Origin of the sequence: Paraburkholderia polaris, from assembly GCF_012927345.1 — a bacterium.
GTDB lineage: Bacteria > Pseudomonadota > Gammaproteobacteria > Burkholderiales > Burkholderiaceae > Paraburkholderia > Paraburkholderia polaris.
The window spans coordinates 173,015-230,685 of record NZ_JABBGJ010000004.1 but is presented as its reverse complement, the minus strand read 5'-3'; the positions used below and the strand labels follow the sequence as shown (position 1 = coordinate 230,685).

The following is a 57,671-nucleotide window of genomic DNA, read 5'->3' as shown; positions in this document are numbered from 1 at the left end:
CGTCAGCGATGCCGGCCGAACCCGCGGCGGCGCCGGCAAACATCGGCCACGCTGATGCACTCGCAGCCAGGCCCATGGCCGTGCGCAAAAACGCGCGCCGCTCTTGCGTTGGATCGAAAGCTTTCATCATGGTCAGAACACGTGGCGCATGCCGACCGTCGTGATCATCTGACGGATGCCGGTGGATTGAGCGTAGGCAAAAATCTGCGCGTGTTGCGCGTCGCCGGCGGCTTGCTGCGCGATCACGGTCAACGCGACGTCGGTGCGTTTCGACAGGTAATAGTCGGCTTGCAGATTGACCTGATGCCATTTGGGGCTCGTGTTGATCACATCGTATTTGCCATCAGTAAAGGCATACGCTGCGCCGAGAATGAACGCGGGGCCCACGTGGTAGTTCAGGTTCAGGTTGTAGTTCTGCAAATGCAGGTGCGAACCGTCGAGATAATCGTAGCGGACATCGGTGAAAAGCGCTGCAAATTGCGCGGGACCGACCGTGTAGAAGCCGCCCGTGCCGAAGATGCGCTGCTTGCTCGCATACGCGGCCGGATGCAGCGCGCTCTTCGCGAAGATCAGCAGCGACGACGCATAGTCGTTCGAAATGGCGCCGTCCGGATTGGTCGCGCTAAACGGGTTGTTGTACTGCGCGTAGACCACGCTCCACTTCAGCGGGCCGTTCTCGTAACCGGCGCCGAAGCTGTACGCATTGTTGTTGGCGAAACCGGTGGCATTGCTGAAACCATATTCGGCCGTGGCCTTCAGGCCGCGATAGTCGGGCGTCACGTACTTCACTGCGTTTTGCACGCGGATGTCGTTATAGCCGTTGTCGTTGTCGCCGATGTTCACGCCGTTGCTCGCGATGATCACCGGGCCGACGTAGTCGTGCACCGTGTCGTACTGACGGCCGAAAGTCAATGTACCGAACTTCTTGCTGGCGAGCCCGACAAACGCCTGCCGGCCGAATTCGCGGCCGTTTTGCGACGCGGTGCCGGTCATCACGTTAAAGCCGTTTTCCAACTGGAAGATCGCGCTCGTGCCGCCGCCCAGATCTTCGACGCCCTTCAGACCCCAGCGCGGATTCTGGTCAGTCCCCGAGAGCGCTTGCCAAGCGTTCTTGCCGCCTTGATTCGTCGCATAGCCGACGCCCGCCGAAATCAGGCCATACAGCGTCACGCTGCTTTGCGCATGGGCGGCGCTGGAGAGTACGCCGGCGATCGCGAGAGGGGCGAACTTGAGTAGTTTCATCGTGGTCCAGGAGCGGGAAAGGAGGGCGCCGAGCATGGGGCGCATTCGAACTGGGCTCGACTATACGAAGTCGTCGGCTATAAAAATAATGTTGTTTTTTTATAGTTCTATAAATTTAATCTATTCAATGAGGCCTCCGGCGACCACCGGCGAAACAGCGGCTAAAGGCGTGTTGCGCGTTTGCCGCGCCTCGCGAATTTAATTTTTTCAGGCTAGTACGAATCGCTATACTTTCCATATACGGTTACATGTTCCATATAAGGAACAAAAATTACAAAACCACGATGACCAAGAACCTGACCATCAATCTACGGATCGCGATCACCATCGCGTTTCTTGGCGTGCTACTGATTGCCACCGGCGTGCTCGGCATCTTCGGGATGAACGAGAGCAACGAGGCGCAGCGTGACGCTTACACGGTGCATTTCGCTTCGGTCGTGGCGCTCGGCAAATCGGGCACGGCCATGTCACGCGCGCGCTTCGGGCTTGACTGGGCGATGAGCAATCCGCATTCGCCGCAACTGGACACGCAACTCGAGCGCGCCCGCATGCTGCTCGCCGATTCCGACAAGTGGTGGAACAGCTTCCGCGATCTGCCGAAAACGCCTGAACTGCAACGCCTCACCGACGATCTCGACGCAAAGCGCGCAGCCGTGCGGCGTGACGGCATCGACAAGCTGGTAGACGCGATCCGCACGGGCGACGCGAGCTGGATGAACGAAAGCCGCGCGAATCATCTGATCGGCCTTTACACGGCGATGAACACGAGCCAGGGCGCGCTGGACGACTATCTGAACCAGCAGGCGAGCGACGCGAGCGAGCGCTCGGCCACGCTGTTTCACACGCTGCTGATTGCGTGTATCGGCAGCATTCTGGCGGGTCTGACGGTGGCGTTCATCAGCTGGCGCACGTTGCGCCGCGCGATCATGGGGCCGCTGAACGACGCGTTGCGCCAGTTCGATGCCATCGCCGCCGGTGAATTGACCACCCACGTGCCGATCCGCTCGAATGACGAAATGGCGACACTGCTGCGGGGTGTTGCGTCCATGCAGGACAAGCTCGGCGCAACCGTCACCACCGTCCGCGCCGGTTCGCATTCGATCGCTTCATCGACGCAGCAGATCGCCGCGGGCAATCTCGATCTGTCGCAACGCACGGAGGAGCAGGCGGCCTCGCTGGAAGAAACCGCGGCGGCGATGGAACAGCTCACGTCGACCGTGCAATTGAACGCAGAAAACGCCCATCACGCGAGCGAGCTGGCTTTGCGCGCTTCGGAGATGGCCGCGCGTGGACGCAGTTCGGTCGGCAGCATGGTTGAGACGATGCGTGTGATTCACGCGGGTTCGTCGAAGATGACGGGCATCATTACCGCGATTGAAGGCATCGCCTTCCAGACCAATATTCTTGCTTTGAATGCGGCCGTCGAAGCCGCCCGTGCCGGTGAAGAAGGACGCGGCTTCGCCGTGGTGGCGGGCGAGGTGCGCAGTCTCGCTCAACGTTCGGCAGCTGCCGCGAAGGAAATCGGCACGCTGATCGCGGAGTCGACTTCGCGTGTCGAGAGCGGCGCCGGGCTCGTCAATGAAGCGGGCGATACGATGCAGGAAATCGAAGCGGCCATTGGGCGTGTCGCGCGGATCGTCGGCGAGATTGCGGCTGCGTCCAAAGAGCAGAGCGAGGGCATCCAGCAGGTGAGTCTCGCCGTCACGCAGATGGATGAGGTCACGCAGCACAACGCTGCACTGGTTGAGGAGAGCGCGGCAACCGCAAACTCGCTGGCGGATCAGGCGCGGCAATTGAGTGAATTGACCGCGGCTTTTAAAGTCGCCCGCGATGCGGCAGTACGCGAGCCGGCGTTCTGATTTCGGTTTGCGTTAGATGGACTGGTTGAACGTTTAGGATATTTAAGCGTGCGGCCATGTCCTCAGATACACGTCGATGCAGCCCGGCAGCGATGTTGGAAATTGACCGTTTTTTCATATCCTCAGCTAGCCACTTTGGTCTGGTCAGCAAGGGTGCCCGCTGGACCCAAGCGTCCTTACCGTCTGTAATGGCATCGTTGCCGGGCTTCGGGCGATTCTGTATGGTGGATCATCGACCTACCCGACGAGATCCCGAATGACGCACGCTGCAGACCCGCTTCCGCAACCGATTCGCTCCGATGTTCTGATTGTCGGCGCTGGCCCCGTGGGCCTCTTTGCCGCTTTCGAAGCGGGTGTGATCGGCCTGTCATGCCAGATCGTCGATGGGCTCGACAAGGTGGGCGGGCAGTGCATTGAGCTCTATCCGGACAAGCCGATCTACGACATTCCCGCGATTCCCTCGTGTACCGCGCGCGAACTGGTCGAACGGCTGTTGGTGCAATGCAAGCCGTTCGATGTGCCGATTCATCTCGAGCAGCGAGTCGAGTCGGTCGAGCAGCGCGACGATGGGCGCTGGACCGTGCGCACCGACCGCGGCCTCGTATTCGACGTGGCGGCGATTCTGCTTGCCGCCGGGAATGGTGCGTTCGTCCCGCAGAAGCTGGCGCTTGCCGAAGCCGTGCCGCTGGAGTCGCGTCATGTGCACTACAGCGTGCAACGTCTCGCGGATTTCGCCGACAAGACGGTGGTGGTAGCCGGCGGCGGCGATTCCGCGCTTGACTGGGCACTTGCTCTGCGCAAGGTTGCGCGGCGCGTGACGCTGGTGCATCGGCGCAACGGCTTCAGTGCGGCGAATTCGAGCGTCGAGCTGATGCGGCGTGCAGTCGAGGCGGGCGAGATGGATTTCATTGTCGGCGCTATTTCGGGGCTCAATGTCGAGGACGATACGTTGAAGTCGATCTCACTGCGGCATATCGAAGGTGAAACGCAGCTCCATAGCGAGCAACTCGTTGTGCTGTACGGGTTGGTTGCCGATCTGGGACCGATCGCTCAATGGAATCTCTCGATCCACGGTGGCCGTGTGGATGTGGATACGTCCAACTACGAAAGCTCTCGGCCTGGCATCTTCGCGGTGGGCGATATCGCTAACTACCCGAACAAACAAAAGCTGATTCTGTCGGGTTTTCACGAGGCATCGCTGGCTCTGCGCAAGGCGTATGCGTATGCGTACCCGGAGAAGAAGCGAGTGCATGTCCATTCGAGTTACGACGCGAAACTCGCGGAAAAGGTCGCCGCTTCGGGCTGACGGTTCGGCGCCAGCGGCCGGAGAAGTGGCCGAGGCAGCGCTGATGGTGCGGCTGCCGGGCGGATAGGACCCCGGATCCCGGCGGCGCCCATTCGTCTGTTTATTTGCCCAGCCGGGGCATATCCAGATCTGACGTCCGCAAATTTATTATTGACAGTATCTGACTATGCAGCTATATTTGTTTCAACCGACAAGGAACCGCATATGGATCACTACACGCCGGAGAATTTCAATCTGACGCGCAGCGTGGGGTTTGCCATCAACAAGGCGCGCAATGTGCTGATCACTGAAATGGACGCTGCGCTGAAGGATCTGGACATCACCAGCCAGCAAATGGGCATTCTGATGTCCTTACGCGACAGCGTCGCAACCACGCCGTTCGAGTTGTCCAAGCTGCTCGGTATCGACACGGGCTTGATGACACGCATGCTCGACAAGCTGGAAACCAAGGGCTTGCTGGAGCGTTCACGCAGCATTGAAGACCGCCGCGTCGTCAATCTGAAGCTGACAAAAGCGGGAGAAGCAGTCGCCGGGCGTCTGCCGGAAATCGCGCCGGTGGTGCTCAACGGCCGCCTGAGGAAATTTACGAAAACCGAGTTCCAGGAACTGCGCCGCCTGCTCTACAAATTTCTCGAAGACTAAGCGCATAAGGACAACGCTGCGGGAAATCGCAGCCGTTTTTTTATCCATATATCTGACGAGTCAGAAAATGCAAGTGCAGTTAAATCAACGGAAAATCGGCTCGAGAGTCGCGAAGGCTGGCGTGACGTTGATCTTCGCGGCCGTGTTATCGGCTTGTGCGAACTACGCCGGTATCTCGAGCGACAAGCAGATGGCGGCGCCGCAGACCTACGCGACTCAACAAAGCATTCCGGCGGATAACGGCCACTGGCCGGCGGCCAATTGGGCCGATCAGTTCGGCGACGCGCAACTCAAGTCGCTACTGGAAGAAGCACTGAAGGGCAATCCGTCGATTGAACAGGCGAGGGCGCGTGTTGCTGCTGCCGCCGCATACAGCGAAACGGCCAAGGCCAGCACGATGCCTCAAGTCGGCGCGACGTATTCGTTCACACGTCAGCAGTATTCGGGCACGGCGCTGGTGCCGCCGCCGTATGGCGGCTCGTGGCAATCGGAGAACAAGGGCCTGCTGTCCGCTTCGTACGATCTCGACTTGTGGGGCAAGAATCGCGAAGCGTTGAAGGCGTCCCTTTCCCAGTTGCAGGCGAGCGAGGCCGACGCTGAAGTCGTCAAGCTCTCGCTGACCTCAGCGACGGCGCGCACCTATAACCAGCTTGCGCGGCTGTATGCGCTGCACGACATTGCGCAACAGGAAGTCACGCAGCGCGAGCAGATCGACCGCATCACCGCCGGGCGTATTGCAACCGGCCTCGACACGCAAGTCGAGCGCAAGACCGCGCAAGCGAATCTTGCGACGAGCCGCGCGAGCCTGGCCGCGCTCGACGGCGACATCCTTACCACCCGCTATCAACTGGCCGCTTTGCTCGGCGCCGGGCCGGACCGCGGTCTCGCGATCGCACGTCCGACACTCGGTATCGGCGACGAAGTGCGCCTGCCTGACAATCTGCCCGCCGATCTCGTGAGCCGCCGTCCGGATCTGGTCGCCGCAAAATGGCGCGTCGACGGCCTCACGCACGATGTGAAGGAAGCCAAAGCGGAGTTCTATCCCGACATCAACCTGAGCGCCGCGATCGGCCTCGACGCATTCGGGTTCGGCCGCTTCCTGACTGCGGCGAGCCGCACGGCATCGGTCGGTCCGGCGATCCATCTGCCGATCTTCGACGGGGGTCAGTTGCGCGCGCAACTGAAGGGGCGCTACGCGGATTTCGATTACGCCGTGGCGACGTATAACCAGACGCTCATCACCGCGTTGTCCGAAGTCGCGACGCAACTCGCCCAAATCCGTTCGACCGACGAGCAGCTCGGCGACGCTGAGGCCGCTCAAGAAGCCGCCCGCAGCGCCGACCAGCTTGCGCTCACGCAGTACAAGGCCGGTCTCGCGAATCAGCTCACCGTGCTGAACGCCGACACCACGGCGCTTGCCGCCGATCAGCAGGTCGCGAATCTGAAGATGAACCGGCGTGACCAGCAAATCGCGCTGGCTGCCGCACTCGGCGGCGGTTATACCGACAACGCAAGCAATAGCACGAGCGAAGCGGCATCGGCCGCATCAGCATCGGCTGCACAAACCAACCCCGTCGTCGCCGCGCGCTGATGCGCCACCGCGACACTTCTTACATCCTGTCAGGAGCCACACAATGAGCGATACGATCAGCACCGGCCGCACGACGGCGGACGCGGACCAACCCCAAACCCAGCAAGTGCAAGCACCCACGAAGCGCAAACTGCTGCTCGCCTTGCTCGCCGCAACCGTCGTGGTGGCCGGCGCAGGTTACGGCGCGTACTACTTCACCAACGGCCAATATTATCAATCGACCGACGACGCCTATGTCAGCGGCAACCTCGTACAACTCACGCCGCAAGTGAGTGGCACGGTGATCGCCGTCAACGCGGACGACACGCAGATCGTCAAGCAGGGCGCGCCGCTCGTGACGCTCGATAACGCCGATGCGAAAGTCGCGCTGTCGAACGCCGAAGCGACGCTGGGTCAAACGGTGCGGCAAGTCAGCGGCCTCTATGTCAACAACGACTTCTACGCCGCAACCGTCGCGCAACGTCAGTCGGATCTCGCGCGTGCCAACGACGATCTGAAGCGCCGTCAGGCCGTGGCCGACACCGGTGCGGTATCCGGCGAAGACATCGCGCACGCTCGCGATGCGGTCAGCTCCGCGCAAGCCGCACTCGACGCGGCCCGCCAGCAGGCCGAAGCCAACCACGCACTGACCGACCGCACGTCGATCGAACAACATCCGAACGTGCAGGCGGCAGCATCGAAAGTGCGCGACGCCTACCTGAATTACGCGCGCAACACGTTGCCCGCACCTGTCACGGGCTATGTCGCGCGTCGCTCGGTGCAGGTCGGGCAACGCGTGGCGCCGGGCACCCCGTTAATGGCCATCGTGCCGCTCGACGGCGTGTGGGTCGATGCGAACTTCAAGGAAGGGCAACTGAAGCACATGCGCATCGGCCAACCGGTCACGCTCACCGCCGATGTTTACGGTTCGAGCATCAAATATCACGGCCGCGTGGTGGGATTCTCCGCAGGTACGGGTGCCGCGTTCGCTGTGTTGCCCGCGCAGAATGCGACCGGCAACTGGATCAAGGTCGTGCAGCGATTGCCTGCGCGTATCCAGCTCGACCAGAGCGAATTGAACGCGCATCCGCTGCGGATCGGTCTGTCGATGCAAGTCGACGTCGAAACGCGCGACGAGTCGGGCACCCAGCTCGGCGCTGCAATCGGCACCTCGTATCGCACGGACGTTTTCGCTCAGTATGGCGCGGACGCGGATGCGGAGATCGCAAAGATCATCGCGCAGAACATGCCGGCGGAGCATATGGCCGCGTCGAACGCGACGCAGAAAAACGCCGTCCACAAAGCGGGTTGATCGGCGCTACTTAAAGACGTGCCAATTTTTTTAGGCAATTAGCTGACAAGTCAGATATATATCTCCGAACAGGTGATGAAATGAATGGATCGACCCGCCCCGCAGCGCTCCCGCCTTTGACTGGCGGCAAGCTCGTGCTGGCGACGCTTGCCGTGGCGTTAGCCACGTTTATGAACGTGCTTGATTCGTCGATTGCGAACGTGGCGATTCCGACGATCGCGGGCAATCTTGGTGTGTCGGTGGACGAGGGCACGTGGGTAATTACGCTGTTCGCCGCCGCCAATGCGATTGCGATTCCTTTGACCGGTTGGCTCACGCAGCGCGTCGGGCAAATCAAGTTGTTTGTGTGGGCCATTCTGCTGTTCGTGTTTTCGTCGTGGCTGTGCGGCATTGCGCCGAATTTGCCGGTGCTGCTCGCCGCGCGGATTTTGCAAGGCGCGGTGGCCGGCCCATTGATTCCGCTGTCGCAAGCGATCCTGCTCGGCTCATATCCGAGAGAAAAGAGTTCGCATGCGCTGGCTTTGTGGGCGATGACCGCGACGGTCGGCCCGATCGCCGGTCCGGCGCTCGGCGGCTGGATTACCGACAGCTACTCGTGGTCATGGATTTTCTACATCAACATTCCTGTTGGCATCTTTGCAGCCGGCGTGACGTGGGCGATCTACCGAACGCGTGAAACGCCGACGAAGCGCTTGCCGATCGACAAGGTTGGGCTGATCTCACTGATCGCATGGGTGGGTTCGTTGCAGATCATGCTCGACAAAGGCAAGGACCTCGACTGGTTCAACTCGCCGGTGATCATCGCGTTGACGGTATTCGCGAGCATTAGCTTCGTGTTTTTCGTGATCTGGGAGCTGACGGAGAAGAATCCGATCATCGATGTGAAATTGTTCGGAGGGCGCAATTTTCTGGGCGGGACGATCGCGATTTCAGTCGCGTACGCCGTGTTTTTTTCCAACCTCGTGTTGTTACCGCAGTGGATGCAGGAATATCTGAACTACCGTTCGGTGGACGCCGGTTTGGCGACCGCGCCGCTCGGCATCTTTGCGGTGATCCTTGCGCCGGTGATGGCGAAGGTCATGCCGAAGTCCGATGCGCGGGTGCTGGCGACGCTGGCGTTCCTGGGCTTTGCCGGCGTGTTCTTCATGCGCTCGCACTACACGACTGGCGTGGATACGTGGACGCTGGTCTTGCCGACGTTGTTGCAAGGTATTCCGACCGCTTTGTTCTTTGTACCGCTGACTGCAATCATTCTTTCGGGACTGGCGGCTGACAGGATTCCGGCGGCCGCGGGTCTGTCCAATTTCGTGCGGGTGTTTGCGGGCGCGGTGGGAACATCGCTCGCGGCGACGGGGTGGAACGACCGAACGATCATGCATCACGCCAGGCTGGCTGAGCAGACGAGCGTGAACAATCCGGCATTCACTTCTGCTCTGGATGCTGTACAAAGTTCGTTGGGCGGAAGTACGTCGCAAGCGATGGCGTTCTTCGAGAATTCGCTGAATACCCAGGCGGCGATGCTCGGGTTGAACGATATTTTCTGGCTCTCAGCCGTGATATTCGTGGTGATCATTCCGTTGATCTGGGTGACGAAGCCGGATAAGGCGAGTGCGGCCGCGGCGGCAGGCGCCGGGGGGCACTGAGAGTTTATTCGTCTGTTGTTAGTTTGCGCTTCGATAGAGCCCGGTAGTGACCGAAAGGCCATCCACCGGGCTTTTTTTACATGACGGTTATTTGCCGGCGGGCTGGCTGGCCGCTGCAGCCGCGCTGGCAGCTTTGTCTTTCTTTTTGGCCTCATGGTGGCCAATTGCACAGCCTGCTGCGGCGCCCGCGACAGCATGATCGCCGGCAACGTGGCCAGTGACGCCGCCCACCACCGCGCCTTTGGTGCAACCTTCAGCGTGAACGGCAGTGTGGGTGAAGGCGAGCGCTGCGGTAAGGGCGAATGTTGTCAATGCTAGTTTCAAGTGGGGCTCCTGGTTTTGGTAGGGGTGCATTGGGGAAGTAGCAATTGCAGGGCCAGGGGCGCAGTGGCTGCGTGAAACGAGTGGCGCACATGGAGCAAACGGCGCTCACGCACCATCGCGCGCGTGCCTGGCCGTTCTACTCCTCGCCCTTAGCGGAAACCTTAAGCGAAGCAGCGGCGACTCCCGGTGTATGCTTTTGGACGGACACAATAATATTTCCCACCATGACCAAGCTTGATGTCCCTTCAGCCGGCGAACACGGCGAGCCCGCCGAAGACCCGGCCCCCACTCAGCCGAGCGCGCTCGCCGGCGTGAATTACTGGACGCTGGTGCAGGCGATCGAAGACTACGCGATCTTCCTGCTCGACGCGACCGGGCACATCGTTAGCTGGAATGCCGGTGCACAGAAACTGAAGGGTTATACGGAAAAGGAGATTGTCGGCCAGCACTTTTCGCGCTTCTACACTGCCGAAGCAGTAGCGCGCGGCTGGCCGGCCTACGAGCTGCAACAGGCGTCGCTCACTGGCCGCTTCGAAGATGAAGGCTGGCGCGTTCGCAAGGACGGCACGACTTTCTGGTCGAACGTGATCATCACGGCGATCCGTAACGACGCGGGCATCCTCACGGGCTTCGCCAAGATCACGCGCGATCTGACTGCGCAGCGCGAGCATCTGGAGGCGCTGCGGCAAAGCGAGGAGCGGTTCCGTCTGCTGGTGGACAGTGTGAAGGACTACGCGATTTTCATGCTCGATCCGGAAGGCCACGTGATCAGCTGGAATGCGGGCGCCGCGCGCATCAAAGGTTATACGCGCGACGAAATTCTCGGCCAGCATTTTTCGGTGTTCTACCTGCCTGAGGAACTGGCGGCAGGCAAGCCGGCGCGCGAGCTGGCGATCGCCCGGCATTTCGGTCATGTCGAGGACGAAGGCTGGCGCGTTCGCAAGGACGGCACGACCTTCTGGGCCAACGTCAACATTACCGCCGTGTATGACGAGTCGAACCGGCTGCGCGGTTTCGCCAAGGTCACGCGCGATCTGACCGAGCGGCGTCAGCGCGAAGAGCTCGAGCGCTCCGGCGACCGCATGCGCAAATTTCTCGCGACTCTCGCGCACGAATTGCGCAATCCGCTCGCTCCGGTGCGCAACGCGATCGGCGTGATGCAGCTCGAAGCGGGGCTGAGCGCCACGCTGGCGCGTTCGCGCGATCTGATCGATCGTCAGGTCACCCACCTCACGCGGCTGGTCGACGACCTGCTTGACGTCGGCCGGATCATGTCGGACAAGGTCGAGTTGCGTCTTGCTCGTGTCGATCTGGGCGAACTGGTGGCGCGCGCAATCGAAGCAGCGCGGCCGTTTACGGATGCGCATGGGCAAAGTGTCGTGTCACATATACCGCTTGAGCCGGTACTCATCCGCGGAGATATGACGCGACTGGTGCAGGTGCTGCAAAACCTGCTGCATAACGCGTCGAAATTTTCGCCATCCGGCAGCCGTATCGAGATCGACGGCCGCGTCGACTACAACATGGCCGTGCTGGAAGTGCGTGACTCGGGTTGCGGCATTCCCGTGCGCTCGCTCGACACGATCTTCGAGCTGTTCGCGCAGGAAAAGGACGCACAAAGCCCCGGCGAAGGCGGCCTCGGCATCGGCCTCACGTTGTGCAAATCGCTGGTTGAATTGCATGGCGGCAGCATTATCGCGAGCAGCGAGGGGGCGGGGCGCGGCAGTACGTTCACGTTCAGTCTGCCGCTTGTCGCCGCGCGGTCCGAAGACCCTGCCGATCAGGCGGGCACGACGGCGGGCATGATTGAGCCGTTGCGGATTCTGCTGGTCGACGACAATCGCGACTCGGCCGACAGTCTCGCGATGCTGCTTGAACTCAAGGGTCACGAAGTGCGCATCGCCTACGAGGGTGCGCAGGCGCTCCAGGTGGCGCCGCGCTTTGCGCCCGACCTCGCAGTGATCGACATTGCGATGCCGAAGATGGACGGTTACGCGACGCTCGCGGCGCTGCGCGAGATGCCTGCGCTCGCCGGCACGACGTTCGCCGCCATGACCGGCTTCGGCCACGCAAGCGATCGCGAGCGCACCAGCGAGGCCGGTTTCCACGCGCATCTGGTGAAACCGGTGGAACTTGCGCTATTCGATGCCTTGCTGACGCGGGTCGAAGAGCAGCGGCGGGGCGGTCCCGACTAATCGTCAAAGGCCTCGGTTCGTTCCTGCCGGGCTGTCGCCGCTTCCTTGGTGCCGGGCCGCTGTCGCGACCTGCCTTCCTGCCTGCCGGGGCGCCGCCGCATCTTTCCTTCGTGCCTGCAGGGCCGCCGCCGCGTCTTTCCTCCATGCCTGCAAGGCCGCCGCCGCGTCTTCCTTCATGCCTGCAAGGCCGCCGACGCATCTTTCCTCCCTGCCTGCAAGGCCGTCGACGCATCTTTCCTCCCTGCCTGCGAGGCCGCCGACGCATCTTTCCTCCCTGCCTGCGAGGCCGCCGACGCATCTTTCCTCCCTGCCTGCAAGGCCGCCGACGCATCTTTCCTCCCTGCCTGCAAGGCCGCCGAAGGCGGCCTCTAGTGCCTGATACCCCCTGAACATGGTGACGTGCCAAGGCTTTGATGCCTGCGGCACGCCGCTTGCTGTTCGTCTGCAAGCGCCGCGGCTATTGAAAGTACGCAGGCATAGATCGAACCGCTTCAGGGAGGCACGATGCTCGATACGCGTGATCGTGCGACCGGCGCTAGTGCGCGGTCGCCGGAAAGTCCCAGCCGAACGCGCGCTCCCGAACCGCTCGCGGGATGCCCTGCGATGAGGCCCGCGCAATCTGCCGCGCCGCTTGAAGTTTTTCTGCGTGACACGCGTTTCGATGCGAACGCTCCCGCCGCGCTTGGCGGGGTTTTACGCGCATTGGTCGAATGCGGCTACGACCGTTCGCCATGCCTGCCGTTGCCGGGGCACGGCCAGACCCTGACGCGCTGGCGTGCCCTCGCCACTGTTGCAGCGTGCGACCTCGGCCTCGTCAAACTGTTCGAAGGCCATACCGATGCGCTCGCCATCCTCGCCGAATTGCACGGACCCACACCGCCCGCGGGCAGCCGCTGGGCCGTGTGGGCCGCGGAGCCGCCCGATGCGCGCGTGCAGGTAAAAAAAGTAGGAACCCGAACCGATAACGTGGATCTGCGCCTCGCCGGTACCAAGGCCTGGTGCTCGGGCGCCGCCGTAGTCAGTCACGCGCTCGTCACTGCATGGCTCGACGATGAACCCGTACTCGCAGCCGTCGCGATGGACGAGGCTTCGATCTCGATCGATGCATCGAAGTGGCAAGCGGTGGGCATGCAGGCAACCGCGAGTGCCGACGTCACCTTCGATCAGACACCGGCTACGCTCGTGGGCGCTGCGCATGCGTACGTGCGCCGCCCGGGCTTCTGGCATGGCGGCGCGGGCATTGCCGCGTGCTGGTACGGCGCCGCCGCGCAGATCGGCCGGACAGTGCTCGACGCGTCCATGCAACGCGCCGACGCGCATCGGCTCGCTCACCTCGGCGCGATCGATGTCGCTTTAGCGGGCGCCGCTGCGGTGTTGCGCGAAACCGCTGCTCATATCGATGCGAACCGCCACGCCGATGCGCAACGTGAAGTCATGCGCGCACGCCTCGTCGTCGAAGAGGCGGCGACTGCGGTGATGCGCCATGCGACGCGAACGCTCGGCGCCGGCCCAATGTGCCGCGATGCACGCTTTGCCCGTGCGTTGGCGGACCTGCCGGTGTTCTTGCGGCAAAGCCATGCCGAACGCGATCTTGCCGCGCTCGGCGAGTTGACCATCAAGGCGAAGATTGACGCCAACGCCAACGCCAACGCCAACGCCAACGCCAACGCCAACGCCAACGCCAACGCCAACGCCAACGCCAACTCCGCCGCCGGAGGTTCACCGTGGCTGCTCTGACGCGATCCATGGAGGGCCGCTGACATGTCCTCACCCGTGGTGTATTTCAATGAACTCTACAAAAGCAGCGACGACCCGTGGCACCTGCGCGAAGGCTGGTACGAGCGTCGCAAGCGCTCGCTCACGCTTGCGTTGCTGCCGCGACCGCGCTATCACAATGCATTCGAACCGGGCTGTGCGAATGGTGAGCTGACGGCCGAGCTGGCGACGCGCTGCGATGCGCTGCTCGCCGCCGATCTGCACGAAACAGCGGTGCGTGTCGCACGCGAACGTGTTGCCGGTATGCAGCAGGTCCGCGTCGAACAACGCACTGTGCCGCACGAATGGCCGACCGAAGCAGGGCCGTTCGACCTGATCGTCATCAGCGAATTTGCCTATTACCTCGATGCATCCGACCTCGAAACGCTGGCCGCGCGAATTGCAGCATCGCTCACGCCGGACGGCACGTTGCTCGCGTGCCACTGGCGCCGTCCGTTTGCCGAAGCGCTCGAATCCGCTGATGCCGCGCACGCATTGTTCGATGCGCGTTGCGGCCTTTCGCGTCTCGCGCATCACGACGAAGCCGATCTGCTAATCGACGTATGGTCGCGCGACGCGCGTTCGGTGGCGCAGCGCGAGGGGCTCCTATGATCGGCGTGATCGTTCCGGCGCATAACGAAGAGGCATTGCTGGCGCCTTGTCTTGCCGCGTTGATCGAAGCATCGCGGCACGCCGATCTGGCGGGCGAGGCGGTGCGGATCGTCGTCGTGCTCGATGCCTGCAGCGATTTCACCGGGGCAATCGCGCGTGCTTACGGCGTCGAGACGCTGACGCTGAAGGCGCGCAATGTCGGCATCGCCCGTGCGACCGGCGCCGACTTTTTGCTGGCGGACGGCGCCCGTTGGCTCGCTTTCACTGACGCCGATAGCCGCGTGTCCCCGGGCTGGTTGGTCGCGCAGTTGTCGCTGGACGCGGACGCGGTGTGCGGCTCGATTGCGGTGGACGACTGGACCGCGCATCCGCACAGCGTGCGCGAATATTTTCGCAAGACCTATGTGGACGCCGACGGTCACCGCCACGTGCACGGCGCGAATCTCGGCGTCTCGGCCGAAGCGTATCGACGCGCCGGCGGCTTTCCACCGCTCACGTGCAGCGAAGACGTCGCGCTCGTCGACCGGTTGATCGCGACCGGCGCCCGTATCGCGTGGAGCGCGGCGCCGCGCGTGATCACGAGCGCGCGTAAGGCGGCCCGAGCGCGCGGCGGCTTTGGCGACACGCTTGCTGCATGGGCGACAGGCTAATGCGCTCGGTGGCAGCAGCCCGTTTGAGGTTCGATTCGTGAACACAAGACGGCGGCACGCCGCGAGGAGGGCACATGAGGGACGCGTTCCTGGTGTTATTCGGCGAAGGCAGGAATCTCGATCCGCTGCAGATGGGCCTGCGCTCGATAGCCGTCTTTCTGATCGCCCTGACGCTGATCCGGCTATCGGGCCGGCGCTCGTTCGGGCAGCGTTCGCCATTCGATTCGGTGGTGGTGATACTGCTCGGTGCAACATTGAGCCGGGCGATTGTCGGCGCGTCGCCGTTTATCGCGACGACCGTGGCCTCGGTCGTGATCGTCCTCGCGCATCGGCTGCTGGCCTGGGCTTGCATGCGTTCGCCGGCGTTGGAGCGGCTGGTGGGCGGGGTAGAACGCGAGGTGTTCAGCGACGGCAAATTCAATGCGCGCGAAATGGATGCCGCTCTGATTACCGTCACCGATGTTCACGAGAGCGTCCGGCAGAAAACCGGCTCGCGCTCGATGGACAATGTGGCCGCGGCAATTCTCGAGCGTAACGGCGAAGTGAGCGTGATCCGTAAGAAGGATTAACGAGGTGCGACTTTCACCCGCGCCCGCCTCGCGAAATCTCTTCACCCGCGCGATGCGGCATGCGCAGCGTGACCGGAATCGACGCGAACGAGCACAAGCCCACCACCAGAAACGCGGGCCAGAAATCCGACCACATGATGCCGGGATGTCCATGCAGCACGCGCGAAATCTGCAGCACGATACCGCCCACCGTTACGCCCAGGCCGAGTGACATCTGTTGCACGACGCTGCCGAGACTCGTCGCGCGCCCCACATCGCGGCTGGCGATTTCCGCGTAAGTCAGCGAGTTGAGACTCGTGAATTGCAGCGCGGGGAAGAAGCCGCCCAGCAACACGACGAACCAGATGATCCAGGTCGGCGTGCCGGGGAAAAACAGTCCGCACGCCGCGATCGATATCCCTGACAGCGCCGCGTTCACCACCAGCACCGAACGGAAGCCGAAGCGATGCAGCACGCGCGAGGCGACCGTGCGCATGAACATGCCGCCGAACGCGGACGCGCAGGTGATCAGGCCGGACTCGAATGCGCTCATGCCGTGTCCTTCCTGCAGCATCAGCGGCAGCAGAAACGGCAACGCGCCGAGGCCGATGCGAAACAGCGACCCGCCGAGAACGCTCGCCTGGAAAGTCGGCACCTTGAAGAAGCGCAGATCGAGCAACGGAAGTTTGACGCGCTGCGCGTACGCGACGTAGCCCACAAGCAGAACTGCGCCGCTCGCGCACATGCCGAACGCGTCCCGATTCGACATGAGTTCGCCGCCGACTAGCGACAGTCCGAGCAAAAGCAGCACTGCACCGGCCGCCGACAGAAAAAAGCCGATCCAGTCGAGCGGCCCGGGGTCGGGTTCGCGCGTGTTGGCGATATGCCGGTTGGTCAGATAGATGCCGAGAATGCCGATCGGCACATTGATGAAGAAGATCAGACGCCAGTGGAGATAGGTAGTGATGAAGCCGCCGAGCAGCGGCCCGGCGGCCGGTCCGAGCATCGCGGGGACGCTCAGATAATTCATCGCGCGGATAAAGTCGGACTTGTGGACCACGCGGAAGATGATGATCCGCCCGACCGGCACCATCATCGCGCCGCCGACGCCTTGCACGAAACGGGCGAGGGTGAAGGTGGCCAGCGAGTTCGACGCGGCGCACAAGAGCGAGCCGGTCACGAAGATGCCGATCGCGGTGCGGAAAATCGTGCGCGCGCCGAAGCGGTCCGCCAACCACCCGCACACCGGGATAAAGACGCCGAGGCCCAGCACGTAGCTCGTCACCGCGATTTTCAGCGTGACCGGATCGCGCCCGAAGTCGCGCGCCATGGCGGGCAAGGCGGTAACGATCACATTCGCATCCACGCTTTCCATGAACATCGCGCACGCGACGATAAGGGGCGCAATCAGGGCTTTCTGGGCGACGGTCATGAGAGGCGGGCGTTCTGCGGCGGATGGTCGCAGGCAAAGGGGTCATTATTGCACCTGTACGGTGCGGATGGTTAATAGCGCACCGCCTGATGCCGCCCCTTTCTGAGATTGCGTGGGTCGCGGATGTGACCGTCGCGCAACATGCCGCCGACATTTTTGATATTTGTTGCGGTGCGGCACGAGAGGACTATAATCGGGTTATTGCCTAGGTATAAACCCTATACAGGAGTCCACCATGAACACCGCTTCTAACGCCGCTACCGCCCGTACTGCACCCGCCGCTAACACATGGCTGGGCAAGCTCCGCGCGCTGACTCTGCATGCGCTCAACCTGCATCTGCAAAACTGCGCTGTGATTGCCGAAGCGTATCGCCGCCCGCAGTAAGCGTTCTACGCGGCGCCAGAGTCAGCACAGGCGCTGCACGGCAAAGCACGGCGCGCGTATGCGCAGTGCCAGTCGCCGGGCCGTCCGCCGTGTCGCCGGATTGTCTCCGGGCTACCGACCGTGGCGAGCAGCCGACAGTATTGATCGCCTCTTTACCGGCCCGGAATCTCGAATACCAGACAGGTCGTCGTGGCATGCGCGTAGAGCGTGCCATCGGGGCCGACCAGGCGAGCTTCCGCCGTCGCCAGTTGCCGTCCGCAATGAATCACCTGGCCCTCGGCACGCACGCGTAGCACGCGCGGTGTCACCGCTTTCACGTAATTCACGCTCAGCTCGGCGGTGGTGTAGCCACGGCCCGGCGGCATCATGGTGTGCACCGAGCAGCCTAGCGCGGAATCGAGCAAGGTGGCGATCCAGCCGCCATGCACGGTGCCCAGGGGATTCAGATGCTGCGCGAGCGGGGTGCCCTGAAACACCGCGTGCCCCGCACTGACTTCGACAATCGTAAAGTCCAGCGTGCGCGCGATGGCGGCGTAGGGCAGTTCCGCGTTCATCATCGCCTGCATGACTTCCAGGCCGGTCTTGCCCGCCACCTGTTCTGGGCTTGCGACGCCGGGGCCCGGTCCGGCGTTAAGCGTTGCCAATACTTCCTGCTCGCGTGCGAGCCAGCGTTCGAGTTGATTTTCGTTCGTCAATCTGTGTCTCCTGTCCTGAGGGAAGCGTGCTGCGGAATCGATGCATCGTCATCGATTAGAGCATCAAACCGCTTCAGGGCGCTGGAGGGCTGCCTCTGGATCGCCGGCACGCGCAGCGCCAGTGTCTTTCACATAAGGTCCGGATTGCCCGTGCGTTAGTCTCTGGTACGCGACGCCACCGCGCGCCGCACGTGGGTCGCTCGCGCGGACAGCGCGCTCATCAAAAGCGCAATCGACACCAGCCCGACCAGATACACGCCGGCCATTACCCAATCTTGATCTGCCATCTTCATTTCCCTTCAATTACCGCCATTCCCGGCGCGAAAACCCGACATTCCATCGTGCTATTGCTCTCGATTACGGCACGCGAGGCGGGAATCTTGATGGAGCGAATCAGTCTTTAAATCAGTGCGCGATCGTTCGGTATCGGCGCGATGCGGGCGCGACGTCGAATCTTCGTCTCGCGCTCTTCAATAAGCGTTTAAAATCCAGCCTCTTGTCGCGCGTGGCGGTCCTCATCAGCACGGCAAGCCAATCGGCAATATCGACCGTTTTATCGGTGCGAATTGCTCAGTCATGCGCTCTGTCATGCCGCGAAGCGTGTTCAGCTTCAACTACCGGCCCAGGTTAAAACCCGACGAATTGAATGACATTGGCTGACACTGTCAACCTTTTCAACACTTTGCCGTTATCCATTTGTAATCGCCGAAGTAAGGCGACGCCGTGGCAGACGACCCGTCGCTGCGACACTACGCAAGGCCCGCATTGACCATGTTCCACCGATATAACAATAAGTTCGACCGGCTAGGCGCGATGTTCGACCGTGTATCGAACACGCTTGGAAAATGGAGCATCCTCTCGCCCGTGCTCGCACTCGTCATTTGCGCGCTGCTGCTGGTCGTCTTGCAACATCTCTCGCAAGCGGTTGACTATCGCTCGGTCGTGCGCCAACTGCAGCACCTGACGGCGGGCGAGTGGGCCGCGGCGCTCGGCGCGACCGCGCTCAGCTATATCGCGCTGGTCGGCCGCGATGCAGTCGGCTTACGCTACCTCGGCGCCACGGTGCCGCGCGCGGCGCTGTGGATCGGCGCGACCGCGGGCTCCGCGCTCGGCAACGCGACCGGTTTCGGCGCGTTGACGGGCGGCGCCGTGCGTGCGCGCGTCTACGGAGTGTCGGACGTCACGCCCGCGCAGATCGGCCGCATGACCGTGTTCACGAGCGTTTCACTGGCGCTCGCGCTGGTGCTGATGACGGCGCTCGGCATGGTATGCCTCGCGGACCCGCTCGCGGCGATGCTGCATCTCCCGCCGCTCACGCTGCGTTGGAGCGGCGCTGCGCTGCTCGCCGTGCTCGGACTCGCGGCTGCCGCCTGCCGCCGCGAAACGCGCCCGATCCGCACGCGCTGGCAGTGGCTGTCGTTTGATATCCCGGCGCGCCGCGACCTGCTCGCGCAAGTGGCCCTCGCCGTACTCGACGTGGTGGCCGCGGGCCTCGCGTTGTGGGCGCTGCTGCCGCATGCGGACGTCAGCTTCGTGACCTTCATCACCGTCTATGCCGCCGCGATGCTGCTCGGCATGATCGGCCACACGCCTGGTGGCGTCGGCGTGTTCGAAGCAGCAATGGTGTTCACGCTGAACGGCAGCGTGCAAACGCATCAGATGGTCGCGGCGCTGCTCGCCTATCGCGCGATTTACTTCGGCGTCCCGCTGATCGTCTCGGCGGCCCTGCTCGCCGGCTTCGAAGGCCGCGCGCTGAAAAGCCGTTTGCCGCTGCGGCACGCGGCAGGTGCATATAAACTCGCGCCGCTGTTTCTGAGCCTCGTGACTTTCGTGGTCGGGGGCATGCTGGTGATTTCCAGCGCGACGCCCGCGTTCTGGCATCGCATCCGCATTCTGCGCGACGTACTGCCGCTGTGGGTGCTCGAAAGCTCGCAGATGCTGTGCAGCGTGCTCGGCGTGCTGCTGTTGTTCGTCGCGCGTGGTTTGCTGCGGCGTCTGGATGCCGCGTGGTGGATGACCTTGCTGCTGGCGGTGCTGAGCCTCGCGCTGTCGCTGACCAAAGGTCTTGCATTCGTGGAAGCGGGCGTGCTCGGCATGCTGATCGCGCTGCTGCTGTCCACGCGCCGCCGTTTCAACCGTCATTCGTCGCTGTTTGCCGAGCGCTTTACGGCGGGCTGGCTAGTGTCGGTGGCGATGGTGCTCGCGCTCGCCGTCTGGGTGATGCTGTTTGCGTTCCGCGACGTGCCGTACACACGCGACCTGTGGTGGCAATTCGCGTTCGACGAACGCGCCCCGCGTGCGTTGCGCGCGACGCTGGCTGCGAGCCTGTTCGCCGCAACGTTCGCGTTCTGGCAGTTGCTGCGCCCCGCGGCGGGTCGTTTCGTCATGCCCGCGCCGCAAGATCTGCAGGACGCGGCGCGCATCGTGCGAGCCCAGGAGCGTAGCGACGCCGGTCTCGCGCTGATGGGCGACAAGAGCTTCCTCTTTTCCGAATCGCGCGAAGCCTTCCTGATGTATGCGAAAAATGGCCGCACGTGGGCCGCGCTTCACGATCCCGTCGGTCCGCGCGAGGAGTGGGCCGGTTTGATCAGCAAGTTTGTCGCGCTCGCGCATGCGCACAGCGGCCGCGCGGCGTTCTATCAGGTGCGCGCCAATGCCTTGCCGCTCTATCTCGACGCCGGCCTCACGCTGATGAAGCTCGGCGAAGAAGCCCACGTCGTGCTCGACGATTTCGACCTGAAGGGCTCGCATCGCGCGCATCTTCGCTATGCGTTAAAGCGTGGCGAGCGTGACGGCTTTACCGTCGAAGTGATCGATCAGGCCGACGTGCCTGCGTCACTCGAAACGTTGCGTGAGATTTCCGACGGCTGGCTCGATAGCCGCGACGCGCGCGAAAAGAGCTTCTCGGTGGCCGCGTTCACCGACGAGTACCTCGCCGCGCAATCCGTGATGCTGGTGCGCCAGAACGGCGAGCCGGCCGCTTTTGTGACCTTCATGACGACCGATATGAACACCGAAGCGACGGTCGGCGTGATGCGGCACGTGGAAAGCGCGTCGCCGTATGCGATGGAGTATCTGTTCACCCAACTGGCGCTGCATCTGAAGCAGGCGGGTTTCCGCTCGCTCAGTCTTGGCATCGCGCCGCTCTCCGGCATGCAGCCGACACCGCTCGCATCGCGTTGGCATCGGCTGGCGGGCATCGTGTGGCGCTTCGGCGGCCGCTTCTATAACTTCCGCGGACTGCGTGCTTTCAAGAGCAAGTTCCAGCCGCATTGGGAACCGCGCTATCTCGCGGCGTCGGGTTCGGTGGGCGTGTTCTTCACGCTCGCGGACCTGTCATTGCTGGCAGGAGGCCGGCGTTCATGACATTGCATCCGTTTTATAAGCTCGCCCTTGCGGCGAGCCTCGTTGTTGGCAGCGCGGCCGCTTTTGCGACGACCACCACCGTGTCCGGCGGCCGTTATGGCGACGTGACGGTGACACAGCCGGTCGGCCCCTTGCGCGGCTTCGTGGTGCTTTACTCGCCCGCCTCCGGCTGGAGTGCAGCCGACCAGCAAACCGCCGACGCGCTCGCCAAGGCCGGCGCGTTGACTGTCGGCGTGGACACCGCGCGCTATGTGGCCAATCTGAGTGCGAAAAGAGAAGCCTGCCATCAACTGGTGGGCGATGCTGAAGCCTTGAGTCATCAACTCGAACGGCAATCGCAATCGAGCCGCTATTTCGCGCCGATCGTCGCCGGTACGGGGCAGGGCGCGACGCTTGCGATGCATGTGCTCGAACAGGCGCCGTCGAATACGGTGGCCGGTGCGGTCTCGGTGGATGCCGAGCGCAATCTGGATCCGCGCTTTCAACCGTGCCCGCCGGACCCGACGATCATCCGCGACAAGGTGCCGGGCTTCGTCGAAAAGGCGGCGCCCGGCAACGGCGATCGCACGCGACTCGTTGCGATGGTGACGCCGCATTTGCAGATGATGTCGACGAACGATGACGACGTCTCCGATCTGCCGCTGATCGAATTGCCGGCGGCGCATCCGAACGGCCTGATGGCGGTCGTGATTTCCGGCGACGGCGGCTGGCGCGATCTCGACAAGACCATCTCGCTCGCCTTGCAGAAAGACGGCGTCTCGGTGATCGGCATCGACAGCCTCCGCTATTTCTGGAGCGAAAAGACGCCGGCGCAGACGAGCCACGATCTCGCGCGCGTGATGCAGACCTATGGGGCGCGTTGGCACGCGGAGCATATTGCGCTCGTCGGTTATTCGTTCGGCGCCGACGTGATGCCGTTCGCCTATAACCGCCTGCCTGAAACGCTGCGCGCGAAAGTGTCGCTGGTTGCGTTGCTAGGCTTTGCACCCGACGCCGATTTCCAGATCCGTGTGGGCGGCTGGCTTGGCATGCCGGCGAGCGATAAGGCCTTGAAGGTGCAGCCCGAATTGACGCGTGTACCGCCTGCAATCGTGCAGTGCTTCTACGGTGAAAACGAGAAAGACACCTTGTGTCCGGCGCTTACCCAAAGCGGCATCACGGTGATTCGTACGTCGGGAGATCATCACTTCGGCCGCGACTACAACGCGCTGGAGCGGCGCATTCTGGACGCTTTCAGGAAGCAAAGCGGTGTGCGTGATTAGGCCATGTGCATGACGCGCGTCGCCAGCAGTGGCGCGCGGCCCGCAACTGCGCGTCGCCAAAACAGGGATTGACAAAGCCTGTCAAGTCAACGAAGATCGAACACATGAACTGCCTCGACATCCGTATTGCGCTGATTATTAGCACCATTCATCGAATGGTGGGTTAGCGCGTCTGATAACAGTGACACGCAGTGACAAAAACCCGCCCCACGAGGCGGGTTTTTTTATGTCCGCTTTCTGCCTGCCTCCTGGTGACCTCTCTGTTGATTTGTCCTTGCCGCACAGGAGCTTGCCTTGCCGTTACACGAACTCAAACGGGCTGCAGAAGCCGCTGATAGCGTGGCATTGCGCCACGACTACCTGAAGAAAACCCTGACCGCGCGCGTCTACGACGTGGCCCGCGAGACCGAACTCGAACGGGCGCCGAATCTGTCGGCGCGGCTCTCCAATCCGGTTTATCTGAAGCGCGAGGACAACCAGCCGGTGTTCTCGTTCAAGGTGCGCGGCGCGTACAACAAGATGGCGCACATTCCGGCGGACGCGCTGGAGCGGGGCGTGATTACCGCGTCGGCGGGCAATCATGCGCAGGGCGTGGCGCTGTCGGCGGCACGGATGGGCGTGAAGGCGATCATCGTTGTGCCGGTGACAACGCCGCAGGTGAAGGTCGATGCGGTGCGCGCGCATGGCGGGGCGACGGTCGAAGTCGTGCAGTTCGGCGAGTCCTATAGCGATGCGTACGGGCACGCGGTAAAACTGCAGGAAGAGCGCGGCCTGACTTTCGTCCATCCGTTCGACGATCCGTACGTGATCGCCGGCCAGGGCACGGTCGCGATGGAGATTCTCAGCCAGCACCAGGGCCCGATCCACGCGATCTTCGTGCCGATCGGCGGCGGCGGACTGGCGGCAGGCGTGGCTGCGTACGTGAAATCGGTGCGCCCGGAAATCAAGGTGATCGGCGTACAGACCGATGACTCGTGCGCGATGGCCGCTTCTTTAAAAGCCGGCGAACGGGTGACGTTAAATGAAGTCGGCCTGTTCTCGGACGGCACCGCGGTAAAGCTGGTCGGCGAGGAAACCTTCCGCCTGTGCAGCGAATATCTCGACGACGTACTGCTCGTGAACACCGATGCGCTGTGCGCCGCGATCAAGGACGTGTTCCAGGACACCCGCAGCGTTCTTGAACCAGCTGGCGCGCTGGCCGTGGCTGGGGCCAAGCAATATGCCGAGCGCGAAGGTCTCGAGAACCAGACGCTAATCGCGATCACGTCCGGCGCGAACATGAATTTCGACCGCATGCGTTTCGTGGCCGAGCGTGCTGAAGTCGGTGAAGCGCGCGAAGCCGTGTTCGCCGTGACGATCCCTGAGGAGCGCGGCAGCTTCCGCAGGTTCTGCGAACTGGTGGGTACGCGCAGCGTCACCGAGTTCAACTACCGAATTGCGGACGCGAATTCAGCCCATATCTTTGTCGGCGTACAGATCCGCAATCGCAGCGAATCGGCGCAGATCGCGGGTGCGTTTGAAGCACACGGCTTTGCCACCGTCGATCTGACCTTCGATGAACTGTCGAAGCAGCACATCCGCTACATGGTCGGCGGCCGTTCGCCTTTGGCGCATGACGAACGCCTGTTCCGCTTCGAGTTTCCCGAGCGGCCGGGCGCGCTGATGAAGTTCCTGTCGTCGATGGCGCCGAACTGGAATATCAGCCTGTTCCACTACCGCAACCAGGGCGCGGACTACAGTTCGATCCTGGTCGGTATCCAGGTGCCGGAGAGCGAGAACAGCGAGTTCGAACGCTTTCTGACGACGCTCGGCTATCCGTACTGGGAAGAGACGAAAAACCCCGTGTACCGCTTGTTCCTCGCGTAAACAAGGCATTTGCCAGGTGGCAGTTGGCAGCGCGGCGCATGGCGACAGGCGACGCTGTTGCTCAACACGTTGTCTCGACAGCGGCACGTTGTGGTTCGGTAGGCAACGAGTTCACGCGTAACGCTTGTGTAGTCGATCCGCCATTGCACGCTGTGGTGCTCTCGTGAACACGCGCGTTCGGCAGTGAAGAACGACGAGAAGGCCACGGCGTGCCGCGGAGCTGCTTGCCGAGATCGGTAAACCGGCTAGGGTTTACCTCGAGTCCTCGCAAAACGATATGGACGGCCACCACTCAGTCGAATAAGCGCAATCGCCGTCTGGGTAACGGTATGACGCATTTGTGCGCGGCGTGACGGTCCAGACAGATGCGCCTGTTATCTCAAAACTAGATACAGCCTATCTACCATATCGCGTTGCGCGATACAGCACATGATTGTCAAACTGCGTGCAAATCAACGCCGCATTCAGGAGACAACTCATGCGCACCCAAGTTGGCATCATCGGCGCCGGGCCTGCGGGCCTGCTTCTTTCCCATCTTCTTCATTTGCGCGGCATCGACTCCGTCGTGCTCGAATCGCGTACCCGCGAACAGATCGAATCCACCATCCGCGCCGGCGTGCTCGAACAGGGCACGATGGACCTGCTCACCGAGGCCGGTGTTGGCGCGCGCATGAAGGCTGAAGGCGCGCTGCATCACGGCTTCGAACTGGCTTTCGAAGGTAAGCGGCGCCGTATCGACCTGACCGGACTCACTGGCCATTCGATCACGGTCTACGCGCAGCACGAAGTCATCAAGGATCTGGTCGCCGCGCGCGTAGCTGCCGACGGAGCCTTGCGTTTCGGCGTGACGGACACATCGCTGCACGGCATCGATACCGACAAGCCGTCGATCCGCTATCGCCACGAAGGTGAAGCGTGCGAGTTGCAATGCGACTTCGTGATCGGCTGCGACGGCTCGCAAGGCGTGTCGCGTGCATCGATTCCGCAGGCATTGCGCAAAGACTTCGAACGCGTCTATCCGTTCGGCTGGTTCGGCATTTTGTGCGAAGGGCCGCCGTCATCGGACGAATTGATCTACGCGCGACACGAGCGCGGTTTCGCACTGGTCAGCACGCGCTCGCAGAACGTGCAGCGCATGTATTTCCAATGCGATCCCAAGGATTCCGTCGACAACTGGTCCGACGACCGAATCTGGGCCGAACTGCACGCACGCGTCGATTCGCACGACGGCCAGAAAATCGTGGACGGCAAGATCTTCCAGAAGAACATCGTCGGCATGCGCAGTTTCGTGTCGGCCACGATGCAGCATGGCCGGCTCTTCCTCGCCGGCGACGCCGCGCATATCGTGCCGCCCACCGGTGCGAAGGGCATGAACCTCGCCGTCGCCGACGTGCGTGTGTTGACCAAAGCGCTGGACGCCTTCTACGTCGAAAATCGCACCGATCTGCTGGACGGTTACAGCGAAACCGCGCTCAAACGGATCTGGCGTGCCGAGCATTTCTCGTACTGGATGACGAGCATGATGCACCGCATTGAAGGCGCATCGCCGTTCGAACAGCAGTTGCAGGTGGCCGAGCTCGAATACGTGACCACGTCGCGTGCGGCGGCTACCGCAATGGCGGAGAACTACGTGGGCGTCGCCGCGGTATAAGGATGCGTGAGTGGGCTGCGGTGGGTGAAGCGAGAAATACTCGGTGGCGGTGCGCTGCGCCCTCGAACCTTGTATGCGTCGCTTCGGGAATGAAGGAATGGATTGCTGCTCTGCGATAACAACGGCGATCTGTGCGCGCAGTTTTGTATAGCCAGTGTTTATAGAATGCGCGCCGATTTCTTTCAATCAGACGAACTCCGCTGGACCCGGCGCACGCCAGCAAACCATTGATGGGCGGGCTTCTGCCATTGTCGTGTCAAAAGCAACAGTGAATTCATGAATGGGGGATTTATCCGCGCCCGATCCGCTCCTACACTGCCTCAATCGGCTGCACCACGCGTCACATCCGCAGCGCGTACCGATCAATCTATGGAGGTGGTTTTCATGAAATCGCTCATCAAAGCTGTTGCTATTGCAGTTGTTCTTGGCGCCCCGATTGCTTCGTTCGCGCAATCGAATCAGCCGGCCCCGCAAAACACGCACGGCGCGCAGGCGCAAGTCTCCGAGCAGCAGGGCGCTCGTCAGGCCGATACCAGCGGTTATGGTTCGGGCAGCCGTGGCACGTGGCAAGCCGGGCACGGCAACGATACGGCGGTAAGCTCCTATTCGCCGCCGATCTATAACGCACGTTAAGCACGTTAAGGGCAAAAAGAAATACGCGGATCATCGCGGCGCCGTTCGACTCGTTCACTATCTGCGAGTCGACTGTAAGAGGCCGGTCATCGGAACATGTTCGATGGCCGGCCTTTTTTCTTGTCCATCGCGCGGCTATTGCGTGCGCAACAGGGTCATTTCGTTGCGCAGCAAGGCCCGAAGGTCCTCGTCAGTGGGCCGCGTACCCCAGTGCCGCGCGCCGGCCACCGATGCAATCGCGATCCACGAATGAGGTGGAAACCATTCGCGAAGCACGGCGCCGTCCTGACGCAAACACAATTGGCCGGTCAGTTCGCTGTATTCGGCGGAAATCACCGCGCCGTCGATTTGTGCCGTTACACGCCGTGGATCGTTGCGTAGCAAATCGTCGCTCCTGCAAAAGGTGTGGCGCGAATGCAAGCGCGGGCCGGCCGCGCCGGTGACACCGCCACGGCCCATGCCTTAGTGATCGCCCCGGCCGTGATCATCGCCATGGTCGTGCCAATCGCCGTGCTCGCCGCCGTGGTCGTGCCAGTCGCCATGCGGGCCGTCGCGATAGCCGCGCGCGTCATGCCATTCGCGTTCGTGATGGCGTTGCTCCCACTCGCGTCGTTCCCAATAGCGGTGGCCGTCGTAATAACGCTCGCCGTACCAGCCAGGACTCACCACCACCACCGGCGGAGCGGGTGCGTACACGGGCGGAGGCGGGGCATAGACTGGCGCGGGCGCATAGGCCACGCCCGGAATGCCGATGTTTACGCCGACATCGACGTGCGCCAGCGCGACAGAAGATGCGCCGATCCCCAGACCTGCAACGATCGCCATGGACAGCCAGCGGCTTCGTGAATTGCTCATGTTTTATTCTCGGTTTTTACGATTGAGTGTGGTGTGCGCCGCGCGGGCAGCGCTTAGTAATGGTCGTGATCGTGGTAGTGATCGTGATAACCGCCCTCGGGGACGACGATGCAACCGCCCAATGCACTCCCGAGGGTGACAGCCAACAGGACCAGCGCGAAAATTCGTTTCATGAAGTTGCTCTCCCTTTTGCGTGTGATCGAACTCTACTGAGCGGCTGGATTACCGGTGTGTTCGTGTGTAACAGGACGTGTCGGTTTTTTCGCATGTCGGCCACGTCCATGTCCTGGTATGGGGATACGGTGCAGCGTTGCGATTAGCTGTTGCGTGGGCGAGAAGTCCGTGGGCAACCCGTTGAACGCGCTATGAAAAAGGTCGGGCCTTCATGCATTCGGCTTGCTCAGGCAGGTTGAAACGCGTGCGTATGAACAACTGGAGCATGCAGTGTGTGACAGGTCGATAAGCGTATGCCTGATGGATACATTCAGTTGCAGACTCGGGACGCGGGCCGACGTGATGGGGCGCCGTTTGCACTTTCATCGCGGTCGCTGTTCCTTTGCCGATGTATTGCCGCCTCCTGCGCCTGAACGAGATCGTCAGACGCGGCATCAGCTTTTCTTAAGGTTTGATCCGTAGCATGATTAGCGAGTACGCTAAGAATTTGTGTACCTTCGGCGCAAACAAGCGCTCCCCATCCCATGGATTAACTGCGGCTAAAACTTTCTCATGATCATGCGTTCGGACCAGGTCAATTTCTCACGCAATGCGTCAGGCTATGACGGCATAGCCAAATTTCTTCACTGGCTGGTGGTGTTACTGATTGCTGCTCAGTTCGTGATCGGTTGGACCATGCCGGATATTCATAAAGGCACGCGGCCCGACGGTCTGATCGCATGGCATCTCGGCGTGGGGGCAACGTTGATTGCAGCCGTAGTGGTGAGAATCGTCTGGCGTTTCACGCACACGCCAGCACCTGCATCGCTCTCGCCATTCTTCCGTGTCGTTTCACATGTCACGCATGGTCTTCTTTATCTCGCGCTGGTGGCTGTGCCTTTGCTGGGATGGGCGAATGCGTCTTCGCGCGGATGGTCCGTCAAGCTGCTTGGCGTGTTGCCGTATCCCAGCATCTCGCCGGTTGGCTCACCAGTCGGGCATGAAATGGGCGATATCCATGGCTATCTGGCCTGGGTGTTGTTCGCACTGATCGCACTGCATATCGCAGGGGCGTTGTTTCATCGTTTCGTGCTCAAGGACCAGACATTGCAGCGGATGCTGCCGTGACCCGTTAGCGTGCGTTAGCCGCTTGTTACTCGCCGTCTTTTTGAGCGCCTGTCGCCTGCATGCCAGCCGCTTTCCGTCGGTGGCCAGGCGGGGCGCCGATTACCTTTCCCGATGCCTGGATAATGGCGGTTTCGACGTCATGGCATCCACGCGCGATCGCCACTCCCGAGTGCGTGATAAGCACATAAAAAACAAGTCTTTTACGCGCGGCGCCAACACTGGTTAGATCGGAGGATCGACTGCCTGTCAGTCATTCAAGTCCAACCGCATCTCTTGCCGGTCAGCCATGAGCACAATTATCGAAGCATTCAAGCTGGATTCCGCGGGGCGGCCATTCTCGGAGCGACCCTCCGCGGGGCGGCCATCCGCGGGGCGGCCGCCCGCGGAGTTCTCTGCGGGGCTGCCTCCCACGCGGCCCGCGCCGTTGCTGTCGTCGCGGCGTGACGGCCGCTCGCTCGACGTGGACGTTCGTGACGCGATCCACGCTGCGTTCACTGCCAATCCATGCCTGAAAAGCTGGCCGCCCCATGCAATCGACGCATTGTGCGACGCCGGCCAATTGCGCACCTGGACCAACGGCGAACTGATCTTCGCGCGCGACGAACCGTGCGACGACATCCAGGTGGTGCTCTCCGGTGCGATCGAAATGAGCTGGACCAACTCGGCCGGCGTGCGCGCGGTAGCGGTGTACATGTGGCCGAACGAAGTCATCAACTTCATTCCGGTGATGGACCGGCGCGGCTCGATGCACGACCAGCGCGCGCACGGCTCGACGACGCTGTTCCACATTCCCGCCAGCGCCTTGTTCGAACTGTTTGCTCGCGAGCCCGCGCTGTTGCGCAATGTGCTCGATCTGATCTGCTTGCGAAGCCGCGCGCTGCACGGCCGCATGGGCAAGACGGCACTCGCCGGATTTCGTGCGCGCCTGGCGGATCAGTTGCTTGGCCTTGCCGAATGGCATGGCAAGAAAACGGAGCGGGGCGTGGAGCTGTCGATCAAGCTGTCGCAGGAGGACCTCGCCGCGTTACTGGCCGCTTCCCGGCAAAGTATCAATAAGGAACTGCGCTGGCTCGTGCAGCAAGGCATCGTGGATGTGCGTTATAGCCGGATTACCGTGATCGATATGGACGCACTGCGGGAAGTGAGCGAGGCCGCGTGAGAAAACTCATAACGATATAAAAAGCCCTTCTATCAAGTGTCCAAAGCGCGATAGATTCGCGGCCCCGACTCTGTCGATAATGACTCATCGATTCAGCAGACAGAGCCAATCAAGTGTTGATTCACCCCCATACCGCCGACTCAGCCGCCCGCCGCGAACCACCCTCCGCGTGGTTCCGGGCGTCGTCGTGTCGCCGCTCCTGTCCGGCATGTTCAACGCGCTGCTGATGGCAGGCATATTGCCGGCGTGTTGATTCGGCACGACCCGCTGTTGAGCTGACCCGCGCTCAGCCGGTTCGAGCCGCCGCCACCTTCAGATAAAGATTTTCGCCCCGCGTGCCCCGTGGCGCGCTGACCTGTCTCGTCCTCACACTTAGGAGTTGCATCGTATGTCGAATCTCAATCTCGCGACGTCCAACGCATTGGACATTCATGCCGTCACCGGCCGCATCGGCGCGGAAATTCGCGGCGTGCGCCTGTCGGGCCAGCTCGAACCCGCAACCGTCGAAGCGATTCGCGCCGCGCTGGTGCGCCACAAGGTGATCTTTTTCCGCGGCCAGACGCACCTACAGGACGCCGATCAGGAAGCCTTCGCCAAGCTGCTTGGTGAACCGGTCTCGCATCCCACGGTGCCGGTGGTGGATGGCACCGACTATCTGCTTGAACTCGACTCACATCGCGGCGGCCGCGCGAATTCGTGGCATACGGACGTGACGTTCGTCGACGCGTATCCGCAAGCGTCGATCCTGCGCGGCGTGACGATTCCGGAAGTGGGCGGCGACACCGTCTGGGCCAACACCGCCACCGCTTACGACGATCTGCCGCCGCCGCTCAAGGCGCTCGCCGAGCAACTGTGGGCGGTGCACAGCAATGAATACGACTACGCGAACTACGCCAACGTCGGCGAGCGCGGACGCGATGCCGAGGCGCGCAAACGCTATCGCGAAGTATTCGTGTCGACGCGCTATGAGACCGAACATCCGGTCGTGCGTGTCCATCCGGAATCCGGCGAAAAAACGCTGATTCTCGGCCACTTCGTGAAGAGCTTCGTCGGCCTCACGCCAAGTGCGTCGGCGCATTTGCTGGAACTGCTGCAAGCCTACGTGACGCGCCTCGAGAACATCGTGCGCTGGCGCTGGCAGGCAGGCGACGTCGCGATCTGGGACAACCGCGCGACCCAGCACTACGCCGTCAATGACTACGGCGATGCTCACCGTGTGGTGCGTCGCGTGACCCTGAAGGGCGACGTGCCGGTGAGCGTCGACGGTCGCCGCAGCTTTACGCGCAGCGTCGAACCGAATCCGGCTGTCAAGGCCGCCTAAAAAGGCCGCCTAAAAAGGCCGCTTAAACCTCGCGGGCCGCTCACGCTGTTCACACCGCTTGCGTCACGCGGCCCGAGCGCTTGCCACATCCATCCTCACGAAACTCCAGGAGAACCCGTGAACCTCTCGATCAAATGGGCCACGCCGTTGTTGCTTGCCGCGCTGGCGTGGCTGCTCGCCGCCCCCGGCTTCGTCGCTGCGCAAACGGTGATCCGCATCGCCGTGCCGGACATCAGCGCAGGACCGAAGCCGGCCGGCGGAGGCGTGGTTGACGTCATTTACGTCAACAAGTTGCTCGACAAGGAGTTCGCGAAGGACGGCGTGCAAGTGCGCTGGACTTTCTTCAAGGGCGCGGGCCCGGCGATCAACGAGGCGCTCGCCAATCATCAGGTCGATCTGGCTTTTCTCGGCGATCTGGCCGGCGTGATCGGCCGGGCGAACGGACTCGATACGCGTCTGATCGCGGCGCTGGGTCGCGACATCAACGGCTTTCTCGCGGTCGTGCCGGGGCAGGGCGTCACTGATCTGAACGCGTTGAAGGGCAAACAGGTTGCCGTGTTTCGCGGCACCGCGCTGCAACTGTCGTTCGACAGCGTGTTGCGTGCGCAAGGCCTGAACGAGCGTGATTTCCGTGTGGTCAATCTCGATCCGAACGCGGCGGCCGCGGCGCTGGCTGCGCGCCGCATCGACGCACTATGGGGTTCGTCCGGCGTGTTCGTGCTGCGTGACAAGGGTCTCGCCGACGTACCCGTCAGCACCCAGGGAAAACAGGGCGTCGGCACGCTGAAGGCGGGGTTGGTGGCATCGTCGGACTTTCTCAAGGCACATCCGGAACTGGCGACGCGCGTAGTGCGCACCGTCGTGCAGGCGTCGCAATGGCTTTCGGACAAACACAACCTCGACGCCTATATCGCACTGGAGCAGGACCAGGCGAATGCACCGGCAACGGTATGGCGCAATGAACTTGCAGCGAGCGATCCGGCGGTGACGTTCTCGCCGCTGCTGGACACCTATTTCGTCGACGCCTTCAAACGCGATGTGGATACCGCGAAGCAACAGGGGCTGATTCGTCGTCCGTTCGACGTCGATCAGTGGGTAGACCGCACCTATCTGACCCAGGCGCTGCGTGAGCTCAACCTCACGAATCATTGGCAGGCGTACCGCGCCTTCGGCCAGGCCGACAAGTCGATCTAAACACGGGCTGAATGCACGTCACGCTCCAAGAAAAACTACACGATGAAAAACAATAAAACTCACCGACGTCTGACCTTGATGGCAGCGGCTTTGCTGCCGGTAACGGCCGCCTGGGCACAGGACGTCAGTCTTGCGCCCGGCGTGCAGGAGCATGCCAAAGCAGCGGCACCTTCAGCAGCATCGGCAGCATCGGTCGCCAAAGCGGGCACCGGCACGGGCAAGGTCGCGACCGCAGGCACCGCCGTCATAGCGGGCACTGAAGCCGCCCCGGCGGCACTGAAGGAAGTGGTCGTGACCGCCCGCCGCCGCAAGGAAAACGTGCAGAAAGTGCCGGCGCCGATCTCGACCGTGAGCGGTGACGACCTCGAAGCGCAGCGCAACTACCGCGTGCAGGATTTGCAAAACACCTTGCCCAGCACGAACGTCGCGTACATTCATGCGCGGCAGTCGAGTATCTCCGTGCGGGGCATCGGCAACAATCCGGCGAACGACGGCCTGGAAGGCAGCGTTGGCGTGTATCTCGACAACGTGTATCTGGGACGCCCCGGCATGGCAGTGTTCGACGCGCTCGACATCAGCCAGATCGAATTGCTGCGTGGTCCGCAAGGTACGCTGTTCGGCAAGAACAGCACGGCCGGCATTCTGAACATCACGACCAAACGGCCGACGTTTACGACTGAAGCATCGCTCGAACAATCGATCGGTCAGCGCGGCTATGTGCAGACCAAGGCGGTGCTGTCCGGTCCGATCACCGACACGCTGGCGGGGCGCCTGCTACTGTATCGCAGCCATGACGACGGCGATATCAAGAACCTGTACACCGGTTCGCAGCTGAACGGCGGCACGCGTGAAGGTGGACGCGGCGAACTGCTGTTCAAGCCGACCGGCGATCTGAACGTGCGAGTGATTGCCGACTACAACACCGAAGATTCGAGCTACGGTACGCAAGTGCTGTACGGTCTTGGCCCGACGATCAACGGCGTGAATCAGTTCCTCGGGCGGGCAGCGTCGATCGGCGCAACGCCGGTGACGAATCCTTCGCTATACCAGGTCAATCTCGACTCGCGTCAGCACGTGAGCGTGCATCAGGGCGGATTGTCGGTCGAAGTGAACGATACGCTGCCAAGCGGTTTTACGCTGACGTCCATCACCGCTGGCCGCTTCTGGCATTTCGACCCGGCCAACGACGACAATCTGAACAAGCCGGCGATCATCGACACCGGCGTGTCGGTCAACGACCACCAGTTCTCGCAGGAATTCCGGGTGGCGTCGCCCACCGGTGGCCCGATCGACTACGTGGCGGGCGCGTACTACTTCTATCAGCAGCTGACTAACAACACGTTCGCGTTTTATGGCCCGGACGCGGACGCGGTGATCCTCGGCCGCGACATCGGTGCGCTCGACAACACGACCTCGACGGCGCCCGCGCACATGACCACCAATAGCTTCGCGCTGTTCGCGCAGAGCACGTGGCACATCGATTCGCGCGCTGATTTGACCGCGGGCGTGCGCGGCACGTATGAAGAGAAAACCGCCGACGTCAACCGCAATGCGCCTATTGGCGGCGCAACCCTGGGTCCCGCCGCGCAGGCCGTGCGCAACAGCGTGATCGGCGCGTATGCGTCGGGCGATCTGCATCTGTCGAATGTGAGCCCGTCGGCGCTCCTGAACTTCGGCTACAAGCTCGCACCCGACGTGCTCGGCTACGCGACGCTGTCGCACGGCGAAAAGTCGGGCGGCGTGAACATGGCGGTTTCGTCCGCGCCGACGCAAGGGGCAAATTCGTTGATTGTCGGACCCGAGCGCGCCAATAACGCCGAACTCGGCATCAAGAGCGAATTCCTCGAACACCGCCTGATGCTCAACGCCAATCTGTTCTGGACGCAGATCAGCGGCTATCAGGCAACGAGTCTTGTCGCGACGCCCACCGGCGTGATCTCCGTGCTCTCGAATGCCGCCGACGTACGCAGCCGCGGTGCCGAAATCGATCTCCGGGCGATGCCGATCCGCAACCTCACGTTGGGTCTCAACGCCTCGTATATCGACGCAACGTACACGTCGTATGAGAACGCACCGTGCCCGTCGGAAGTGGCGATCCCGAATCCCAAAGCAACCTGCAGTCTTACTGGCCGACCGGTGGCCGGCGCGCCGCGCTGGATCCTGAACCTGAGCGCGCAGTACCAGTTCCGCCTCGCGCACGACATCGACGAATACTTTGCTGCCGCTTACTCGCTGCGCTCGAATCAGTACGGCACGCTCGACGATTCGCAGTACGGCAAGCTGCCCGGTTACGGCATCGTCAACGTCGCGACTGGCTGGCGTCTGGCCTCGGGACGCCATCAATGGGATCTGTCGATCTGGGCGCGCAATCTGTTCGACAAGCGTTATTACCTCGCCTCGTTCGCGACGTACAACGGCGCGTACACGGCCTCGGTGGGCGACTCGCGGATGTTCGGCGCAACGCTGCGCTACGACTATTGAACGGCCCGGCGGCCGCTCTTCACGGACCACGACTTTGAGACCGACTCTATCCACCTCGAATCAGCCATCGACGCGATTGTCGTGGTGGCCGTCAGCACCGTCGCCATCAACAGCTGAACACCGCGCGCGCAGCCCACGCGGCGCAGGTGCGGTGAGTTGGCGTGGCCTGTCTGCCTGGACGCTGCCGGTGTTGCTTTATGTGTTGTGGTGGTTCGCATCGCATCATCAGTGGATGTCGCCGCAGATTCTGCCGACGCCCGAACTGGTTTGGCAAACCGCCGCTGAACTGCTCGGGGACAACCTCGTGGCGAATCTGCTCATCAGCTTGCGACGCCTCGCGTTCGGTCTCGCCGCGGGCGTGCTGGGCGGCACGCTGCTCGGTGCCGCGATGGGTTCGAGCCGCACCTTCGACGCTGTGATCGCACCGAGCTTTTACGCGCTCGCGCAGATTCCGACGCTCGCGTGGCTCCCACTGCTGATGGTGGTGCTGGGGATCGGCGAGTCGCTGAAAGTGGTGCTGATTTTCAAGGCGGTGCTGGTGCCGGTGACGATTCATACGCAACTCGGCGTGCGCGCGGTGCCGCCGCGCCTGCGCGAGATGGCGGCGGTGTTACGTTTGCCGCGCATTCAGAAGCTGCGCCTGTTGATCGTGCCCGCTGCGCTGCCGCCGTTTCTGACGGGGCTGCGTCTTGGGTTGGCGCAGGGCTGGCTCACGTTGATCGCGGTCGAACTGCTCGCATCGTCCGAAGGGATCGGCTACCTGATGGTGTGGGGCCGGCAGATGTTCCAGCTCGACATGGTGTTCGTTTGTATCGCGGTGATCGGTGTGATCGGTTTCACAATGGATTACGGGATTCATGCATTGGATCGGCGCGTGGTCCGCTGGCCGCGCGTCGCGTTGGCCGAGCACGTCACACATGCACGGCGTGGTTGGCTCGCATATGGCTACGGCGCATTGCTGCCGCTGCTCGCAGTACTCGCGTGGAGCGTGGCCGCGCATGAGCATTGGGTCGATGCCCGTATCCTGCCGGCACCGCTAGTTGTGTTGACAAGCACATGGCACGACGTGAAAAGCGGCGCATTGCCGGTCCCGCTATTGCACACGTTGCTGCGCTCGATCGAAGGGCTCGCACTCGGCACGGCGACCGGCGTTCTGTCTGGTCTCGCGCTCGGCCTCACCGCCTCGCTGCGGCGCACCGTCGGTCCGACACTCGCCGCGCTGCGCCAGGTGGCGATCTTCGCGTGGATTCCGCTTCTCACCGCGTGGGCCGGTATCGACGATCTTGCGAAGGTGATCTTCGTCGCGCTTGCCGCCTTCTTCCCGATGGTGGTGGCGACCGCTCGCGCTGTTGAAAACCTCTCGCCGCAACTTGCCGAAGTCGCGCAGACGCTGCGGCTTGATTTCGCGCAGCGGCTGCGCTGGTTGATTCTCCCCGCGATCGTGCCGGGTGTGTTCGCCGGGCTGCGGCTGGCGCTCGTTTATGCGTGGCTCGGTGCGATCGGCGCGGAGTATTTCATGCCGTCAGGCGTGGGTATCGGCAGCTTCATGCTCGATGCGCAGCAACTGTTCCGCATGGATCGGTTGTTGAGCGCTGCGGTGGTGGTCGGCGCGCTCGGTGCGCTGTTCGGCTGGCTCGGCGGACGGCTCGAAGCGTCGGCGACACGCTGGCGCGGACCGAGGTAAAGCAGATTTGTTTTGACGTTACTCCCGATTTGCAGCGGATTTAAGGACGATTTTTAGCGGCTTCAAGCGGCTTCAAGCGGCTTCAAGCGGCTTCAAGCGGCCTCAAGCGGCCTCAAGCGGCCTCAAGCGGCCTCAAGCGGCCTCAAGCAGCCTCAAGCAGCCCCAAGCAGCTCAAGCAGCTCAAGCAGCTCAAGCAGCTCAAGCAGCTCAAGCGGCTCAAGCAACGCAAGCGGCTCAAGCGGCCAAGCGGCCAAGCGACGTCAAACCGGCTTCAAAGCGTCTTGACAACGGCTTAACAGCGAATCGATCTCAGTGATTGAAACCTTCATCAAGGAACACCATGTCTTCTGACCCGGCAGCGCGCACACCATCAAAGCGCCCCAACTTCCTCGTGATCGTCGCCGACGATCTCGGCTTCTCCGACCTCGGCGCATTCGGCGGCGAGATCGCGACGCCCAACCTCGACGCGCTCGCACACGCAGGCGTGCGCTTCACCGACTTCCACACGGCATCGGCCTGCTCGCCGACCCGTTCGATGTTGCTCACCGGCACCGATCACCACATCGCCGGGATCGGCACGATGGCCGAGGCGTTGTCACCGGAACTCGAGGGCAAGCCGGGTTATGAGGGCTATCTGAACGACCGCGTGGTCGCGTTGCCTGAACTGCTGCGCGATGCCGGTTACTTCACGACGATGGCCGGCAAATGGCATCTCGGCTTGACGCTGGAGCGCGCACCCTCGGCGCGCGGTTTCGAGCGCTCGTTCGCCTTGCTGCCGGGCGCGGCGAATCACTACGGCTTCGAGCCCGTCGCGATCGACGCCGAGCAACCGCGTCTGCATCGCTCGACGCGCTCGTTGTACGTCGAAGACAACCGTTTTGTCGACGAATTGCCGGAAGACTTCTATTCCTCCGACTCGTTCACGGACAAGCTGCTGCAATACCTCGACGAACGTCCCGACGACGGCCGCCCGTTCTTCGCCTATCTGCCGTTTTCCGCGCCGCACTGGCCGTTGCAGGCGCCGGCTGAAACCGTTGAGCACTATCGTGGCCGTTATGCAGCCGGTCCCGATGCGTTGCGTGAAGAGCGGCTCGCCAAACAGCGCGTGCTCGGCTTGCTCGGCGAAAACGTGCAAGCGCACCCGGTGGTGGCGCGCAATGCCGAATGGGATCAGCTCACTGACGACGAACGGGACTTCTCGGCGCGCACGATGGAAGTCTATGCAGGAATGGTCGAGCGCCTGGACTGGAACGTGGGCCGCGTGATCGAGCATCTGAAAGCGACCGGCGAACTCGACAACACCTTCGTGCTGTTCCTGTCGGATAACGGCGCGGAGGGCGCCTTGCTTGAAGCACTGCCGGTGTTCGGCCCGAACCTGCAGCAGTTCATCAGCGATCACTACGACAACAGCCTGCCCAACGTCGGGCGCGGCAATTCGTATGTGTGGTACGGACCGCGCTGGGCCCAGGCGGCGACCGCGCCGTCACGGCTCTATAAGGCCTTCACGACTGAAGGCGGGATTCGTGTGGTCGCGTTCGCGCACTATCCGGTACTCGCGCGTCAGGGCGAGATCGGCGACGCGTTTTCCACGGTGATGGACGTTGTGCCCACCGTGCTCGAACTCGCGGGCGTGAAGCATCCGGGCAACACGTACAAAGGCCGCACGGTCGCGCAGCCGAAGGGTGCCTCGCTGCTGCCGTATCTGAATCGCAGTTCAGACGCCGTGCACGACGCGCATCGCGTCACAGGTTGGGAATTGTTCGGCATGCGCGCGGTGCGGCAGGGCGACTGGAAAGCGGTGTTCATCCCGCAGCCGGTCGGGCCGGGCGCATGGCAGCTTTACGATCTCGCGCAAGACCCGGGCGAGACCCGCGATCGTGCCGCCGACGAACCCCAAAAGCTCGCCGCTTTGCTCGACCACTGGCAGGCGTACGTCGTGGAGAACGGCGTGCAGGAAGTCACGCGCGTATTCGGGTGAGCGCTTGACGATGACGGCGCGCTTACCGCTACCGCTTAGGAGGATGCCCACGTGAGCACATCAACGTTGTACGAACCCGCGCTTGGGGCGCCGTTCGCCGGAGAGCCGGGTGGCGCGCGGCGCTGTCATGCGCGGACCGGCACGGCGGTATCGGTGGTGCTGCACGGTGCGCTGTTCGCCGCGCTGTATCTGGTATGGTCGCATGCGCCGGAGCCGCCGCCGCGTGCGCGGACCATCGAGTTGACGTTGACGCGGCCTGAGGCGACACAGCCGTTGGTGGTGCCGCAACCTGCGCAGCCTGTGACGCCGCCACAGCAACTCAAGGCGCAGCCACGGGTGAGGCCGGCTTCCCCACAGCCGCAGCATGCGAGTCCGGTGGCGCACGCCGCGCCGGTCATTACGCAGGCCATGCATGCCGCGCCCGCACCGTCCGCAGCACCGGCTATCTCGAAGGCGCCGAGCGTCGCACAACCCGTTGCAGCACCGTCGGCGCCCGTTGCGGCCACTGAAACCGCGGCGCCGTCGAAGCCACGCGTGGTCGACACGAATGGCATCCCAAGCGACTACGTCGCGAAAGTATTCGAGCGTATCAACCGCTACGCCGCCGATAGCTACCCACGTGCCGCGCGTCTGCGTCACGAGGAAGGCCGCATCGCGTACAAGCTCACGCTCGACGCGGAAGGACACGTGGTGCATCTGGACATCACATCCTCGGGCAGCGATCTGCTCGACGACGCAGCCCGCGAAGCGATCAAATCAGCTGCGCCATTTCCGAAGCCGCCCGATCTCGGCGCGAGTGCCTACCGTCTTGCCGGCACGATCGTCTATCAACTGACCGACTGATTCTGCTTCACCTTCACCTTCTGACGCATTCTGGAGAACTGCCATGAACCCTGCCAATGTTGCTGCTCATCTCTCGCCGCTGCAGCTGTTCGCGCAAGCGGATCTGATCGTCAAATCCATCATGGTGCTGCTGGCGCTGGCATCGGTGGCGAGCTGGGGCGTGATCGTCGACAAGCTGTTTCGCTTTCGGGCGTTGCAGCGGCGTGCCGCGCGCTGGCTCGAGCTATTGCAGGCGCAGCGCTCGCTTGCGCAACTCACGACGGCGCTCAGCGAATTCGCCGAGGATCCGTTTGCACGCGTCTACCGCGCCGTGGTCGGCGAGTGGCGCGAAACCTGGCGGCAGGGTTTGCAGCACAGCGAGTCGGGCCGCGAGAGCCTCAAGGAGCGCGTCGCGCGGGTCGCGCTGATTACGCGCGGCGTCGAAATCGAGCAACTGCAGCGCGGTTTGCCGGTGCTTGCGACGGTGGGTTCGGTCGCGCCGTTCGTCGGCCTGTTCGGCACGGTGTGGGGGATCATCAACGCGTTTCAGGGGATTGCCGCGAGCAATAACACCAGTCTTGCCGTGGTCGCGCCGGGCATCGCGGAGGCGCTGTTCGCCACCGCGCTCGGGCTGGTTGCCGCGATTCCAGCGGTGGTGGCTTACAACCGCGCATCGGGCGATCTGAACGCATATGCGAACCGTCTCGATACGCTGACGGGACTCGTCGAAGTGCAGTTGTCGAGGCAACTGGAGGCGGGGGATTTTGTGGTGGATGCCGAGCATGCTTCGACCGACCATGCGCGCCATGAGCACGCGGTTCACGAGAAGCACGTGCGCCCTGAATTGCATGCCGCCATTCGCACCGTCACCGGAGGTGCTTGAGATGGCCGCCCGCATTCCCGCCGCGCAAGCTGGACGCATCGCCGCGCCGGTCAGCGAGATCAATGTGACGCCGCTCGTCGATGTGATGCTCGTACTCCTGATCGTCTTCATGGTGGCCGCGCCGCTGATGGCGCAGGGCGTGAAAGTCGATCTGCCCACCGCCAAAGCGAAACCGCTCAGCGAAGACAAGCCGCCGGTGGCGATTAGTCTGAAGCGCGACGGTTCAGTGTATGTCGATAAAACGCAGGTGAGCGGCACGCAACTCGTCGGCACGCTGACGCGTGAAACCTCGGGCGATCATGAACGGCGTGTCGAGATTCGTGGCGATAAAGGCTTGCCGTACGGCAACGTGTTGCAGGCGATGGGTGAGATCAACGAGGCCGGCTTCACAAAGATCGCGTTGGTATCCGAACCGGTCGGGGCGCAGTGAGTTTTGGCAATGAGTTTTGGTGTTGAGTTCGGCAGTGAGGTGGGCAATGAGTTTGGCAATGAAGCGGACAATGAGTAGGGCAACGGGATGGGCAACGGGATGGGCAACAGGTTGGTCCATGAAAACGCTTTGCAAGGATCTGTGATGAGTCATCCGCAACCGGCTGTTTCGTTCCGGCGCGTCGGCCGGACTTTCGATGTCAATGGCCGTGCTTATGAAGCGATCCGTGATTTCTCGCTCGATATCGCCGAGGGCGAATTTGTGGCGATCGTCGGTGCGAGCGGTTGCGGCAAGTCGACCTTGCTACGGCTGCTGGTTGGTCTGGATGCCGGCTTCGACGGCGAAATTCTCGTCGACGGCGCGCCTGTGCGCGGCATCGGCGCGGAACGTGGGATCGTTTTTCAGGAGCATCGGCTGTTTCCGTGGCTGTCGGTAACCCGCAATGTTGCACTCGGTCTTGCCGCGCAGCATGTGCCCGAGGAGGAGGCGCGTTCGCGCGTCGCAGAGGCAGTGCGGCTGGTCGGCCTGCAAGGTTTCGAGGACGCTTTGCCGCATCAACTGTCGGGCGGCATGGCGCAGCGCGTGGCGATTGCGCGTGGTCTCGTGGCAAGTCCCCGCATCCTCACGCTCGATGAACCGTTCGGCGCGCTCGACGCGCTGACGCGTCACCAGATGCAGGACGAATTATTGCGGATTCGCGAACGTGAGCGCATCACGACGGTGCTGGTGACGCACGATGTCGACGAGGCGGTGTTTCTTGCCGATCGTGTGGTGGTGATGAAACCCCGGCCGGGCACGATCGCGAGCGTCGTGGAGATCGCGTTGCCGCGACCGCGCAGCCGTTCGAGCTACGATTTTCATGTGTATCGAGAGACGATCACCGAGGCGCTGCTTGGCGATGAAGCGGGGCATGCCAGGTTGCATGCGCCGGTTCGGGAGATCGAGTTGGCGAGCTTTGCGTGGTGAATGCGCTTCGCTATACATTTCGCCAAGCGTTCGGGCGGTTTGCGTTGGCAGAGAGTGCGCGCCACGCGGTGTCGCGAACAGCACGCATGGGATCGCCTTGCGTGCGAGCGCGATGGACGCTTGATTGAGTCGCTTTTTACAGCGCTTTTCGTGTTTTAGACTGAGCCCTGTTCGACGGCTGCCTGCTCCGGCGTCGTCGTCTCGCGATAGCCGAGCCGCGCCGAGATTGCGAGCCCCGACTGCTTGAGTAGCGCGACGTAGTGCGATTTCGTGTCGGCGCCGCAGCGCATGGTTGGAAACGAAATCGACAGGCCGGCGATCACGCGGCCAAAGCGGTCGAACACCGGCACCGCGAGACACCGCAGGCCTTCTTCCTGTTCTTCGTTGTCCTCGCCGTAGCCTTGCTCGCGCACGCACGGCAGGATGCTGAGCACGGCATCGGCGGAGGCCAGCGACTTTTGCGTCGACTTGCGAAATTCCACATGCGAGAGGACTTCGCGCGCCTCAGCCGGGTCCATCCACGCGAGCAGCACCTTGCCGATCGCCGTGCTGTGCAGTGGATTGCGGCGGCCGATATGATGCGAGGGTAAACGATCGGCAGCAAGTCTATAAGAAGCGGAACGGCGTTCCTATCGCGGTGCTATATTGCGCAAAAAGGGAGTCGCCCGGCGCAAGAACGGGACATCACCGCCGGAGATTCACCCGACAACTGGACGCAAAGTCCATGGAGGAGACATGAAGCTCAAGAAGGCCATCGACCGCATTCCAGGCGGCCTGATGCTGGTGCCGTTGCTGCTTGGCGCCTGTGTTCATACGTTCGCGCCGGGTGGAGGGAAATACCTCGGGTCGTTCACCAATGGATTGATCACCGGCACCGTGCCGATTCTGGCGGTGTGGTTCTTCTGCATGGGCGCGACGATCGACCTGCGGGCAACCGGCACGGTGTTGCGCAAGTCGGGCACGCTGCTCGTGACCAAAATGGTGGTGGCGTGGATCGCGACGCTCGTCGCTTCGCACTTCATTCCGATTGATGGCGTTAAGGCGGGGCTGTTCGCGGGGCTCTCGGTGCTCGCGATCACGACCTCGATGGACATGACCAACGGCGGTCTCTATGCGGCCGTGATGCAGCAATATGGCAGCAAGGAGGAGGCGGGCGCGTTCGTGCTGATGTCGATCGAGTCGGGGCCGCTCGTCAGCATGATCATTCTCGGCGCGACCGGCGTCGCGTTCTTCGAACCGCGGCTTTTCGTGGGCGCGGTGCTGCCGTTCCTGATTGGCTTTGTGTTGGGGAATCTGGATAGCGATCTGCGCGAGTTCTTTGGCCGCTGCGTGCATCCGCTGATTCCGTTCTTCGGTTTTGCGCTCGGCAACGGTATCGACCTGAACGTGATCGTCACGAGCGGCTTGCCGGGCGTCGTGCTGGGCCTTGGGGTGATTGTTGTGACGGGCATTCCACTGATCCTTGCGGATCGCTGGATTGCGGGCGGTAACGGGGCAGCGGGGTTGGCGGCTTCGTCGACGGCGGGGGCTGCAGTGGCGAACCCGGCGATCATCGGCGAGATGATTCCGCGGTTTAAGCCGCTGGTGCCGGCAGCGACGGCGATGGTGGCGACCGCGTGTCTGGTGACGGCGATTCTTGTGCCGATTCTTACCGCGCTATGGGTGCGCCGCCATCATGCGCGGGATGCGTTGCTTGAGGAGTTTGCGGCGGCGACGACGCCACCGCAGCCGCTTAGTGAGCGGGACGTGCACGTTTGAATCTGTGGGGCGGCTGGTTTGCGCTTGAACGCGACGAAGTGAAGTGAGTAACGTGGGGCAGGTCTCACCGCCCCAGTTTCCCCTCCAGCATCGCCTTAACCTCCGCCCACTCCTCATCGATGATGCTAAAGCGCACCGAATTGCGCTTGCGTCCATCCGGCATGATCCGCTCATGCCGGACAATGCCTTCCTGTTTCGCGCCGATCCGCAGAATCGCCGCTCTTGATTTCTCGTTGAGCTCGTCCGTGGTGAACTGCACGCGCACGCACTGCATCGCTTCGAAGGCGTGGCTCAACAACAGGTATTTCGCCTCGGTGTTGACAGCCGAGCGCTGCACCGACTCGCCCAACCACGTGTGGCCGATTTCCAGCTTCCGGTTCACCCGGTCGATCTTCCAGAACCGTGTGCTGCCGACAATCGCCCCAGTATCGCGGCTCACGATCACAAACGGCATCACCGTGCCGGCGGTGCGTCCATCGAGCGCGGTTGCAATGTAGCCGCCGATGGTTTCAGGACCCGGCACGACAGTCAGCTTCATCTTCCACAACTGACCATCCGCAGCGGCGTCGAGCAGAGCTTGGGCGTGTTCTTGTTGAAGTGGCCGGAGTTCGACGGCCTGTCCGACCAGCGTGGGTTGCATGAGGCGAGGGGAGGCGTCGTTCATAGTGGAGCGGCATTCGTTGCACGACTGAACATCATAAAGGGAAGAACGATCTGAACGAAGCGAGCGAATGAGCGGCGAATCAAGGAGGGCTCAAGGGGCGATTCAAGGGCCGACTCGCGAGGCAAGTTCCAATAAAAAAAGTCCGCGAACGAGCGCTCGCGGACCTGGCACAGTGATCAAACAGGCGGACGAGGCCGGAAACCTCGCCCTGAAAGCCTGACGGCCTTCGGCGTCTTAAACCGCCATCACCGAAACGGCCTTGGTAACCAGATAGCCTTCCATCGCTTCCGGACCGCCTTCCGAGCCATAGCCCGAATCCTTCACGCCGCCAAACGGCATTTCCGGCGACGGCGTAGCAGGCTGGTTGATCCACAGCATGCCGACTTCCATCTGTTGCGACAGCAGATGCACGTTGCGGAACGACTTCGTGAACGCATAACCCGCGAGACCATACGGCAGGCGATTCGCCTCAGCGATCGCTTCTTCGAGCGTGTCGAAACCGCGGATCGCGGCGATCGGGCCGAACGGCTCGTTGTTGAACACGTCCGATTCGAGCGACACGTTGGTCAGCACGGTCGGCGCGAAGAAGTTACCTTCCGAGCCCACGCGTTCGCCGCCCGTCTCGACCTTGGCGCCGGTCTTGCGCGCGTCGTCGAGCACCTTGCTCATCGCGCTGAGACGGCGCGCGTTGGCGAGCGGCCCCAAGGTGGTGCCTTCGGCCAGACCGTCGCCGAGCTTGAGGCCTTCAGCGTGCTTGACGAGCGCGGCGGCGAATTCTTCGCGGATGCTGTTGTGCACCAGAAAGCGCGTGGGCGAGATGCAGACCTGGCCGGCATTGCGGAATTTCGCGCCGCCCGCGGCCTTCACAGCCAGCGCCACGTCGGCATCTTCGGCCACGATGACAGGCGCATGACCGCCCAGCTCCATCGTCGCGCGCTTCATGTGCGCACCGGCGAGTGCCGCCAGTTGCTTGCCGACCGGTGTCGAGCCGGTGAACGTGACCTTGCGGATCACCGGATGCGGAATCAGATAGCTGGAAATCTCTGCCGGGTCGCCGAACACGAGGCCGACCGTGCCTGCCGGCACGCCGGCTTCAACGAACGCCTGCAGCAGCGCCGCCGGCGACGCCGGGGTTTCTTCCGGCGCCTTGACGAGGAACGAGCAGCCGCACGCGAGCGCCGCGCTCAGCTTGCGCACGACCTGATTGACCGGGAAATTCCACGGCGTGAAGGCGGCCACCGGGCCGATCGGTTCCTTGAGCACGGTTTGCTGCGCTGCCAGATTGCGCGACGGCACGATCCGGCCGTAGACGCGGCGGCCTTCGTCGGCGAACCACTCGATGATGTCCGCGGCGGCCAGCACTTCGCCGCGAGCCTCGACGAACGGTTTGCCCTGTTCCTGCGTCATCAGGCGGCCGATGTCGGAGGCACGTTCGCGCACCAGCGCGGCCGCTTTGCGCATGGTCGTGGCGCGTTCGTTGGCCGGAATTTTGCGCCAGGCTTCGAAGCCGCGCTGTGCGGCGGCTAGCGCGCGGTCCAGATCGGCAATGCCGGCGTGGGCCACCTTGCCGATGGCTTTGCCGGTGGCGGGATTGATAACGTCGATGGTCTTGCCGCTGGCGGCGTCGCACCACTCGCCGTTAATCAGAAGTCGGGTATCGGTATAGCTCGAGGTGGCCATGTTGGGTTCCTGTAAGTGGGAAAACGATAGGCCGCGCGGTCGGGTGTACCGGGCTGAACCTGCGCGGCCATGGATGGACTGCCGATAGCAATCATCTTATCTGATTGCGCGCGATCGCATCGGCGGTGCGCCCACGGGTGCTGCGCGGCACGGGCCTTGCTGCCCCGGTTGCCGGGGCGCAGAAACGCCCGCCTGAGCAGCGGCGCGCAAACAGGCGTAAAGTCAAGCAGCAGTAGCAGGAACCGGCGAGAGCCAAACGCGTTGGACAGTGCCACGAGTGGGCAAAAAGCAGCACTCAAGGCAACGGTCGAAAGCAGCAGGCGAAAGACGGCGAATACAACCCAATCAACCAAGGTGCAAACGAGGAATCGACATGCCAACCGGTACAGTGAAGTGGTTCAATGACGCGAAGGGCTTTGGCTTTATTACACCGGATGACGGTGGCGAGGATCTGTTTGCCCATTTCTCGGAAATTCGCAGCGAAGGTTTCAAATCGCTGCAGGAAAACCAGAAGGTCAGCTTCGAAATCAAGCAGGGACCGAAGGGCAAGCAGGCGGCCGATATCAAGCCGGTGTAAGAGCAGTGGCCGGTCCGCTCATACAGATGGGCGGACCGGCGGAGTATTTTCGTGCTGCAAGGGCGATTCGCTCGCGCTTTTCAGTAAAGCGCGAGTCGGGTTACGCGTAGGCGTTTCGCGCCGCACCAATCCCATCGAGCAATTCGTTTCGCACACCGGCGAGCGCGCCGTCGCGCCGGTCGCGCGGATGCGGCGCGGCAACGTCGATGTCGCGCACCAGCCGTCCGGCGCCCTGCTGGCCCGCCGTGTTGAGCAGCAGGACGCGATCGGACAAATACAGCGCCTCATCCAGATCATGCGTGACGATCAGCGCCGCCGTGCCGTGCGCGCGCGTCAGAGACAACAGCAGGTCCTGCAGACGCATGCGGGTCATGGCGTCGACCGCGCTGAATGGCTCGTCGAGCAGCAACAGGTCGGGCTGGGAGAACAGGCCACGCGCGAGCGCCACGCGTTGCGCCATGCCACCCGAAAGTTGCTTGGGCAGTGCCGCGCCGGTGCCGGCCAGGCCAACCTCGTCGAGCAGTCGACCCACACGCGGGTCCACGCCGCGCCGTGGACCCGCGGAAAACGCGACATTGTCGGCCACGCTCAGCCATGGCAGCAGGCGGGGCTCCTGAAAAATCACGCCGAGGCGCGGCGACGGGCCGTCTTGCGCCAGCCCGTCGAGCAAAATCTCTCCCTCGAAGTCGCGATCAAGGCCGGCCAGTACGCGCAGCAATGTGCTCTTGCCACAGCCGCTCGGGCCGACCAGACTCACGATCTCCCCGCGCCTGATACCGAACGTTACGCCTTCGAGCACCGCGCGCGCTTCGTAACGCTTGCTCACGGCACGCACCTGCAGCAGGGGCGGCTGATTTAAAAGATCTGCCGCGTTCAACGCACACCTCGTGAGGAAGACCGGTCGTTCGCGGTATCGCGCCATGAAAGCACGCGCGCTTCGATCGCTTTAAGGATGCTGTCGCTGAGCTTGCCGAGCAGCGCGAGCAGCAGGATCGCGCCGAACACGAGATCGGGCCGGCCGGTTTCGCGGCCGTCGCTCAGTAGATACCCCAGGCCGCGGGTGGCGGCAATCAATTCGGCGGCGACCATGAACATCCACGCGAGACTCAGGCCGGTGCGCAGTCCGGTGAAGATGTGTGGCAAGGACGCGGGCAACAGGATGCGCGTGAACAGTGCCCGCGAGCTCAAGCGGTTGACTTCGCCAAGTTCGATCAGCTTCCTGTCGACGCCGCGAATGCCGGCCACGACGCTCAATTGCACCGGGAAAAATGCGCCGATGGCGACGAGCGTGATTTTCGGCGCTTCGTCAATGCCCATCCACAGCAGCAGAATCGGTACCCAGGCGAGCGACGGAATCGCGCGCAGCGCCTGAAACGCGGGGTCGAGAAGTGCGTCGAGGCGGCGGCTCAAGCCCATTGCCGCACCGAGCAGAAGGGCGAGTGCGGAGCCGATGCCGAAACCCGCGAGTACGCGCATCGAGCTTGCTCCGATGTGGCGGCCGAGACGCTCGCCGCCCAGTTGCCACAGCGTTTCAGCAATCGTGCTCGGCGCGGGCACCAGGTGCTCCGGCAACACCGAAGCACGCACCAGGGCTTCGATCACGGCAAGGAAGGCAAGCGGCAGGATCAGCCCGGCGATGCGCCAGCGTTTGAGCGGGTCACGCGGCCGCGGCGCGAGGCCCGATGCATCGGCGGCTTGCGCCGCGTGATAAAGCGCGAGTTCCTCCGTTGCATGCGATCGGTCATGAAGCGCGAGCGATTCGTCGGTAGCCATGGGCGTCGGTCAGATAGTCCTCAAACAGTGGACGCGGTGGCTCACTGGCCGCCGTTCGCGGCGATCACAGGCTGCGCCGTCTTCACATCGATCAGGGCGTCGATGACCTGATTCAGATCCGTGCCCGGTTTCACCAGTTGCTCCTGCTCGAGGATCGGCGCGGCCGCCTTGAGCGCGGCGAGTTGCTGCGCGCCCGGCTGCGGATGGCTGAAATCGTTGCGGCTCAGTTGCAGTCTGGCGACCGGCAGCGACAGCTTCGATTCTTCCGAGATGATCTTCGCGGTTTCGTCTGGATGCGCGGCGATCCACAGGCGCGCCTTTTCGTACACCTTGAGCACCTGCGCGAGCGTCTCGGGATGGTCGTGAATGAAATCCTCGCGGGCGTCGAGCAAGCCCCACGTATTGAAGTCGACGTTGCGATACAGCAGCTTCGCGCCGTCGTCGATTTGTGCGGCCGCCATGTGCGGATCAAGGCCGGCCCAGGCGTCCACCTGGCCGTTGGCGAGCGCGGTGCGCCCATCCGGGTGCTGAAGATTGACGATTTCCACGTCGTCGCGCGTGAGGCCCGCAGTACGCAGGGCGCGCAATGTAAAGAGGAACGGGTCCGTGCCCTTGGTGGCGGCGATCTTCTTGCCCTTCAGGTCCGCGAGGGTTTTGATCGGCGAGTCCTTGCGGACGACGAGCGCCGTCCATTCGGGACGCGAGAAAACGTATACAGCGCGAATCGGATTGCCGTTGGCTTTGGCGAGCACGGCGGCCAGACCTGCCGTCGAGCCAATGTCGATCGCGCCGCTGTTCAGATATTCGAGCGCGCGATTGCTGCCGAGGCTCAGCACCCATTTGACCTGGGTGTGCTGCGGTGCGAGTTCCTGCTCGAGCCAGCCGTTGCGCTTGATGACGAGGCTTTCCGGCGAGTAGTACGCGTAGTCGAGTTTCAGTTCGACAGGCGGCGCGGCGCGTGCGATACCCGGTGCAAGGAGGGCGAGCGTGGCCGTTGCCGCCATCAGCAGCGCGCTCAGGCCGGCTTGCAGACGTTTCGCATGCTGCGAGTGTGAGGAAATCGAAGAGAGCGAAAAGCGCGCCGTGCCCCGCGGGATTTTCATTGACTGGTCCTGTGATGGTCGTTTAATTGTGACCGGTCAATGTAGTCAATGCGCGCGCTGAACTGAACGAATAAAAACTCACAATCAAAGCAGATCGGACGCTATGGCGGACGTGGGCCGCTCATTCTTTCTCCGCACCTGACGAGCCGTTGGCGTCGTCCCGCCGCTTCGATCTGCGGGTAATCGTGGTGTTCCTCAGTCGCATCAAGTCGCACAAAGTGTGCCGGTCAGTACACGCCGGAACGGCTGCATCGGCGCGCTGCCGCCCATGCCGGCAGGCAAGATCCGGAAGGTGAGGCTGCGGGAAGCATTGCGGGGCGCGGCAGGGTAATAGGTTGCGATGGTGGCAGGACTATCGGTTTGCCTATAAATTACGGAAGCGCACGCTGGGCGAAACCCAGTATTAAGCATTTAGAACAACACGAACCAGGAGTATTTTTCTTAAGGTTCCCTTCAGCTTTGCTCCGTAGTATTTGCGCGATCGCCCGTGTCCCTGCGGGCAATAGTTCCGATAGTTTTCCGATAGAAAACTGAAAGCACCGATCAACGGTTTGCTGGAGCATCCATGAAAACCCTGTTCTTGCAGGCGCCGTCATTTGACGGTTTTGATGGTGGCGCGGGTTCGCGTTACCAAAACAAGCGTGAAGTCCGCTCGTTCTGGTATCCGACGTGGCTCGCACAGCCCGCCGCGCTCCTCCCCGATAGCCGCGTGCTCGATGCCCCCGCCGACGGCTTGTCCGTCGACGCATCGCTTGACATCGCGCAACAATACGAACTGGTGGTCATCCATACCAGCACGCCGTCCTTTCCCACTGACGCCCTTTTTGCCGAACACCTGAAGAAGCGTGCGCCTTCGGTTCTGATCGGCATGGTCGGTGCGAAGGTCGCGGTCGACCCGCACAACTCGCTGACGGCAAGCGATGCGATCGATTTCGTTTGCCGCGAAGAATTCGATTTTACGTGTCAGGAAATCGCCGAAGGCAAGCCATTCGAGCAGATCAAAGGTCTGAGCTATCGCGCCCGCGACGGCTCGATCGAGCATAACGAAGCACGCCCGATCCTCGAGAACATGGACGAGTTGCCCTTTGTGGCGCCGATCTACAAGCGCGACCTGAAGATCGAGAATTACTTCAACGGGTACCTGAAGCACCCTTACGTATCCATTTACACGGGCCGCGGTTGCCGCTCGAAATGCACCTTCTGCCTGTGGCCGCAAACGGTGGGCGGCCATCGCTATCGCACGCGCTCGGTCGAGAACGTGCTCGAAGAAGTGAAGTGGATTCGTGACAACATGCCTGAAGTCAAGGAGATCATGTTCGATGACGACACCTTCACCGACTTCAAGCCGCGCGCAGAGGAAATCGCTCGCGGTATGGGCAAGCTGGGCGTGACGTGGTCATGCAACGCGAAGGCAAACGTGCCTTATTCGACGCTGAAGATCATGAAGGAAAACGGTCTGCGGCTGCTGCTGGTGGGCTACGAATCCGGCGACGACCAGATCCTGCTGAACATCAAGAAGGGCTTGCGCACCGACATCGCGCGCCGTTTCAGCGAGGATTGCCGCAAGCTTCGCATCAAGGTTCATGGCACCTTCATTCTTGGCTTGCCCGGTGAGACTCAGGAAACGATCCAGAAGACCATCGAGTACGCGAAAGAGATCAATCCCCTTACGATCCAGGTGTCGCTCGCCGCGCCGTATCCCGGCACGACGCTCTACAACCAGGCGGTCGAGAACGGTTGGCTGGAAGAGAACAAGGTCATCAACCTCGTCAGCAAGTCAGGGGTGCAGGTCGCGGCGATCGGCTATCCGCATCTTTCGCGTGACGAGATCTATCACCAGCTCGAGAACTTCTACAAACGCTTCTATTTCCGTCCGTCGAAAATCTGGGAAATTTTGCGCGAAATGCTCACGAGTTGGGACATGATGAAACGGCGCTTGCGTGAAGGCGTCGAATTCTTCCGCTTCCTGCGCGCCCACGGGGCGTGAGCGCCGTGCATCTGCTCGCCGTCACGCTTGCCTATGCGTGTGCGGCGGGTGCAGTTTTCGGCATCGCCTACACGGTGCTGGCGGGCGCTCTGATCGGCCGGTTCTTCGCGAGAGCGGTGTCCGAGCCGAGCAGTTTTCCGCCGGTCACGATCGTGAAACCGTTGCACGGCGACGAGTGGGCGTTGCTCGCCAATCTGTCGAGCTTCTGTCAGCAGGATTATCCGGGCCCTGTGCAATTCCTGTTCGGCGTGCACGACTCGGCCGACCCCGCTTTGCAAACCGTCGACGATCTGCGGCGGCTGCATCCGGAAGCGGACATCACCGTGGTTGCCGACGCACGCCTGTACGGTCCGAACCGCAAGATCAGCAACATCCTCAATATGCTGCCGCAGGCCCAGCACGACGTGCTGGTATTCGCCGACAGCGACGTGAGCGTCGGGCCTGATTATCTGCGCAATGTGATCGGCGAATTGCAGAAGCCCGGCGTTGGTCTCGTCACCTGTGTGTATCGCGGTGCGCCCGATCCCGGTTTCTGGCCGCGAATGTCAGCCAAGGCCACCAACTACCAATTTTTGCCCGGCGTGGTGACGGGTCTTGCGCTCGGTCTCGCACGTCCTTGCTTTGGGCAGAGCATCGCGATGCGGCGCGATACGCTTGAAAAAATCGGGGGTTTCACGCCGTTCGTGAAGCATCTGGCCGAGGACCACGCGATCGGCGAAGCCGTGCGTATGATCGGCGAGAAGGTGGTGATTCCGCCGTTCACGATCTCGCATGCTTGCGTCGAGTCGAGCGCGACGCAACTGATTGCGCACGAACTGCGCTGGAGCCGCACGATTCGCAGCATCGATCCGCTCGGCCATCTCGGCTCGGCGCTGATTCATCCGCTCGCTTTTGCACTGCTCGCCGTCGTCTTCTCGGGCGGCGCGCTGTGGTCGTGGCCGCTCGCGCTGGTCGCCGTATGCGCCCGGCTCGTGCTGAAACTGCTGTCCGATCGCGCGTTGCAGCAGGCGCGTCGTGACCTGTGGCTGTTGCCGTTATGGGATATCGTATCGTTTGCGATTTTCGTGGCGAGCTTCTGGTCCTCGCGCGTGATCTGGCGTGGTTTCAGTTTCAAGGTGGATGGCGACGGCCTGTTGTCGGCAGCTCAGGACGCAATGACGGATGAACAGCAGGTTGGGTAAGCCATGATGTGTAGGTCTTTTGAACAGGACGGTGACGGCAAGGCAGCGGGAGTCAAGCACGCGCCAAGGGCGGCCGCGTGACGAAGCATCTCGGCCGCGTCGCCGCGCTTGTCGGCTTGCTACTGTCGCTGTGGCTGGTCTGGCAGGACAACCCTGGCGCCGTGCTCGGCGCGCTGCGCGCCGCGGGCGCGGGCCTTTTGCTGGCGGCGATCGCCCACGTGCTGCCCATGCTCGCCAATGCCTGCGACTGGCGCTCGCTGATTCGCGGCGCGAACCGGCCCAGCATCACGAATATGCTGCATCTGGTCTGGGTGCGCGAATCCGTCAATAGCATGTTGCCGGTGGCGCGTATCGGCGGCGAGGTGGTGTCGTTCCGGATGCTCAAGCGCTGGGGCGTGCGGCCGTCTATGGCGGTTGGCAGCATCATCGTCGATATGCAGCTCACGGTGATCAGCCAGTTGCTGTTCACGATGGTCGGCATCGGTTTTCTCTTCGCGCATGCGCACTCCGACACGCTGCGGCTCGCCGGGCAATTGGCGTGGGGCGTGGTGGTGCTGACGCCGCTGCTGGTGCTGTTCGCACTCGTGCAGCATGCCAGCCCGTTCGAGCGCATCACGCGCGCGCTCAATCGTATGACGAGCGGCAAACTCGCTACGCTCGTGGGACAATCGGCGCAGATCGACCAGGCCATCAAGCTGATCTGGCGCCGGCGCGGCGTGGTGCTGCGCTATCTGTTCTTCTGGCAACCGCTGCAGTGCTTCCTGACGTCGCTCGAAATCTGGCTTGCGCTGTACTTTCTCGGCGTTCACGTCACGCTGGTCGAAGCGGTGGTGATCGAATCCTTGATCCAGGCGATCAGCAGTGCGGCTTTCTTCGTGCCAGGCGGTCTGGGTGTGCAGGAGGGCGGTTTCATTCTGATCGGCGGCGCGCTGGGCCTCGATCCTTCCATCTGCCTCGCGCTCGCCGGCGCGCGGCGCATTCGTGATCTGCTGATCTTCGTGCCCGGACTCATTGCGTGGCAGTTTGCCGAGTCGTCGAATCGCGAACCGAAGCGGCTGGAACGGGCGGAACGGGCAAGGCGGACGGCCGTGGGCGAGGCAAGCCAGCGCTAGCGCGGCGCGGTCTCGTCGACGCTCTCAGCAACACCTTCAGCAACACCTTCAGCAATACCCTCACTCCGCTCCCGCATAAGCAGGAAACGATACTGCCACCGCGAGCCCGTGCTCGCCGATGCCCGTGCTGAGATGCAGGCTCGCACCGAAATGCTCGGCGATTCGCGCGACGATCGAAAGACCCAGCCCGCTGCCGGTAGCCTGATTGCCGGTCGCGCGGAAAAACCGGTTCGTGAGACGCGTGAGATCGCTGGGCGCGACGCCAGGGCCGTCGTCGCGCACGGTGAGCTGCACCCGGCCGAGTTCATGCTGTACCGCCACCTCGATGCGACCGCCTGCGTGTCCATACTTGATTGCGTTATCGAGCAGGTTGTCGAGCAGGATGCCGATGAGTACGGGCTCCGCATTGATCTCGGCGCGCATGTCGCCGGTGAGCGTCACGCGAATGTTCTTCTGCTGCGCATTGCGTTCGTTGGCAAGCAGCGCATCTTTCGCCACCGCCGCGGGCCTGAGCGGTGCGATGGAAAGTTTTTCGTGTACATCCAGACGCGCGAGCAGCAGCAACTGCTCCGCGAGTCGCGCGCTGCGATCGACGCCTTGCACCACGCGTTCCATTGCCAGCCGCTGTAATGCCGTGTCCGATTCGGCCAGCGCGACTTGCGCTTGCACCTTGATGGCGGCAAGCGGTGTTTTCAGTTCATGGGCGGCATCCGCGGTAAACGCCCGTTCGCGCTCGATGGAGTGCCGCAAGCGTGACAGCACCAGATTGATCGCGTCGACGAGCGGCCGCACCTCGGTCGGCACCTTGCCGATGTCGACCGGTTCCAGCCGGTTAATATCGCGTGCGCGGATGGCGCCCGAGAGGACCTTGAGCGGCGCCAGACTCCAGCCGATGCTGAACCACACTAGCAGCGCCAGCACCGGCAGCGCGAACAGTGTCGGGCGGGCGATCCGGCTGGCCACCCCGCTCACCAGATCGCTGCGCGTATTGGCCGGTTCGAATACGCGCACAGTGTGGCCCAGCGAGGTATCGCGCAAGGTGAATGAATGCCACAGTTGGCCGCCCAATATGATGTCTTGCGTGCCGCTTGCGGGTGGTACGGGTAGATCCCACGCTTTGAGCACGCGCAATTGCGGGCTGCCAGCCAGCACGTCGCCGTTCGGGCTGCGCACCTGGAATAGCGCGTCGCGTGGCAAGGCGTCGTCATCGTCGCTGTCGTTCGCTCCGGCTTCGCCGCCTTCTTCTTCCTCGCGCACATCAATGCGCGCATTGGCCAGTGTGGTCAGATTGCGCTGATCGAGCAGCGCGAGGATTTGCGTGAGCTCCGCGAGGCGCGCCTCTTCCCATTCGCCGACCTCGTTTTTCGCTTGACGATAGCTCGAGACCAGCGCGATGCCCCAGATCAGCACGATACTGGTTAGGACCAGCAGCACCAGACGTCGGCGGATGGATGCCGACATTACGCTTTCTCCACCACGTAGCCGATATTGCGCACGGTTCTGATCAATTTGGCGCCGAGCTTTTTGCGCAGATTGGAGACATGGACCTCGATCGCATTGCTTTCGATTTCTTCCTGCCATCCATACAAACTCTCTTCGAGGCGCGAGCGCGACTGAGGAATGCCCTGGTTGGTCAGCAACTGCATCAGGATCGCCCATTCACGCGAGGTGAGCGGCACGCGCGTATTGGCGACTTCGACGGTTTGCGCGGCGGGATTGACCGTCAGATCCTGATAGCGGATCACCTCGACGCTGCGCCCTTGCGCGCGGCGCAGCAGGGCCCGGCAACGGGCAATCAGCTCGGTCAGGTCGAAGGGCTTGCCGAGGTAGTCGTCGGCGCCCGCTTCGAGGCCGCCGACGCGGTCCACCACCGTGCCCCTCGCGGTCAGCACCAGCACCGGTACGTCCTTGCCGGCGTCGCGCAGCCGTTTCAGCAGTTCCATACCCGATACCCTGGGTAAGCCGAGATCGAGCAGTACCAGCGCATAGGCAGTGGTGTCGAGCGCGAGACTGGCCTTGTGGCCGTCACGTGCCCAATCGACCGTGAAACCGGCTTGCCGCAGTCCCGCTTCGATGCCGCAGCCGATCAGGTCGTCGTCTTCTACGAGGAGTACACGCATGGTGGAGAGATTCCGTTCGATGTTTATTGCATGGCCGCGGCAGCTTTTAAGTGAGCGCCAAGCCGCTTACCCTAAGTGTAGCGATCATGTTCGTGACACGCTCTATACCTCGTTCTTCCTTAAGGTTTCCTTCAGCAAGAATCGCTACTATCGCCCGTGAATTGGTTATTGTCGCGTGGCCGACATGTGCTCGCGACATTACGTCAAGTTGTCAGATCATCGCAACTTAATCGTAAGGACATCGATCGAATGTACGGCCGGCGCTTCTGTCGACGCTTTCGTCAGCGCGTTTGCCGGCGGATCGCGCCACGCTACATCGGCGTGCGTTTCTTCAGGCCACGAGATCACGCCATGAAGCCAGTCACCATCGACATGCTGCGAGCCCATCTGTTGGCGGCTTCGCTCAGTGCCATGGGTACCGAAGTGCTCGCATTGCTGGCACTCCTCGTCTTGCCGGTTTGCCAGCAGGACTTCAGCTCCACAAGCTTTCAGTTCCTTGCGCTCGCGCTGATTGCGAGCGGCGTGGTCGTGATGCGCAAGTTCGCACACACCGCTTTCGACCTCGCCATTCAGAGCCACCACGCGACGCCGGCCGGCCGGCCGGTGCTGATTGAAGCGGATTGTCCGCGGCGCTGGTTCGTCGTTCTTCATCTGCGCTTTACGGGCAGACCGTTCGTGCTGGCCGGGCACTGACGGACGCAGGCGATGGCAGCGCACGCATTGACGGCATGCCAATGGGTCCTGCTAACCGGCTGCGTGTCTGCCTCACTCTATGCGATGCTGGCAGCGGTGGCGATGCCGTTCTTCGCGGCGCGCCGCGGGTGGGGCGTGATTGCAGCCGCCCAGGCTTCGCATCCTCTGCCCCCCTTTGCGAAAGTCGGTGTCAGCGTGCTCAAGCCGCTGTGCGGCGCCGAACCGCGTCTTTACGAGAACCTCAGGACCTTCTGCGACCAGCGCCACGGGCATTTCCAGCTCGTGCTCGGCGTGTCTTCGCCGGACGATCCCGCCATCGCCGTGGTGCGCCGTTTGCAGGCCGCCTATCCGATGCACGGTATCGAGCTCGCGGTCGATACGCGCGTGCACGGCAGCAATCTGAAGGTCAGCAACCTGATCAACATGGCGGAGCGGGCGCGCCATGACGTAATCGTGATTGCGGATAGCGACATCGCAGTCGAGGCCGATTATCTCGACACCGTGGCGGCGCCGCTCGCCGATCCGCGCGTGGGGGTGGTGACCTGTCTCTACGTGGCGCAAGGCGTCGGCGGTTTCTGGCCGCGGATTGGCGCGCTATTCATCAACGAGTGGTTCGCCCCGTCGGTGCGCGTCGCGCATGCGGCGGGGTCGCGCCGCTTCGGTTTCGGCGCGACCCTCGCTTTGCGCCGCGCGACGCTCGAGCGTATCGGCGGTTTCGACGCGCTGAAAAACTGTCTCGCGGACGACTACTGGCTTGCCGAACATGTGCGCGCGCTTGGGCTTCGCACGGTACTTTCGCGTGTGATGGTGGCCACCGACGTCATCGAGCCGACTTTTTCCGCCTTGTGGCAGCGTGAGACGCGCTGGCTGCGCACGATCCGCTCGGTGAACCCGCTTGGCTTTGCGTTTCTGTTCATTACGTTCCCGACGCCTTGGCTCCTCGCCGGCGCATGGCTCACCGGCAGCCTCGCGAACGGTCCGTTCGACGGCATGCACCTGTGGGCGGCGCTGGCGAGTGGCG

At 62.6% G+C, this 57,671-nt stretch carries 50 protein-coding genes and 1 pseudogene (2 of these 51 running past the window's edge); 35 read left to right on the top strand and 16 right to left on the bottom strand.

Annotated elements, in window-relative coordinates:
• Positions 1-130, bottom strand: partial view of a nucleoside hydrolase gene (locus tag HHL24_RS04980; RefSeq protein WP_230417331.1) — the 5' portion only. Its footprint begins 992 nt before the window's first position; only the first 130 of its 1,122 coding nucleotides appear in the window; the start codon lies at positions 128-130; its stop codon lies off the left edge, out of view.
• Between the two features lie 2 nt (positions 131-132).
• A complete protein-coding gene (locus tag HHL24_RS04975; RefSeq protein ID WP_169484335.1) occupies positions 133-1,242 on the bottom strand; it encodes a porin in 1,110 nt (369 codons plus the stop codon).
• A gap of 284 nt (positions 1,243-1,526) precedes the next feature.
• Here HHL24_RS04975 and HHL24_RS04970 point away from each other — a divergent pair, with 284 nt between their 5' ends.
• The 6 genes from HHL24_RS04970 to HHL24_RS04945 all read left to right on the top strand — a co-directional run bounded on the left by HHL24_RS04970 (position 1,527) and on the right by HHL24_RS04945 (position 9,574).
• Positions 1,527-3,101, top strand: a complete 1,575-nt coding sequence (locus HHL24_RS04970; RefSeq protein ID WP_169484333.1) for a methyl-accepting chemotaxis protein — start codon at positions 1,527-1,529, stop codon at positions 3,099-3,101.
• A 256-nt stretch (positions 3,102-3,357) separates the two neighbouring features.
• Complete coding sequence (locus tag HHL24_RS04965; protein WP_169484331.1) at positions 3,358-4,407, top strand: NAD(P)/FAD-dependent oxidoreductase; 1,050 nt, start codon at positions 3,358-3,360, stop codon at positions 4,405-4,407.
• A gap of 204 nt (positions 4,408-4,611) precedes the next feature.
• Positions 4,612-5,049 carry a MarR family winged helix-turn-helix transcriptional regulator gene (locus tag HHL24_RS04960; protein ID WP_169484329.1) on the top strand — a complete coding sequence of 146 codons (438 nt, stop codon included), beginning with the start codon at positions 4,612-4,614 and terminating at the stop codon, positions 5,047-5,049.
• Between the two features lie 67 nt (positions 5,050-5,116).
• A complete protein-coding gene (locus tag HHL24_RS04955; protein WP_169484328.1) occupies positions 5,117-6,640 on the top strand; it encodes an efflux transporter outer membrane subunit in 1,524 nt (507 codons plus the stop codon).
• A gap of 43 nt (positions 6,641-6,683) precedes the next feature.
• Complete coding sequence (locus tag HHL24_RS04950) at positions 6,684-7,931, top strand: HlyD family efflux transporter periplasmic adaptor subunit (RefSeq protein WP_169484327.1); 1,248 nt, start codon at positions 6,684-6,686, stop codon at positions 7,929-7,931.
• Between the two features lie 80 nt (positions 7,932-8,011).
• Positions 8,012-9,574 (top strand): DHA2 family efflux MFS transporter permease subunit, encoded by a 1,563-nt coding sequence (locus HHL24_RS04945; protein WP_169484326.1) that lies wholly within the window; start codon positions 8,012-8,014, stop codon positions 9,572-9,574.
• An 87-nt stretch (positions 9,575-9,661) separates the two neighbouring features.
• On the opposite strand, the gene HHL24_RS04940 is transcribed toward HHL24_RS04945, so the two are convergent.
• The gene (locus HHL24_RS04940; protein ID WP_407947472.1) at positions 9,662-9,928 is read right to left on the bottom strand and encodes a hypothetical protein; all 267 of its coding nucleotides are present in this window, start codon (positions 9,926-9,928) and stop codon (positions 9,662-9,664) included.
• A 194-nt stretch (positions 9,929-10,122) separates the two neighbouring features.
• Between HHL24_RS04940 and HHL24_RS04935 the strand changes: the two genes are divergently transcribed.
• The 5 genes from HHL24_RS04935 (at position 10,123) to HHL24_RS04910 (ending at position 15,679) form a co-directional block, all read left to right on the top strand.
• Positions 10,123-12,093, top strand: a complete 1,971-nt coding sequence (locus HHL24_RS04935) for a PAS domain-containing hybrid sensor histidine kinase/response regulator (RefSeq protein WP_169484324.1) — start codon at positions 10,123-10,125, stop codon at positions 12,091-12,093.
• Between the two features lie 603 nt (positions 12,094-12,696).
• Positions 12,697-13,830, top strand: coding sequence for an acyl-CoA dehydrogenase (locus HHL24_RS04930; protein WP_230417330.1), 1,134 nt, complete (start codon positions 12,697-12,699; stop codon positions 13,828-13,830).
• A 24-nt stretch (positions 13,831-13,854) separates the two neighbouring features.
• Positions 13,855-14,460: a class I SAM-dependent methyltransferase gene (locus HHL24_RS04920; RefSeq protein WP_169484323.1), complete on the top strand. Its 606-nt coding sequence runs from the start codon at positions 13,855-13,857 to the stop codon at positions 14,458-14,460.
• Entirely contained in the window at positions 14,457-15,110 is a 654-nt protein-coding gene (locus tag HHL24_RS04915; RefSeq protein ID WP_169484322.1) for a glycosyltransferase, read from the top strand. The genes HHL24_RS04920 and HHL24_RS04915 overlap by 4 nt, the downstream gene beginning before the upstream one ends.
• A gap of 74 nt (positions 15,111-15,184) precedes the next feature.
• Positions 15,185-15,679: a DUF421 domain-containing protein gene (locus HHL24_RS04910; protein ID WP_169484321.1), complete on the top strand. Its 495-nt coding sequence runs from the start codon at positions 15,185-15,187 to the stop codon at positions 15,677-15,679.
• Positions 15,680-15,692: 13 nt separating this feature from the next.
• Here HHL24_RS04910 and HHL24_RS04905 read toward each other — a convergent pair whose 3' ends face one another.
• Positions 15,693-17,090, bottom strand: coding sequence for an MFS transporter (locus tag HHL24_RS04905; RefSeq protein WP_169484320.1), 1,398 nt, complete (start codon positions 17,088-17,090; stop codon positions 15,693-15,695).
• A gap of 235 nt (positions 17,091-17,325) precedes the next feature.
• Between HHL24_RS04905 and HHL24_RS04900 the strand changes: the two genes are divergently transcribed.
• On the top strand, positions 17,326-17,475 hold the full coding sequence (locus HHL24_RS04900; protein WP_169484319.1) for a hypothetical protein: 150 nt from the start codon (positions 17,326-17,328) through the stop codon (positions 17,473-17,475).
• Positions 17,476-17,627: 152 nt separating this feature from the next.
• Here the strand turns inward: HHL24_RS04900 and HHL24_RS04895 are convergent, their stop codons facing one another.
• Both HHL24_RS04895 and HHL24_RS44530 read right to left on the bottom strand, forming a co-directional pair.
• Positions 17,628-18,170: a PaaI family thioesterase gene (locus HHL24_RS04895; protein ID WP_169484317.1), complete on the bottom strand. Its 543-nt coding sequence runs from the start codon at positions 18,168-18,170 to the stop codon at positions 17,628-17,630.
• Positions 18,171-18,325: 155 nt separating this feature from the next.
• The gene (locus HHL24_RS44530) at positions 18,326-18,457 is read right to left on the bottom strand and encodes a hypothetical protein (protein ID WP_268966682.1); all 132 of its coding nucleotides are present in this window, start codon (positions 18,455-18,457) and stop codon (positions 18,326-18,328) included.
• A gap of 526 nt (positions 18,458-18,983) precedes the next feature.
• On the opposite strand from HHL24_RS44530, the gene mprF reads away from it, so the two are divergent.
• The 5 genes from mprF to HHL24_RS04870 all read left to right on the top strand — a co-directional run bounded on the left by mprF (position 18,984) and on the right by HHL24_RS04870 (position 26,948).
• Entirely contained in the window at positions 18,984-21,536 is a 2,553-nt protein-coding gene (gene mprF, locus HHL24_RS04890; protein ID WP_230417345.1) for a bifunctional lysylphosphatidylglycerol flippase/synthetase MprF, read from the top strand.
• Complete coding sequence (locus HHL24_RS04885; RefSeq protein WP_169484316.1) at positions 21,533-22,798, top strand: virulence factor family protein; 1,266 nt, start codon at positions 21,533-21,535, stop codon at positions 22,796-22,798. Before mprF ends, HHL24_RS04885 begins: the two co-directional genes overlap by 4 nt.
• Before the next feature lie 294 nt (positions 22,799-23,092).
• Positions 23,093-24,664 carry a threonine ammonia-lyase, biosynthetic gene (gene ilvA / locus HHL24_RS04880; protein ID WP_169484315.1) on the top strand — a complete coding sequence of 524 codons (1,572 nt, stop codon included), beginning with the start codon at positions 23,093-23,095 and terminating at the stop codon, positions 24,662-24,664.
• A 478-nt stretch (positions 24,665-25,142) separates the two neighbouring features.
• Positions 25,143-26,315 carry a 4-hydroxybenzoate 3-monooxygenase gene (locus tag HHL24_RS04875; protein WP_169484314.1) on the top strand — a complete coding sequence of 391 codons (1,173 nt, stop codon included), beginning with the start codon at positions 25,143-25,145 and terminating at the stop codon, positions 26,313-26,315.
• Between the two features lie 384 nt (positions 26,316-26,699).
• Positions 26,700-26,948 carry a hypothetical protein gene (locus HHL24_RS04870; RefSeq protein ID WP_169484312.1) on the top strand — a complete coding sequence of 83 codons (249 nt, stop codon included), beginning with the start codon at positions 26,700-26,702 and terminating at the stop codon, positions 26,946-26,948.
• 135 nt (positions 26,949-27,083) lie between these two features.
• On the opposite strand, the gene HHL24_RS04865 is transcribed toward HHL24_RS04870, so the two are convergent.
• Both HHL24_RS04865 and HHL24_RS04860 read right to left on the bottom strand, forming a co-directional pair.
• Complete coding sequence (locus tag HHL24_RS04865; RefSeq protein ID WP_169484311.1) at positions 27,084-27,332, bottom strand: hypothetical protein; 249 nt, start codon at positions 27,330-27,332, stop codon at positions 27,084-27,086.
• A 78-nt stretch (positions 27,333-27,410) separates the two neighbouring features.
• Positions 27,411-27,803: a hypothetical protein gene (locus tag HHL24_RS04860; RefSeq protein WP_169484310.1), complete on the bottom strand. Its 393-nt coding sequence runs from the start codon at positions 27,801-27,803 to the stop codon at positions 27,411-27,413.
• A 726-nt stretch (positions 27,804-28,529) separates the two neighbouring features.
• On the opposite strand from HHL24_RS04860, the gene HHL24_RS04855 reads away from it, so the two are divergent.
• From HHL24_RS04855 to HHL24_RS04805, 11 genes are all read left to right on the top strand, one after another.
• Positions 28,530-29,084, top strand: coding sequence for a cytochrome b (locus HHL24_RS04855; RefSeq protein WP_230417329.1), 555 nt, complete (start codon positions 28,530-28,532; stop codon positions 29,082-29,084).
• Positions 29,085-29,370: 286 nt separating this feature from the next.
• Complete coding sequence (locus HHL24_RS04850; protein WP_169484309.1) at positions 29,371-30,243, top strand: Crp/Fnr family transcriptional regulator; 873 nt, start codon at positions 29,371-29,373, stop codon at positions 30,241-30,243.
• A 388-nt stretch (positions 30,244-30,631) separates the two neighbouring features.
• Complete coding sequence (locus tag HHL24_RS04845) at positions 30,632-31,564, top strand: TauD/TfdA dioxygenase family protein (RefSeq protein ID WP_169484307.1); 933 nt, start codon at positions 30,632-30,634, stop codon at positions 31,562-31,564.
• A 117-nt stretch (positions 31,565-31,681) separates the two neighbouring features.
• Positions 31,682-32,758 carry an ABC transporter substrate-binding protein gene (locus HHL24_RS04840; RefSeq protein ID WP_206002718.1) on the top strand — a complete coding sequence of 359 codons (1,077 nt, stop codon included), beginning with the start codon at positions 31,682-31,684 and terminating at the stop codon, positions 32,756-32,758.
• A gap of 42 nt (positions 32,759-32,800) precedes the next feature.
• Entirely contained in the window at positions 32,801-35,239 is a 2,439-nt protein-coding gene (locus HHL24_RS04835; RefSeq protein ID WP_206002717.1) for a TonB-dependent receptor, read from the top strand.
• Between the two features lie 151 nt (positions 35,240-35,390).
• Positions 35,391-36,923, top strand: a complete 1,533-nt coding sequence (locus HHL24_RS04830) for an ABC transporter permease (RefSeq protein WP_206002716.1) — start codon at positions 35,391-35,393, stop codon at positions 36,921-36,923.
• 340 nt (positions 36,924-37,263) lie between these two features.
• Positions 37,264-38,901, top strand: coding sequence for an arylsulfatase (locus tag HHL24_RS04825; RefSeq protein ID WP_169484306.1), 1,638 nt, complete (start codon positions 37,264-37,266; stop codon positions 38,899-38,901).
• A 51-nt stretch (positions 38,902-38,952) separates the two neighbouring features.
• Positions 38,953-39,744 carry a TonB family protein gene (locus HHL24_RS44755; protein ID WP_169484305.1) on the top strand — a complete coding sequence of 264 codons (792 nt, stop codon included), beginning with the start codon at positions 38,953-38,955 and terminating at the stop codon, positions 39,742-39,744.
• Positions 39,745-39,787: 43 nt separating this feature from the next.
• A complete protein-coding gene (locus HHL24_RS04815) occupies positions 39,788-40,606 on the top strand; it encodes a MotA/TolQ/ExbB proton channel family protein (protein ID WP_169484304.1) in 819 nt (272 codons plus the stop codon).
• 1 nt (position 40,607) lies between these two features.
• Positions 40,608-41,036, top strand: a complete 429-nt coding sequence (gene tolR, locus HHL24_RS04810) for a protein TolR (RefSeq protein ID WP_169484302.1) — start codon at positions 40,608-40,610, stop codon at positions 41,034-41,036.
• Positions 41,037-41,180: 144 nt separating this feature from the next.
• Complete coding sequence (locus HHL24_RS04805) at positions 41,181-42,002, top strand: ABC transporter ATP-binding protein (protein WP_169484301.1); 822 nt, start codon at positions 41,181-41,183, stop codon at positions 42,000-42,002.
• A 155-nt stretch (positions 42,003-42,157) separates the two neighbouring features.
• Here the strand turns inward: HHL24_RS04805 and HHL24_RS04800 are convergent.
• Positions 42,158-42,577: pseudogene (locus HHL24_RS04800) on the bottom strand (IclR family transcriptional regulator domain-containing protein); the annotation flags it as partial.
• Positions 42,578-42,737: 160 nt separating this feature from the next.
• Between HHL24_RS04800 and kdgT the strand changes: the two are divergent.
• On the top strand, positions 42,738-43,760 hold the full coding sequence (gene kdgT / locus HHL24_RS04795; protein ID WP_169484299.1) for a 2-keto-3-deoxygluconate transporter: 1,023 nt from the start codon (positions 42,738-42,740) through the stop codon (positions 43,758-43,760).
• A gap of 64 nt (positions 43,761-43,824) precedes the next feature.
• Here kdgT and HHL24_RS04790 read toward each other — a convergent pair whose 3' ends face one another.
• Together HHL24_RS04790 and HHL24_RS04785 are read right to left on the bottom strand one after the other, a co-directional pair.
• Positions 43,825-44,424: a GNAT family N-acetyltransferase gene (locus tag HHL24_RS04790; RefSeq protein WP_169484298.1), complete on the bottom strand. Its 600-nt coding sequence runs from the start codon at positions 44,422-44,424 to the stop codon at positions 43,825-43,827.
• A 234-nt stretch (positions 44,425-44,658) separates the two neighbouring features.
• Positions 44,659-46,104 (bottom strand): NAD-dependent succinate-semialdehyde dehydrogenase, encoded by a 1,446-nt coding sequence (locus HHL24_RS04785; RefSeq protein ID WP_169484296.1) that lies wholly within the window; start codon positions 46,102-46,104, stop codon positions 44,659-44,661.
• Positions 46,105-46,477: 373 nt separating this feature from the next.
• Between HHL24_RS04785 and HHL24_RS04780 the strand changes: the two genes are divergently transcribed.
• Positions 46,478-46,681 carry a cold-shock protein gene (locus HHL24_RS04780; RefSeq protein WP_007181784.1) on the top strand — a complete coding sequence of 68 codons (204 nt, stop codon included), beginning with the start codon at positions 46,478-46,480 and terminating at the stop codon, positions 46,679-46,681.
• A gap of 100 nt (positions 46,682-46,781) precedes the next feature.
• On the opposite strand, the gene HHL24_RS04775 is transcribed toward HHL24_RS04780, so the two are convergent.
• Genes HHL24_RS04775 through HHL24_RS04765 form a run of 3 tightly spaced genes read right to left on the bottom strand, consistent with a single transcriptional unit; the run spans position 46,782 to position 49,458 of the window.
• Complete coding sequence (locus HHL24_RS04775) at positions 46,782-47,507, bottom strand: ABC transporter ATP-binding protein (protein WP_329606585.1); 726 nt, start codon at positions 47,505-47,507, stop codon at positions 46,782-46,784.
• Between the two features lie 47 nt (positions 47,508-47,554).
• Complete coding sequence (locus HHL24_RS04770; RefSeq protein WP_169484293.1) at positions 47,555-48,454, bottom strand: ABC transporter permease; 900 nt, start codon at positions 48,452-48,454, stop codon at positions 47,555-47,557.
• A gap of 41 nt (positions 48,455-48,495) precedes the next feature.
• On the bottom strand, positions 48,496-49,458 hold the full coding sequence (locus tag HHL24_RS04765) for an aliphatic sulfonate ABC transporter substrate-binding protein (protein ID WP_230417341.1): 963 nt from the start codon (positions 49,456-49,458) through the stop codon (positions 48,496-48,498).
• A gap of 664 nt (positions 49,459-50,122) precedes the next feature.
• Here HHL24_RS04765 and hpnJ point away from each other — a divergent pair.
• The 3 genes from hpnJ to HHL24_RS04750 all read left to right on the top strand — a co-directional run bounded on the left by hpnJ (position 50,123) and on the right by HHL24_RS04750 (position 53,837).
• Entirely contained in the window at positions 50,123-51,544 is a 1,422-nt protein-coding gene (hpnJ, locus tag HHL24_RS04760) for a hopanoid biosynthesis associated radical SAM protein HpnJ (protein WP_169484290.1), read from the top strand.
• The gene (gene hpnI, locus HHL24_RS04755) at positions 51,541-52,725 is read left to right on the top strand and encodes a bacteriohopanetetrol glucosamine biosynthesis glycosyltransferase HpnI (RefSeq protein WP_169484288.1); all 1,185 of its coding nucleotides are present in this window, start codon (positions 51,541-51,543) and stop codon (positions 52,723-52,725) included. The genes hpnJ and hpnI (HHL24_RS04755) overlap by 4 nt, the downstream gene beginning before the upstream one ends.
• A gap of 77 nt (positions 52,726-52,802) precedes the next feature.
• Positions 52,803-53,837 carry a flippase-like domain-containing protein gene (locus HHL24_RS04750; RefSeq protein WP_169484286.1) on the top strand — a complete coding sequence of 345 codons (1,035 nt, stop codon included), beginning with the start codon at positions 52,803-52,805 and terminating at the stop codon, positions 53,835-53,837.
• 60 nt (positions 53,838-53,897) lie between these two features.
• On the opposite strand, the gene HHL24_RS04745 is transcribed toward HHL24_RS04750, so the two are convergent.
• Complete coding sequence (locus HHL24_RS04745) at positions 53,898-55,298, bottom strand: ATP-binding protein (protein WP_169484284.1); 1,401 nt, start codon at positions 55,296-55,298, stop codon at positions 53,898-53,900.
• Positions 55,298-55,957 carry a response regulator gene (locus HHL24_RS04740; RefSeq protein WP_169484282.1) on the bottom strand — a complete coding sequence of 220 codons (660 nt, stop codon included), beginning with the start codon at positions 55,955-55,957 and terminating at the stop codon, positions 55,298-55,300. The genes HHL24_RS04745 and HHL24_RS04740 overlap by 1 nt, the downstream gene beginning before the upstream one ends.
• Positions 55,958-56,308: 351 nt before the next feature.
• On the opposite strand from HHL24_RS04740, the gene HHL24_RS04735 reads away from it, so the two are divergent.
• Entirely contained in the window at positions 56,309-56,650 is a 342-nt protein-coding gene (locus HHL24_RS04735; protein WP_169484280.1) for a hypothetical protein, read from the top strand.
• A gap of 12 nt (positions 56,651-56,662) precedes the next feature.
• Positions 56,663-57,671: the 5' portion of a bacteriohopanetetrol glucosamine biosynthesis glycosyltransferase HpnI gene (hpnI, locus tag HHL24_RS04730; RefSeq protein WP_169484278.1), read on the top strand. The gene runs 254 nt beyond the window's last position; 1,009 of the gene's 1,263 nt are visible here — the first part of the coding sequence; its start codon is at positions 56,663-56,665; its stop codon lies beyond the right edge, outside the window.

Excerpts from the sequence above, each read along its gene's own strand:
- HHL24_RS04915 (WP_169484322.1), top strand. The coding sequence starts at position 14,457 with ATGATCGGCGTGATCGTTCCGGCGCATAACGAAGAGGCATTGCTGGCG.
- HHL24_RS04860 (WP_169484310.1), bottom strand. The coding sequence starts at position 27,803 with ATGAGCAATTCACGAAGCCGCTGGCTGTCCATGGCGATCGTTGCAGGT.
- HHL24_RS04905 (WP_169484320.1), bottom strand. The coding sequence starts at position 17,090 with ATGACCGTCGCCCAGAAAGCCCTGATTGCGCCCCTTATCGTCGCGTGC.
- HHL24_RS04965 (WP_169484331.1), top strand. The coding sequence starts at position 3,358 with ATGACGCACGCTGCAGACCCGCTTCCGCAACCGATTCGCTCCGATGTT.
- HHL24_RS04960 (WP_169484329.1), top strand. The coding sequence starts at position 4,612 with ATGGATCACTACACGCCGGAGAATTTCAATCTGACGCGCAGCGTGGGG.
- HHL24_RS04770 (WP_169484293.1), bottom strand. The coding sequence starts at position 48,454 with ATGGCTACCGACGAATCGCTCGCGCTTCATGACCGATCGCATGCAACG.
- mprF (WP_230417345.1), top strand. The coding sequence starts at position 18,984 with ATGTTCGACCGTGTATCGAACACGCTTGGAAAATGGAGCATCCTCTCG.
- HHL24_RS04745 (WP_169484284.1), bottom strand. The coding sequence starts at position 55,298 with ATGTCGGCATCCATCCGCCGACGTCTGGTGCTGCTGGTCCTAACCAGT.
- HHL24_RS44530 (WP_268966682.1), bottom strand. The coding sequence starts at position 18,457 with ATGGCAGATCAAGATTGGGTAATGGCCGGCGTGTATCTGGTCGGGCTG.
- HHL24_RS04950 (WP_169484327.1), top strand. The coding sequence starts at position 6,684 with ATGAGCGATACGATCAGCACCGGCCGCACGACGGCGGACGCGGACCAA.
- tolR (WP_169484302.1), top strand. The coding sequence starts at position 40,608 with ATGGCCGCCCGCATTCCCGCCGCGCAAGCTGGACGCATCGCCGCGCCG.
- HHL24_RS04900 (WP_169484319.1), top strand. The coding sequence starts at position 17,326 with ATGAACACCGCTTCTAACGCCGCTACCGCCCGTACTGCACCCGCCGCT.
- HHL24_RS04780 (WP_007181784.1), top strand. The coding sequence starts at position 46,478 with ATGCCAACCGGTACAGTGAAGTGGTTCAATGACGCGAAGGGCTTTGGC.
- hpnJ (WP_169484290.1), top strand. The coding sequence starts at position 50,123 with ATGAAAACCCTGTTCTTGCAGGCGCCGTCATTTGACGGTTTTGATGGT.
- HHL24_RS04855 (WP_230417329.1), top strand. The coding sequence starts at position 28,530 with ATGATCATGCGTTCGGACCAGGTCAATTTCTCACGCAATGCGTCAGGC.
- HHL24_RS04970 (WP_169484333.1), top strand. The coding sequence starts at position 1,527 with ATGACCAAGAACCTGACCATCAATCTACGGATCGCGATCACCATCGCG.
- HHL24_RS04945 (WP_169484326.1), top strand. The coding sequence starts at position 8,012 with ATGAATGGATCGACCCGCCCCGCAGCGCTCCCGCCTTTGACTGGCGGC.
- HHL24_RS04955 (WP_169484328.1), top strand. The coding sequence starts at position 5,117 with ATGCAAGTGCAGTTAAATCAACGGAAAATCGGCTCGAGAGTCGCGAAG.
- HHL24_RS04870 (WP_169484312.1), top strand. The coding sequence starts at position 26,700 with ATGAAATCGCTCATCAAAGCTGTTGCTATTGCAGTTGTTCTTGGCGCC.
- HHL24_RS04885 (WP_169484316.1), top strand. The coding sequence starts at position 21,533 with ATGACATTGCATCCGTTTTATAAGCTCGCCCTTGCGGCGAGCCTCGTT.
- kdgT (WP_169484299.1), top strand. The coding sequence starts at position 42,738 with ATGAAGCTCAAGAAGGCCATCGACCGCATTCCAGGCGGCCTGATGCTG.
- HHL24_RS04930 (WP_230417330.1), top strand. The coding sequence starts at position 12,697 with ATGAGGCCCGCGCAATCTGCCGCGCCGCTTGAAGTTTTTCTGCGTGAC.
- HHL24_RS04815 (WP_169484304.1), top strand. The coding sequence starts at position 39,788 with ATGAACCCTGCCAATGTTGCTGCTCATCTCTCGCCGCTGCAGCTGTTC.
- HHL24_RS04910 (WP_169484321.1), top strand. The coding sequence starts at position 15,185 with ATGAGGGACGCGTTCCTGGTGTTATTCGGCGAAGGCAGGAATCTCGAT.
- HHL24_RS04790 (WP_169484298.1), bottom strand. The coding sequence starts at position 44,424 with ATGAACGACGCCTCCCCTCGCCTCATGCAACCCACGCTGGTCGGACAG.
- HHL24_RS04975 (WP_169484335.1), bottom strand. The coding sequence starts at position 1,242 with ATGAAACTACTCAAGTTCGCCCCTCTCGCGATCGCCGGCGTACTCTCC.
- HHL24_RS04875 (WP_169484314.1), top strand. The coding sequence starts at position 25,143 with ATGCGCACCCAAGTTGGCATCATCGGCGCCGGGCCTGCGGGCCTGCTT.
- HHL24_RS04740 (WP_169484282.1), bottom strand. The coding sequence starts at position 55,957 with ATGCGTGTACTCCTCGTAGAAGACGACGACCTGATCGGCTGCGGCATC.
- HHL24_RS04935 (WP_169484324.1), top strand. The coding sequence starts at position 10,123 with ATGACCAAGCTTGATGTCCCTTCAGCCGGCGAACACGGCGAGCCCGCC.
- HHL24_RS04845 (WP_169484307.1), top strand. The coding sequence starts at position 30,632 with ATGTCGAATCTCAATCTCGCGACGTCCAACGCATTGGACATTCATGCC.
- HHL24_RS04765 (WP_230417341.1), bottom strand. The coding sequence starts at position 49,458 with ATGGCGGCAACGGCCACGCTCGCCCTCCTTGCACCGGGTATCGCACGC.
- HHL24_RS04825 (WP_169484306.1), top strand. The coding sequence starts at position 37,264 with ATGTCTTCTGACCCGGCAGCGCGCACACCATCAAAGCGCCCCAACTTC.
- HHL24_RS04940 (WP_407947472.1), bottom strand. The coding sequence starts at position 9,928 with ATGCACCCCTACCAAAACCAGGAGCCCCACTTGAAACTAGCATTGACA.
- HHL24_RS04850 (WP_169484309.1), top strand. The coding sequence starts at position 29,371 with ATGAGCACAATTATCGAAGCATTCAAGCTGGATTCCGCGGGGCGGCCA.
- HHL24_RS04785 (WP_169484296.1), bottom strand. The coding sequence starts at position 46,104 with ATGGCCACCTCGAGCTATACCGATACCCGACTTCTGATTAACGGCGAG.
- HHL24_RS04835 (WP_206002717.1), top strand. The coding sequence starts at position 32,801 with ATGAAAAACAATAAAACTCACCGACGTCTGACCTTGATGGCAGCGGCT.
- HHL24_RS04920 (WP_169484323.1), top strand. The coding sequence starts at position 13,855 with ATGTCCTCACCCGTGGTGTATTTCAATGAACTCTACAAAAGCAGCGAC.
- HHL24_RS04805 (WP_169484301.1), top strand. The coding sequence starts at position 41,181 with ATGAGTCATCCGCAACCGGCTGTTTCGTTCCGGCGCGTCGGCCGGACT.
- HHL24_RS04735 (WP_169484280.1), top strand. The coding sequence starts at position 56,309 with ATGAAGCCAGTCACCATCGACATGCTGCGAGCCCATCTGTTGGCGGCT.